The following is a 57,671-nucleotide window of genomic DNA, read 5'->3' on the forward strand; positions in this document are numbered from 1 at the left end:
ATTTTTGAAATCAAGAACGGTTTGATAGTAGCGACGGATGATTTCTTGTTTAGAAGCTTCTTTGGCTGCCTCATCATCCGTAATGGCAAAACCAACCATGTTAACACCCATATCCGTAGGTGAAGCGTAAGGTGACTCACCAAGGATGCGCTCAAGCATACGTTTGAGGACTGGGAAAATCTCGATGTCTCGGTTGTAGTTTACCGTAGTTTTGCCATAAGTTTCCAAGTGGAAGGGGTCAATCATATTGACATCATCAAGGTCGGCAGTGGCAGCTTCATAGGCCAGGTTGACTGGGTGATGAAGTGGCAAATTCCAAACTGGGAAGGTTTCAAATTTTGCATAACCTGATTTGATGCCATTGATTTGGTCGTGGTACATGTTAGACATACATGTCGCCAATTTACCAGAACCAGGACCAGGAGCAGTAACTACGATAAGGTTACGGCTAGTCTTGATATAGTCATTTTTTCCCATACCTTCAGGAGAAATGATATGGTTCATATCCGTCGGATAGCCCTTGATAGGGTAGTGGATGTAAGACGTGATGCCATTTTTTTCCAGTTGGTTACGGAAGGCATCAGCCGCAGGTTGACCTGAATACTGCGTAATAACAACAGAACCCACATAGATATTGAGCTCGTTGAATTTATCAATCAGACGAAGGACCTCTTGGTCGTAAGAAATGCCAAGGTCACCACGAGCCTTAGAGTGCTCGATATTGCTAGCATTGATGGCGATAACCACTTCAACCTGATCTTTGAGCTCTTGAAGGAGCTTGATTTTATTGTCAGGCTCATAACCAGGAAGGACACGAGCAGCGTGGAAATCCTCCAACATTTTACCACCAAACTCCAAGTAGAGTTTCCCGTCAAACTGGTTAATACGCTCCAAAATATGGTCGCGTTGCAGATTCAAATACTGTTCAGAACTAAAAGCTTGTTTCTTCATAAATAAAAATACCTCTGAGAAAAATTATATCAAATGCCGAGGGTAAATGCTATTGGCGAGAGACGATTTATGGGAGAAAGAAGAGTGTGAATCTTAAATTTAGATGGAAAAGGTAGGAGTTTGATTCAGATTTTATGATGACTCAAAATCATACTAATGTCGGTAATAAGCCTGGGATGCCCTTTGTGTGAAGGTGAAATAGAAAGAATAATGGTTGTCAACTAACTGTTGATGACCATTTGTTATATCCCCTATTTTTACAGCTTAAAATATGCTAGAATAACAGTTATATATCATAGTTAGAAAAGGTCATATAATATGTCAAATAAAGAAAACAGAGAGATTGAAGAGCTCCAAAATAAAATTTGGAAAATTGCGGATGATGTCCGTGGAGCGGTTGATGGTTGGGATTTCAAACAATATGTTCTAGGAATTCTATTTTATCGTTTTATTTCAGAAAACATGGCTGCATATTTTGATAAAGCTGAACATGAAGCAGGCGACTTAGAATTTAGCTATGCAAATTTGAGTGATGAAGAGGCAGAAGAAGATTTCAAACCAGGGACTGTCGAGGATAAGGGATTTTTCATTCTTCCAAGTCAGCTTTTTAAAAATGTTGTGAAAAATGCGTCTAAAAATCAAGAGCTAAACACTGATTTAGCAAATATCTTTCAGTCTATAGAGGAATCAGCAATTGGTCACAAGTCTGAAGATGCTATCAAAGGTTTGTTTGATAACTTAGATACACGGAGCAATATCTTAGGTGGAACAGTTGCAGAAAGAAATAAACGTTTATCTGACATATTAAATGGCATTAATAGTATTAACTTTGGAAATTTTGAAGAAAATGATATAGATGCTTTTGGTGTCGCTTATGAATTCTTGATATCCAATTATGCCAGTAATGCAGGAAAAAGCGGAGGTGAATTTTTCACACCACAGACTGTATCTAAATTACTCGCAAAACTAGTTATGGTGGGAAAAGATAAAATCAATAAAGTTTATGACCCCACTTGTGGATCGGGATCACTATTACTACAAATGAAAAAACAGTTTGAAGATCATATTTTGGAGGATGGATTTTTTGGGCAAGAAATTAATATGACCAACTTTAACTTGGCTCGTATGAATATGTTCTTGCACAATATCAACTACAATAACTTCGATATCAAGCGAGGAGACACCCTTTTAAATCCTCAGCATTTAGATGAAAAACCGTTTGATGCTATTGTTTCTAACCCTCCTTACTCTGTCAAATGGGTGGGAGATGAAGATCCAACTCTCATAAATGATGACCGTTTTGCTCCAGCAGGGAAACTAGCTCCTAAGTCAAAAGCTGACTTTGCCTTTATCATGCATAGTCTAAACCACTTGTCTAATAGAGGTCGAGCAGCCATTGTTTGTTTCCCTGGTATTTTCTACCGTGGTGGTGCAGAGAAAAAAATACGTCAATATTTAGTAGATAATAACTTTGTAGAAGCGGTTATTCAGTTACCTGACAATTTATTTTACGGAACTTCTATTGCGACCTGTATTCTGATTTTGGCAAAGAATAAGTCGACGAATGATGTTCTTTTTGTTGATGCTAGTAAGGAATTCAAAAAAGAGCCTAAAAATAATGTCTTAGACCCTATCAACATCAAGAATATCCTTGAATTATTCGCTAATTATCAAAGTGTGGATTATAAAGCAGCCCTTGCTGGTAATGATGTGATTGGTTCAGAGCAGGATTATAACCTTTCTGTATCAACCTATGTCGATAAAGAAGATACACGTGATAAGATTAAAATTGATGTGCTCAATAAAGAAATAGCAGAGACCGTTTCAAAAATTGACCACCTACGTTCAGAAATTGACAAAATAGTAGAGGAACTGAGCTATGGTAAATGATGTGATTCTCTATAGAACAGATGATGGCGAGTCAGCTATTGAGCTACATTTGGATAATGGAACAGTCTGGCTGACCCAACAGGAACTAGCTGAGCTTTTTCAAACTTCCAAGCAAAACATTAGTAAACATATCAAGGCGATCTTTGAAGATGGTGAATTATCGGAGGAGGCAACTGTCAACTATAAGTTGACAGTTCAAAATGAGGGGAGTAGAAGTGTTCAGCGAAATGTTGCTTACTATAATCTCGATATGATTTTAGCGATTGGCTACCGTGTGCGCTCTCCTCGTGGAATCCAGTTCAGGAACTATGCTTCGACAGTCTTGAAAGAGTATCTGATCAAAGGTTTTGCGATGGATGATGAACGCTTGAAAAACTTGGGTGGAGGCTCTTATTTTAAAGAACTTCTAGAAAGAATCCGAGACATTCGCTCGAGTGAAAAAGTCTTTTACCGTCAGGTTTTGGATCTTTTCGCGACATCTAGTGATTACAATGCAAATTCACCAGAAGCAAAGAAATTCTTTGCGACGGTTCAAAACAAGATGCATTATGCTATTCACCACAATACTGCGAGCGAACTCATCTACAATCGTGTTGATAGTAAAAAGGAGTTTATGGGCTTGACTACCTTTAAGGGAGACCTCCCTACTCTATCTGAAGCAAAGGTTGCCAAGAACTATCTGACAGAGAAGGAACTTCGTGGGCTTAATCAGCTGGTATCAGGATATCTAGACTTTGCTGAAAGACAGGCAGAGCGAGAAGAAGTCATAACCATGGCAGACTGGGTGACACATGTAGACCGCATCCTTCAGGCTACTGGCGAAGACTTACTTGATAACAGTGGCTCTATCTCTCGGGAACAGATGAAGCAGAAGGTAGATAAGGAATATAAGAGCTACCAAGCCAAGACCCTCAGTCAAGTTGAAAAAGATTACCTCAAGGAAATCAAAAGTATTGAAAATCTAGCCAAGGAAGGAGGGAAATCATGAACATCCTAGAAGAAATCCAAAACTGTCCCGTTGAGTGGAAAGAGTTGGAGGCAGTGGTTGATACTGTGACATGTCCAATAAAGTTAACTAAAAAGGAGTATCAAGTAACAGGCAAAATACCAATTGTTGATCAGGGTGAACAATTCATAGCAGGTTATTCAGATAATGAAAAATATCTTGAAAAAGACGAATATATCATTTTTGGGGATCACTCAGAGCATGTAAAATATGTAAATTTCGCTTTTATTCAAGGAGCTGATGGTTTAAAAATTTTGAAACCTAAGAGTGGTATAAAAGCAAAATATTTATACTATTGCTTTTGTAATTTTTATAAGAGGGAAGGAAGTTATAAAAGACATTGGAGTAAGGCAAGAACTACTCTTATACCAATTCCTCCTCTAAAAATTCAAGAGAAAATCGTGCAAATACTTGACAAATTCACCGATTATGTTACAGAATTGACCTCAGAATTGACCTCAGAATTGACCTCACGTAAAAAGCAATATTCTTATTATCGAGATAAACTTTTGTCCTTTGAGGATGAGGTTTATCAGGTTGAGTGGAAAACACTCTCGGAAATAGCAAAAGATTTTGGTCGTGGAAAATCGAAACATCGGCCTAGAAATGACGTAAGACTATATGGTGGTGATATACCATTCATACAGACTGGAGATATAAGAGAGGCTGGTAAATGGATTGAAAACTATTCTCAGACTTATAGTGAATTTGGATTACAACAAAGTAAGCAGTGGGAAAAGGGAACATTATGTATCACAATTGCTGCTAATATAGCGGAAACTGGATTATTAGGATTTGATGCATGTTTCCCTGATAGTATTATAGGGTTTGTTGCAAATCCAGAATTTGCCATTACAGAATATGTTTACTACTATTTAAATTCAATAAAAGATTATCTTGCAAATAAGAGTTATGGTAGCGCACAGGATAATCTTAATTTATCTACATTTTCATCTTTGAAAATCCCAGTTCCTTCTCTAGAAATCCAATCTCGGATTGTTCAAGTTTTAGATAACTTTGACATGGTTTGTAATGATTTAAATATAGGACTCCCCAAGGAGATTGAACTACGTCAAAAACAATATGAATATTGGAGAAAAATGATGTTCAATTTTAATAAAAAAGGTGACAGTATACTATGACAGAATTCGAAACATTGGAAAGCCTTGCGGCAAATCTTATTACAAAAAAATCAAAGAGTTCCCTTCTATATGCTTTTAATGGAAGTGGAAAAACTAGACTATCTATGGCTGTTAAGGAAAAATTGGATAGCGATGAACTTGGTCAAATTCAGAATATGGGGATAGACGAAAAGAAAATTTTTTATTTTAATGCATTTACAGAAGATTTATTTTCTTGGGATAATGATTTGCAAAACGATTGGGATAGAAAATTAAATATAAATCTAGAATCAACATTTTTGAAGTATATTCTTGAAGAACAGGGAAAGGAAAATGAGATAATTGATTTATTTCAAGATTACCTTGGAATTTTTCCAGAAGGTAATGATTTGAGAACTAAACAGCAAATTATTTTACCAAGTTTCCAAGACAACTTTACGACAGTTAAATTTTCAAAAACTTACACTGCCAAAAATGGAAATGGTGAAGATGAAAGAATTACAGAGAATAATATAAAAATTTCTAAAGGAGAAGAAAGTAGTTTTATCTGGAGTATTTTCTATACATTTCTGAATGAAGTTATTCTAACTAAGAATGATGATCAGGACTCCTTTCCAAATTTAAAGTATATTTTTATAGATGATCCTGTTTCCTCTTTAGATGACAGAAAAATTATTGAAATGGCTGTTGATTTAGCTAGTTTAATAAAGAAAAGTAACTTTACAAAAGCAACTGAAACTGTTCCTAGATCTAGTGGTTTAAAATTTATTATCACAACTCATCATCCACTATTTTTTAACGTATTATTTAATGAGTTGAAAAGTGATTCATGTAGTAGATTTGTACTTGAACACAAGTTACAATTGACTACTGGTGATGAAACCTACCATTTGAAAGAAACCTCTGATTCTCCATTTGCTTACCACTTGAAGGTTATAGATATAATAGATGAAGCTATTAAAGAGAATCAATTAGAAAAATATCACTATAATTTATTAAGATCACTTTTTGAAAAAACATCTACATTTTTAGGATATAGATCATGGGAAGAAATTATACCTGAGAGTGAAAAAGATAAGGTTCATAGAAGATACTTAAATTTGTTCAGTCATGACAAACAATCGGTTGAAGAATTTCCAGATATAACAGAAGATGATAAAGAACAATTTAAAGTGATTTATAAGTCGTTTATTGAGAAATACTATTTCAATACAGATATTAGTCATTTGAACTAGAATGTACATAGATTAGTGAGGAAGCATGCTATGGTTGATTATTCAAAAATACATGAAGTAATTGCGGAAACAAATGAAGGTATTCTCTTGGCTGAGTATCAACCAGAGTATCGTACAGATAGGGAGTATCAGTCAGAAGCTGATTTAGAAAATCAGTTGATTTCTGATTTGGTGAATCATCTCAACTATGAACGCTTAAATATTCATACACCTGAAGAGCTCTTAGCAAATGCCAAGGTGCAAATAGAAAAACTCAATAAGGTAACCTTTACGGATGCTGAGTGGAATCGCTTTGTAGTAAAGTATCTGGATTGTCCAAATGAAGGATTAGTTGAAAAAACTAGAAAAATTCAAGAGAATTATATCTATGATTTTGTCTTTGATGATGGACGAATTAAAAATATTTTCATCCTTGATAAGAAAAACATTCATAACAACAGCATGCAGGTCATTAACCAAGTGACTCAAGTAGGCAGCCATACTAACCGTTATGATGTCACTATATTGGTAAATGGCCTTCCTTTAGTTCAGATTGAATTGAAGAGACGAGGGGTTAGTCTTAAAGAAGCTTTCGAACAAATCCATAGATATAGCAAGGAAAGCTTCAATAGCGAAAATTCTTTATACAAATATATTCAGATTTTTGTTATTTCAAACGGTACGTATACTCGTTACTTTGCAAATACGACGGCTCAAAATAAAAATCATTATGAATTTACGTGCGAGTGGGCGGACCGTAAAAATAGGACAATTCATGATTTAGAAGATTTCACCAACTATTTTTTGAGTAAACGTGTGCTTTTGGAAGTCTTGACAAAGTACTGTGTATTTGATGCTGATAACACCTTGTTAATCATGAGACCTTATCAAATTGCAGCAACAGAGAGTATTCTGTGGAAAATTAAATCAGCTAACGACAATAATAACTTTGGAACATTAGATGCCTGTGGTTATATATGGCATACAACAGGTTCTGGAAAAACCTTAACAAGTTTTAAAGCTGCACGACTTGCAACGAGTTTAGACTATATTGATAAGGTATTCTTTGTTGTTGATAGAAAAGATTTAGATTACCAAACGATGAAGGAGTACCAAAAATTTCAGCCAAATTCAGTAAATGGAAGTAGTAGTGCAAAAGAATTAAAACGTAATATTGAAATGTCAGATGATAAAATTATTGTTACGACGATTCAGAAGCTAAATAATTTCATTACAAAGAACACTGACCATCCTATTTATGACAAAAAATGTATTTTGATTTTTGACGAGTGTCATCGTTCTCAATTTGGTAAAGCGCAAAAGAGAATCAAGAAAGCCTTTAAGAAGTTTTCATTATTTGGTTTTACAGGAACTCCTATCTTCTCAGCGAATACATTAACTGGTGAGACAACCCAAGATGTATTTGGTAAAATGTTACATTCCTATGTTATTACCGATGCCATTAGGGATAAGAAGGTATTAAAATTTAAAGTAGACTATAACTATATTAAGCCAGAGTTGAATAAATACCGAGAGGCAGAGCAAGCAGTAGGGGTAATTGGAGAAGAGATTGATGAGAAGAAGTTGAAAAAAATTGAAAAGGAACTTCTTAATCATCCTGAACGTATCACTACTGTAACAAAATATCTTTTGGATGTTTATGATGTTAAGACCCACAGGAATCAACTTTATACACATAAACAAAAACAGTTAGCTGGTTTTAATGCCATGTTTGCTGTTCAGAGTGTAGAGGCCGCAAAGCTTTATTATGATGAAATCAAAAAGCAACAAGAATCTCTTCCAGAATCCAAACGTTTAAAAATCGCAACAATTTTCAGTTTTGCCCCTAACGAGGAACAATCAGCCTATGGTGAAATTCAAGATGAAGAATTAGAATCTTTGAATATTGAAATGCCTAAATCATCAAAAGAGTTTCTTGAGAAAGCTATTGATGACTACAATCAAATGTTTAAGACGAATTTTTCTACTGAAGGAAGAGAATTCCAAAACTATTATCGTGATCTGTCTAAGCGTGTTAAGGCAAAAGAAGTCGATTTGCTTATTGTTGTAGGGATGTTCTTAACAGGTTTTGATGCTCCAACTTTGAATACTTTGTTTGTCGATAAAAACCTTCGTTATCATGGTTTGATTCAGGCCTTTTCTAGGACTAATCGTATCTTTAACAAAGTTAAACCTTTTGGTAATATTATTTGTTTCCGTGATTTAGAGAAAGCAACACAGGAAGCTATAAAGACCTTCGGTGATTCTAATAAAGTGGATATTATTCTTGAAAAAAGCTTTGATGAGTATATGGAAGGTTTCACTGATGAATTAACTGGTGTTTCAGTAAAAGGTTATGTAAGTGTTTGTAAGGAAATTCTAGAGAAATTCCCGAATCCACAAGAGATTTATACTGAGAAAGATAAAAAAGAGTTTGTTAACTTATTTGGTGAATTACTTAAATTAGATAATGTATTAAGAAACTATGACGAATTTCAAGAAATTGAAAAACCAATTTCTGAAGGATACATGCAGGATTTGAGAAGTACCTATGTTGAGATTCGAGATGAGTTCTTAAACTTAAAAAATTATGAAAAGAACAATGATTTAGATATTGATCTCTCAGATGTTGAATTTGAAGTTGAACTGTTGAAAACTGATGAAATCAATCTTGATTATATTCTTTCCTTAATTTTAGATAAATCAAAGGATTCAAATTCTAAGGAAGAGTTAAAAGCTGAAGTTAGTCGGGTTATTCGTTCAAGTATTGATATTAGAGCCAAAGAGGACTTAGTTCTTGACTTTATCAATGAAACAAACTTAGATGAACTGAAAACTAATGATGATATCCTTTCAGCCTTTTACAATTATGGGAAACAGCGCAAAGAAGCTGAAATCAAAGTATTAGCAGAGTCTGAAAACCTTAATGATGGTTATCAATTATTTATTGAAAAAGCCATTCAAAGAGGTTTCGCAGAAAATAACGGTACAGATTTAGATGCTATTATTCCACCGACTTCTCGCAGACGAGGAGCTCGTGAGCGTAAAAAACAAGAAGTTCTAACCAAGATTCAGAAATTAGTTGAAATATATGAAGGTATCTAATTTAAGAAAAGTCCATAGTCCTGTACAGGACTATGGACTTTTGGTTTTACATTAATTTGTTTGTTGTTGTAATAATTAATCTAGTTTATAAAAGCTTGTTTCAATTTAGACAATTGTTATTGTTTCGAGGTGCGATATTGACTTGGCGAGCAATCATAATACTGTCTGAAGGCTTTTGAAAAATGTAAAGGGTCTAGGTATCCTACAAAATAAGCTATAATTTTGATGGGTTGATTGGTCGTCTCTAAAAGTTCCTTGGCGCGTTTCATACGTACCTCGAGTAGGTATTCTTTTGGGGAAATTTTATGAAAATCTTTGAAGATGGAAGATAAGTAGGAGCGGTGCACACCTAGTTTATCAGCTATATCTTGGATACTAATGTCCTGTGAGTTATAACCAATATCGATTAGGTGTTTGGCTTCGCGATAGAGTTTTTGACTAGGCGAGATGGTTTCTTGATCAAGGTTAGGTGAGAGTGCATTCAACTGATGCATGAGCTCAAAGAGTTGGCTAATAACGTGCAGTTGAGATGCCTTACTTTCATCTAGCCGTTCAGCATCTTTGATAATGGTCCCTATGAAGTTGCCTAGTGCTTCGGTATGAGGGGACGACCTAAGATAAGCCGTCTCATTGATTTGTGAGAGGTGAAAGTACTCCTGAGCTTTGATACCACTAATCCCAAGCCAATAGTAGGACCAAGGAGTCTGATTATCCGCAAAATAATAAGTGACTTCACCTGGTATGAGAAGGAAGAAATCGCCCTTTTGAAGGGGGATTTTTTGCTCCTTATATTCAAGGTAGCCTTTACCTTCAGTGATATAGTGAAGCACGTAGTTTTCTCGAATGGCAGGACCAAAAAACTGGTCTGGTAAACAATCCTCATAGCCGTAAAAATCAAGTCGTAGGTCTAGGGGTCCTGTTTCAAGTTCAGAAAAAATGAGCATGTTTTATCCTCCTTACCTAACATTTTACCATATTGTAGCGACAAAATTCCATTTTAGAAAGCGCATACATTATTTATAATTAAACTTGTAAATAAGGAGAACACTATGAGCATTGTTGTTAACAAAAATTATTATTACATCACTAGCAAAGATTTGTCGCTCATTATTGAAGAACATGACGGTGATCTTTTGCTAAGACACTTAGGTCGAAAGGTAAATCGCTACCATGGCTCAAATGCTGTAAATGAAAGAGATCATGCTTTTTCAGGGCAGCTCAATCCAGACGTCAGAACCTATAGTTATGATACACAACGTCAAGTGGTAGGCCTGCATGGTTTGGGGGATTTTCGTCAACCGTCTTTGAAAATCCAGCATGGGGTCTCAGATGTGACACGCTTTGAATTTTCAAAAGCAGAAGTGGTCAAAGGGATTTCACTAGAAAGCAAACTTCCATATCCACATTCTTTGGAAAATGCAGAAACACTTATTTTCACCCTAGTCGATAAAGTCGCTAACATGGAATTGAAACTCTACTATACAGTAGTGGAAGATAACAACACAATTGTAACTTATAGCGAAGTCATCAACCGTTCTGAACAAGCCGTGGTAATCGACCGAGCACTCAGCGCTATGGCTGATGTACCTGCTCGTGACTATGATGTGGTCACTCTCCAAGGTGCTTACGCTCGTGAGAAAACGGTTCGTCGCCAAAGAGTTGAGCAAGGTATCTTTAAAGTCGCTTCTAACCGTGGTGCCTCAGGTCATGCTCAGACACCAGCTTTAATTCTTTGTGATCACGAAGCTAGTGAGGGAGCAGGCGAGGCTTTGGCCTTCCAACTCATGTATAGCGGTAATTTCCAAACATTTGTTCAAAAGAGTCAAATCAATGAGGTGCGTGTAGCTATCGGAATTGAAGATGAGAACTTTGCCTGGGAACTTGCTTCAAACGAAAGTTTTGAAACACCAGTTGCCCTCATTACTTACTCCCACCAAGGTTTAACTGGACTTAGTCAAGAAAGTCAAGCCTTTGTTACAGACTACATCATTCCTAAGCGGTTTGCCCATGAGGAACGTCCGATTCTCCTAAATAACTGGGAGGCAACCTACTTTGATTTTGAGAAAGAAAAACTGCTTGAGTTAGCAGAAGATGCTAAACAAGTAGGTGTTGAACTCTTTGTCTTGGATGATGGTTGGTTTGGAAATCGTTTCGACGACAACCGTGCTCTAGGAGATTGGTTTGTCAATGAAGAAAAACTTGGTGGACCGCTTCAAGACTTGATTGAAAAAGTTCATGCCAAGGGGCTTAAGTTTGGACTTTGGTTTGAGCCTGAAATGATTTCGGTGGATAGCGATCTTTATCGAAAACATCCAGACTGGGCCATCCAAGTGCCTAATTATGGTCATACCTACTCACGCAACCAACTTATGTTGAACTTGGCTAATCCAGATGTGGTGGCTTACTTGAAAGATGTCTTGGACAAGATTCTTACAGATAATGCTATCGATTACGTTAAATGGGATTATAACCGTAACATGACCAACATCGGAAATGGAGCAAATTACCTTGAAAGTCAGATGCAGAGTCATCAATACATGTTGGGACTATATGACTTGGTGGATTTCCTTACAAGTAAGCATGAGAATATTCTCTTTGAATCTTGTTCTGGTGGAGGTGGTCGAAACGACCTCGGTATGATGCGTTATTTCCCACAAGTTTGGGCGAGTGATAATACGGATGCCATTGCACGATTACCGATTCAATATGGTTCAAGCTATCTTTACCCAACCATTTCTATGGGAGCTCATGTGTCAGCTGTCCCTAACCACCAAATGGGACGCATAACACCTCTGGAAACGCGTGGAGATGTAGATATGATGGGGAATCTAGGATACGAATTGGATTTGACTAGCTTGACTCAGGAAGAAAAAGATGTCATTGCTGCACAAATCGCGCATTATAAGGATATTCGTCCAGTGGTTCAATTTGGTAAGCAATACCGCCTCATAAATCCTGAAGCTGGAAGCAATGAAGCAGCTGTTCAATTTAACTATGAAAATAAGGTTCTAGCAACCTATATACGAGTTCTTTCAACAGTTGAGACGGTTGAAACGACACTCAAACTGAAAAATCTCGAACAAGATGCCAACTACATGTTACAAGGAACAGGTCAAGTTTATTCTGGCGCTGAACTGATGTATGCTGGAATCACAGTCGTTCTTCCACAGGGAGACTTCCTCAGTAAACAATTTTATTTTGTCAAAGAAGATTAATAAGGAGACTAAGCAATGAAGTGGTACAAAAAACTTGCTCTGGCTGGACTAGCAACATTAGCTGTTGTGGGGCTTGCAGCCTGTCAAAAGAAGGATCAGTCAGCTGATGGTAAAGTAACAATTGAGTATTTTAACCAAAAAACAGAAATGACTGATACTCTTCAAGAAATGGTAAAGGATTTTGAAAAAGAAAACCCAAATATCCATGTCAAATTAACTACAGTTCCATCAGCTGGTATCGTCTTGAAGACACGTATCCTGTCTGGGGATGTGCCTGATATCATCCACATTTACCCACAAAATATGGACTTTCAAGAATGGGCAAAAGCTGGTTATTTCCAAGATATGACTGGTAAGGATTATTTGAAAAGAATCAAAAATAATTATGCCGAAAAGTATGCCATAAATGGCAAAATTTACAATGTCCCATTGAATGCCAATGTTTCTGGTATCTACTATAACAAGACTAAATTCAAGGAACTTGGCCTTGAAGAACCAAAAACTTTCGAAGAATTCCAAGAGATTACCAAGAAAATTAAGGATAGTGGTACATCACCATTTGCAGTTGCAGGAACAGAAGGTTGGACACTTAACGGATACCACCAATTGTCATTCATTACAACAACTGGTAGTGGAGATAAAGCAAACGATTATCTCCGTTTCTCAAAACCAAATGCTATCAAGGCAACTGACCCAACTCTAAAAGAAGATGCTAAGAAAATGGATCTTCTAGCTGAAAATGCACAAAATGGTTGGCGTGGTGCTTCCTATAATGATGCTGTTGTTGCCTTTGCTAATGGTAAAGCTTTAATGATGCCTCAAGGATCATGGGCTTTAGCAGCAGTTAAACAACAAGATCCAAAGTTTGAAATTGGTATGTTCGCCTTTCCTGGAGATAAAGCAGGACATGAGGCTACAGTGGGAGCAGGGGACTTAGCCCTCTCAGTATCAGCTAAAACAAAACATCCTAAGGAAACTGAGAAATTCATCGAATACATGACCTCAGCTAAGGCAATGCAAAAGTATTATGATGTTGATGGTTCACCAGTTGCCGTAGAAGGGGTGAAACAGGATCCAAAATCACCACTTGCTAATATTTCAAAACTTGCCTTCACAGATAAACACTACGTTTGGTTGGGACAACACTGGAACTCTGAAGAAGATTTCTTTAACTTGAGTGCAAGTTACTTGATGGATCAAAATATCGATAACATGGCTAATAACCTCAATGCCTTCTTCAACCCTATGAAGGCCGATCTTGACTAGGAGGAGTAATAACAAAATGCGAAAATTTTTGAATAAATATTGGGGATGGACCTTCCTCATCGTACCAATCATCTTACAAGCTGTCTTCTTTTACTTCCCTATGGTACAAGGAGCGTTCTATAGTCTCACTAACTGGACTGGTTTGACTTACAATTATAAGTTTGTCGGTCTCAATAACTACAAACTCCTTATGATCGATGGAAAATTCTTCCAAGCAATCATCTTTACCATCATCTTAACCTTGGCTTTGATTATTGGTGAAATCTTCATCGGAATGGTTGTGGCGCGTGCGCTCAATTCGAAAATTAAGGGACAAACCTTCTTCCGTGCTTGGTTCTTCTTTCCAGCAGTACTTTCTGGTTTGACTGTTTCCTTGATTTTCAAACAATTCTTTAACTATGGTCTTCCAACAATCGGCAAGGTTTTGGGTATCGGTTTCTTGCAAGAAAGCTTACTCGGAACTAGCTTTGGAGCAGTCATTGCAACAATTTTTGTACTCCTTTGGCAAGGGGTCGCAATGCCAATCATCCTATTTCTTGCAGGTCTTCAAAGTATTCCAGATGATATTCTTGAAGCTGCAGCTATTGACGGGGCTACTGCTAAACAAACCTTCTGGAAGATTGAGTTGCCATACTTGCTTCCAACAGTTTCAATGGTTTTCATCCTAGCACTTAAATCAGGGTTGACAGCTTTTGACCAAATCTTTGCACTTACAGGTGGTGGACCAAATAACGCCACAACCTCTCTAGGTCTCTTAGTTTATAACTATGCTTTCAAGAGCAACCAATACGGTTATGCTAATGCGATTGCCATTATCCTCTTCTTGATTATCGGTGTCGTATCAGTCCTACAAATCAAACTATCTAAGAAATTTGAAATTTAATGGAGGAGTATCACAAATGAAAAAAGAAGAAAAAGTAACGAATTTTTGGAAATACGCCCTCCTCGTTGTCGGTGGTATCCTCATTCTCGTACCACTCTTGGTAACAGTCTTTAGTTCCTTTAAGACTACTAAGGACATCATGAATCATTTCTTTAGCCTGCCTAACCCATTTACGCTAAGCAACTACCAGCGTTTGATTGCGGACGGTATTGGTGGTTACTTCTGGAACTCAGCAGTTATTACAATCCTCTCACTTATTGCGGTAGCAATATTCATCCCAGCAGCAGCCTACTCAATTGCTCGTAACATGTCAAAACGTAAAGCTTTCAACATCATGTATTCACTGTTGATTTTGGGAATCTTTGTACCTTTCCAAGTTATCATGATTCCAATCACTGTCATGATGAGTAAACTTGGTCTTGCTAATATGTACGGCTTGGTAATCCTTTATCTAACATATGCCATTCCACAAACCCTCTTCCTTTATGTAGGTTACATCAAAATTAGTGTGCCAGATAGTTTAGATGAAGCGGCAGAAATTGATGGTGCGGATAAGTTCACAACCTACCGTCAAATCATCTTCCCAATGCTTAAACCAATGCATGCGACAACCCTAATCATCAATGCTCTTTGGTTCTGGAATGACTTCATGCTTCCATTGTTGGTATTGAACAAAGATTCAAAAATGTGGACGCTTCCACTCTTCCAATACAACTATCAAGGGCAATACTTCAACGATTATGGACCAAGTTTCGCATCATACATCGTAGGTATCATTACCATCACAATCGTTTACCTCATTTTCCAAAAGAATATCATTTCAGGAATGAGCAACGGTGCAGTAAAATAAGCTATTTAGACACTAGCCCAACTCAATAAAATATAACAGTAACAATCAAAGAAAGAATCACTCAGATAAAGGGAGAAAACAATGGTCGAATTAAACCTTAACCACATCCACAAAAAATACCCAAATGCTACACATTATGCAGTTGAAGATTTTAACCTCAATATCAAAGATAAAGAGTTCATCGTCTTTGTCGGACCATCAGGGTGTGGTAAATCAACAACACTTCGCATGGTGGCAGGACTTGAAGACATCACTGAGGGGCAATTGAAAATCGATGGTGAAGTCGTTAACGACAAATCACCTAAAGATCGTGATATCGCTATGGTCTTCCAAAACTACGCTTTGTACCCACATATGACAGTTTACGATAACATGGCGTTTGGTCTTAAATTACGTAAATATAGCAAGGAAGAAATTGATAAACGTGTTCGTGAAGCAGCAGATATTCTTGGACTAAAAGAATTTTTGGAACGTAAACCAGCTGACCTTTCAGGTGGACAACGCCAACGTGTAGCCATGGGACGTGCCATCGTTCGTGACGCTAAAGTCTTCCTCATGGACGAACCTCTCTCAAACTTGGATGCTAAACTTCGTGTGTCAATGCGTGCTGAAATCGCTAAAATCCACCAACGTATCGGTTCAACAACAATCTATGTTACTCACGACCAAACTGAAGCTATGACCTTGGCTGACCGTATCGTCATCATGAGTTCAACAAAAAATCCTGATGGTTCAGGAACAATCGGACGTGTGGAACAAATCGGTACACCTCAAGAACTTTATAACACTCCAGCTAATAAATTTGTAGCCGGCTTCATCGGTAGCCCTGCTATGAACTTCTTCGAAGTCACTGTTCACGACGATAAGATTGTGACTGATAGTGGGTTTGAGCTTGAAGTACCACTTGGTCAACTTAAAATTTTGAAAGACAAAGGTTACCTTGGTAAGAAAGTCATCTTTGGTATCCGTCCAGAGGATGTTACCAGTGAACTTGTTGCTCGTGAAGCCTATCCAAATGCTACAGTAGAAGCAGAAGTGAATGTCGCTGAACTCCTCGGAGCTGAAACGATGCTCTACGTCAAAATCGGTCATGATGAGTTCGCAGCCCGTGTTGATGCTCGTGACTTCCACAATCCAGGCGAAAAAGTTACCTTGACATTCAATGTTGCTAAAGGACACTTCTTCGATGTAACTACTGAAAAAGCTATTCGATAAAACTGTTTGAAAATTGTCCTCTGATAGAGTAAAAATGTCCTGACGATTGTCCAAGGCAAACTATCAGGTGGCAATTTTCTTTGAAAACTGATATAAGGAGACAAGTATGTATGATTTAGAAAAACCTTTACCTTTGGGAGAAAAAGCAATTGATGTGCTTACAGTGGGCGAGGTTTTAGTAGACATGATTGATCTTGAAGGGAGTTATCATCCTTTCTTTGGAGGCTCCCCTGCTAATATCGCCATGAACGTCAAAGCCTTAGGGGGACGCTCAGCTTTGGTAGCTGCTGTGGGTAAAGATCGTATGGGCGAGTTTTTGAAAGAGACTATCAAACAGCGTGGCCTAACCGATGGCATTATTCAGGAAAACAAGGCATCTACCAGTATGGTTTTGGTCAATAAAACGACTGGCACACCGATTCCTATCTTTTATCGTGGTGCTGATTACCAGCTAGATTACACTAACGAATTGAAAGAACTGGCTTCTGAAAGCAAGATTCTTCATTTCTCATCTTGGCCAATTTCTCAAGAGCACTCTCGTCAAACCATTGAAAGTTTGATTGAACAAGCCAAAGCAGAAGGAACATTGATTTCCTTTGATCCCAACTATCATCCTGGTCTCTGGCAAGAAGGACATGATGGCGTTGACTACATAAAAGAGTTGATTAAATATGTAGATATTATCAAACCTTCTGAAGATGATGCCGAACGCATTTTTGGACCTGACACTGTTGACAATCAAATCAAGAAATTCCTGGATTTGGGTGCTAAACTGGTCGTCATGACACTTGGCAAAGATGGTCTAGTTGTTGCTAATAAAGAGCAAATGGTTCGTAGAAAAACCAAAGCTACAAAAGTTGTAGATGCGACAGGTGCTGGCGATGCTTTCTGGTCAGGGTTCTACACAGGGCTTTGTAAAGGAAAAACAATTCTAGAAGCTGTAGACGATGGCAGTCGTACCTCAGCCTATAAATTACAGTATGTTGGAGCAGTCGTTGAATTGCCAACATTGGAAAAATTGGAGGATGTATTCAATGGTTAAAAATAAGGTACAACTCATTACCTATCCAGACTCACTAGGTGGAAATTTAAAAGCACTCAAATCAAATCTAGATACTTACTTTCCAAACCTTTTTGAAGGTGGAATCCACATTCTGCCACCCTACCCTTCTTCAGGGGACCGTGGTTTTGCACCACTAACCTATTTTGAAATCGATCCTCAGTTTGGTGACTGGGAGGATGTGAGAAATCTAGCAGAGGATTACGATATTCTTCTTGATATCATGGTTAACCACATTTCTCAAAAATCTCCATATTTCCAAGATTTCTTGAAAAATGGCCGTGATTCTCAATATGCTGATTATTTCTTGACGCTTGAAAAAATCTGGGAAGATGGTGTGCCAGTTCAATCTGATATTGATCAAATGTTCTTGCGTCGCAAAGTACCGTATTCAGAGTTCATTATTGAAAAGACTGGTGAAGTAGAAAAAGTTTGGACAACTTTTGGTAAAACAACCCCATCTGAACAAATTGACTTGGATGTACACTCAGAGCAAGTAAAACAACTGTTTGTCGATATTTTTAAACATTTCCATGATAATGGGGTTAAGATTATTCGACTAGATGCTGTCGGCTATGTTTTGAAAAAACTTGGAACATCATGTTTCTTTGTAGAGCCTGATATCTATGATTTCCTTTACTGGATTCTTGATGTGGCAAAATCTTACGATATTGCCCTCTTACCAGAGGTGCACGCCCATTATTCTATTCAATACAAATTGGCAGAGCATGGTTGCTGGATTTATGACTTTATCTTGCCGTACCGTATTTTTGAGGCTCTTAGTAATGAAGAATCTAAGTTCCTTGTTGATTATCTTCAAACACGTCCACATGGTCAATTTACGATGCTTGATTGCCATGATGGCCTTCCGGTAAAACCAGACTTAGATGGACTTATCGATAGTAAAGATGCTCGTAAGTTGGTTGACTTGGCTTTGAATCGAGGTGCTAACCTCAGTCTTATCGTATCGGATGAGCATAAGGATGAGGATGGTTTTGATGTCCATCAAATTCGCTCAACGATTTATTCTCTCTTTGGTGAAGATGATGATACTTATCTCGCTGCACGCGCTCTACAAGTCTTCACACCAGGTATTCCACAAATCTACTATGTTGGTTTACTTGCTGGTAAGAACGATATTGAAGCAGTTGAAGCACGAGGTGATGGTCGTGAAATCAACCGCCATAATTTTGATGAAAAAGAAATCGCAGCAGCGGCAGAAACTGAAGTGGTTAAACGTTTAGTTAACCTTATCCGCTTCCGAAATCAACACCCAGCCTTTGAAGGTGATTTCACTGCTCAAGCTTCAAGTCCAACCGAATTGGTTCTCTCTTGGGAAAATGGTACTGAACGTGCAAGTTTAACTATTGACTTGAAAGCTAAAACTGGACGTGTGGCTTACACGGAAGATGGTCAGGAAAAAGTCTTCACAATTTAATTATGTTATCTTTGTTATCGATTATTGATAACAGATATATGAAAGTTCTCCCTTATCTCCAGGAGAACTTTTTCAAAATAAAAAACGAAAACGCTTGCACAAATAGATAAGAAGCGTAAAATAAAACTAGCAATGAAAAATGCTTACCTTAACTCAAGAAAGTTAATCTGAAAAGTAAGCAATTAAAAAAATAATGAATGATTTTCGAAAGGAAGACAAGTATGCAAAAACACTGGTGGCATAAAGCTACGATTTATCAAATTTACCCTAAATCATTCATGGATTCCAATGGTGATGGTATCGGTGATCTCAGGGGGATTACAAGTAAACTAGATTATCTTCAAAGACTCGGAATCACAGCCCTATGGCTTTCGCCTGTCTATGATAGTCCAATGGATGACAATGGCTATGATATCGCTAACTATGAGGCTATTGCAGATATTTTTGGAGACATGAGTGACATGGATGAGCTTTTGGCGGAAGCTAAGAAGCGTGATATTCAAATTGTTATGGACTTGGTGGTTAACCATACCTCTGATGAGCACGCTTGGTTTATTGAAGCGCGTGAAAATCCAGAAAGTCCTGAACGAGATTTCTACATCTGGCGAGATAAACCTAATGAGTTAGTATCTATCTTTAGTGGCTCTGCTTGGGAATATGATGAGACCTCAGGCCAATATTATCTGCATTTCTTTAGTAAGAAACAGCCAGACCTCAATTGGGAAAATCCACAGTTGCGCCAGAAAGTTTATGACATGATGAATTTCTGGATTGATAAGGGAATCGGTGGTTTCCGCATGGATGTGATTGATATGATTGGTAAGATTCCAGATCAACTGATTGATACAAACGGTCCAAGGCTTCACGATTACATCAAGGAAATGAACCAGGCGAGTTTTGGCAAGCATGACCTTCTAACCGTTGGTGAAACCTGGGGAGCGACACCTGAAATTGCTAAACAGTATTCAAATCCTGATAATCAAGAACTTTCAATGATTTTCCAGTTTGAACATATTGGACTTCAGCATAAGCCAGATAGCCCTAAATGGGAGTATGAGAGGGAGTTGGATGTTTCAGCACTTAAGGCTATTTTCAATAAATGGCAAACTGAGTTAGAGTTGGGACAAGGGTGGAACTCATTATTTTGGAATAATCATGATCTACCTCGTATTCTTTCAATGTGGGGAGATACTGGTGTTTATCGTGAGAAGTCAGCCAAGGCCTTAGCTATCCTTCTTCATCTCATGAGGGGAACACCTTACATTTATCAAGGTGAAGAAATCGGCATGACCAACTATCCTTTTAGAACTTTGGAAGAATTGAATGACATTGAATCTCTCAACTATGCCAAAGAAGCTCTCGAAAAAGGGGCATCACTAGAAAGAGTCATGGACCAAATTCGTCAGGTGGGTCGTGACAACGCTCGAACACCAATGCAATGGGATGCGTCTAAAAATGCTGGATTTAGCACATCGGATAAGACTTGGCTACCTGTTAATCCGAACTATAAGGACATAAATGTTGAGTCAGCCCTCGCCAATCCAGAATCGATTTTCTATACCTATCAGAAGCTCGTTGCGCTTCGTAAAACTCAAGATTGGTTGGTAGATGCTGACTTTGAACTCTTGGAGACAGCTTCAAAAGTATTTGCTTATATTCGTAAGACTAAAGATAGTAGCTATCTGGTTGTAGTCAATTTATCAGACCAAGAACAAGACTTCTGTTATGATTTCGAAAGAGCAGAAGTTGTCATTGCAAATACCGAATTAGAGCCAATTACAGACCAAGGCAAACTCCAAGCCTGGGATGCCATTTGTGTGAAGATGAAATAAAAAGTGGTTGTCAACCTACAGTTGACGACCACTTTTTAGTCTATTGAGTAATCATGGGTTAGTTGGCAGTTGGATTGTCTTTTCCTTCGTACTACCCCTTAAGGTTAACTTCGTACCCAACATGGTAAGAGTTGGAATTTCTCGTGGGGACAAGACTTGCTTATTGAGGACGTCCATGGCAGTTCGCCCCATTTCTTCAGTGTAGACAGTGACACAAGATAGGGGAGGAAATACCTGTTTTGCCATGATTGTATCGTTAAAAGAAATGATTTGAATCTGATCTGGAACAATGAGGCCAGCTTCTTGAAAAGCTTTGAGTGCTCCAATAGCTAAGCTATCACTTGCGGCAAAAAAGGCATCTGGAAGTTTCTCCTCTGTCTCCAGTTTAGCTTTGATAAGTTCATAACCAGATAGCGCACTAAAGTTTCCTGTCAAAATGAGATTAGCGTCGTAAATTCCCTCTTCAATACAAAAATTGCGATAGGCACGCCGACGTGAATCAGGAATAATTTCTTGCAAGTCGGTTGTCTTCTCCTCACCTGTTAAAAGTCCGATTGATTGACACCCTTGTTTTTTTAAATATTGGAGGGCAGTCTGAACAGCATTTTCAAAGTCAGTTGTCACACAAGGATGTCCCTGAAGTAGGGTATCACTATCTACAAAGACCAGTGATTTACCCAATGATTCCAATTCAGTAATCTGTTCACGACTAAACTTTCCGATACAAAGTATACCTATGACTTCTTCAGCGAGACTAAAAGGAATGTCATTGAAATAACGTAGAATCTCGTAGTCGAGTTCCTGAGCCCTTTTTTCAATGCCGAGTCGAATATTATAATAGTAGATGTCATCTAATTCGTCTTCTTCACTGACCCATTGGATAATGGCAATCTGGTGTTTCTCTTTCTTAAAATTACCGCTTTTTTGGTGTCTAGTGTATCCCAATTCATCTGCCGCAGTTAAAATACGGTGCCTGGTTTCTTCAGTAACGGAAAGGCTTTCATCTTGGTTGAGAACACGTGAAACAGTCGCGATTGAGACCTCTGCTAATGAAGCAATGTCTTTTAATGTAGCCATATTGTTCTCCTTTCATCCAAAGTATATCATAAATTCTAAAATTTTACCTATTTTTTACTAAAAAAACAGTAAAAATATTGATTTTCCTTGTGAAAGGGGTTACACTGTTAGTGTAAAAAAGAATAAGCGAGGAAAATTCTATGAAAACAACACAACTAAGAGAAGCTTTTAAAGAAGTCTTTGGAGTAGAAGCAGATCATACTTTCTTTTCACCTGGTCGTATTAATTTGATTGGTGAGCATACGGACTACAACGGTGGTCACGTCTTTCCAGCAGCCATTACCCTAGGTACTTACGGAGCAGCCCGTAAACGTGATGATAAAGTTTTGCGTTTCTTCTCAGGTAACTTTGAAGATAAGGGCATCATCGAAGTACCACTTGAAAATCTTCGTTTTGAAAAAGAACACAACTGGACAAACTATCCAAAAGGTGTTCTTCATTTCTTGCAAGAAGCTGGGCATACAATTGATTCAGGTATGGATATTTACGTTTATGGTAACATTCCAAATGGATCAGGTTTGTCATCATCATCATCTTTGGAATTATTGATTGGTGTTATTGCTGAAAAACTATTTGACCTTAAATTGGAACGCCTTGACTTGGTTAAAATCGGTAAGCAAACGGAAAATGACTTTATCGGCGTAAACTCTGGTATTATGGACCAATTCGCTATTGGTATGGGAGCTGATCAACGTGCGATTTACTTGGATACCAATACTTTAGAGTATGACTTGGTGCCGCTTGACCTTAAAGACAATGTTGTAGTTATCATGAACACTAACAAACGTCGTGAATTGGCAGATTCTAAATACAATGAACGTCGTGCTGAATGTGACACAGCTGTATCTGAACTTCAAGAAAAACTTGATATCCAAACACTTGGTGAATTGGAGCTCTGGACATTTGATGCATACAGCTACTTGATTAAAGATGAAAATCGTATCAAACGTGCCCGTCACGCAGTTCTTGAAAATCAACGTACACTTCAAGCTCGTAAAGCTCTTGAAGCAGGAGATTTGGAAGGCTTTGGTCGTCTTATGAATGCTTCTCACGTATCATTGGAACATGATTACGAAGTTACAGGTCTTGAACTTGATACTTTGGCACACACAGCATGGGAACAAGAAGGTGTTCTTGGAGCTCGTATGACAGGAGCGGGATTTGGTGGATGTGCCATCGCACTTGTAAATAAAGATAAAGTTGAAGATTTCAAAAAAGCAGTTGGTCAACGTTATGAAGAAGTCGTTGGTTATGCACCAAGCTTCTATATTGCTGAAGTAGCTGGTGGTTCACGAGTACTTGATTAATGAGAAAGAAGTAGAGATTATGGCTGAAAATTTAGTAAACGCTTTTGTAACTTTGGTTATTGAAAACAGTGACTATGAGGAATTAGACCGTATCTATTTGACAAACAAAGTTTTTGCTTTGGTTGGAGAGGGAGTTGCTGATGTTGAAACTGAAAGCTCTGAATTGATTGACCTTAAAGACCAGTTGCTTCAAGCAGGTGTTAAAGCTGGTTCTGTAGGTGAACTTAATGAAGAACAAGATATCATCGGTGCTCAACTCATGGACTTGATTACACCAAGCCCTAGTGCTGTCAATCGTAACTTCTGGGATACCTATAAATCAAACCCAGAGCAAGCAATTGCTGACTTTTATGTACAAAGTAAACGAAATGATTATGTAAAAGTTAAAGCTATTGCACAAAACATTGCTTATAAAGCACCTACTAAATACGGTGACTTGGAAATTACGATTAACCTTTCAAAACCTGAAAAAGATCCCAAAGCCATCGCTGCAGCTAAAAATGCGGTAGCTTCTGATTATCCAAAATGCCAACTTTGTATGGAAAATGAAGGTTATCTAGGTCGCATCAATCACCCAGCACGTAGTAATCACCGTGTTATTCGTTTCCAAATGGAAGGAAATGACTGGGGCTTCCAATATTCACCATATGCTTACTTTAATGAACATTCTATCTTCTTTTATGGTAAGCACGAACCAATGCACATCAGTCCATTGACGTTTGGTCGTCTCCTATCAATTGTTGAAGCATTTCCTGGTTACTTCGCAGGTTCAAATGCCGATCTTCCAATTGTAGGTGGTTCAATTCTTACACACGAACACTATCAAGGTGGTCGCCACACTTTCCCAATGGAAGTAGCAGGCATTAAAGAAAAAGTTAGCTTTGATGGATACTCTGATGTTGAAACTGGTATTGTTAATTGGCCTATGTCAGTTCTTCGTTTAAGAAGTGAAGATAAGGAAAGACTTATTGCTCTTGCAACCAAAATTTTAAATTGCTGGCGTGGTTATTCAGACGAAAAAGCTGGAGTCTTAGCTCAGTCTGATGGACACCCTCACCACACCATTACCCCAATTGCTCGTAGAAAAGACGGCAAATTTGAATTGGATTTGGTTCTTCGTGACAATCAAACTTCTGAAGAACATCCAGACGGTATCTACCACCCACATAAAGATGTTCAACATATTAAGAAAGAAAACATTGGTTTGATTGAAGTTATGGGATTGGCCATTCTTCCTCCTCGTTTGAAAACAGAACTTAAAGATGTTGAAGATTATCTATTAGGTCAAGGTAACCAAGTTGCTCCAATTCACCAAGAATGGGCAGATGAACTCAAAGCTCAAAATCCGAATGTTACGGCTGAGGAAGTGACAGAAGTTGTTCGACAATCTGTTGCAGATATCTTTGCTCGTGTACTAGAAGATGCAGGTGTTTATAAGACTAATAGTGAAGGCTTAGATCAGTTTAAAGCATTTGTAGATTTTGTAAATTTAGCTGATTAATTGTTTTTTCTGAAGAAAGGAGATAAGAAATGGCAATTTTAGTATTAGGTGGAGCTGGTTATATCGGTTCTCACATGGTTGATCGCTTAGTTGAAAAAGGTCAAGAAAAAGTAGTAGTAGTAGATAGTTTGGTAACCGGTCACCGTGCTGCCGTACATCCAGATGCTATTTTCTACCAAGGCGATCTCTCTGATCAAGATTTTATGAGAAAGGTCTTCAAAGAAAATCCTGATGTTGATGCCGTTATTCACTTTGCGGCCTATTCATTGGTTGGTGAATCAATGGAAAAACCACTCAAATATTTTGATAACAATACAGCTGGAATGGTTAAATTGCTTGAAGTTATGAACGAATGCGGTGTTAAATACATTGTCTTCTCATCAACAGCAGCAACTTACGGTATCCCAGAAGAAATTCCAATTCTTGAAACAACACCACAAAATCCTATCAACCCATATGGTGAGAGCAAGCTTATGATGGAAACCATTATGAAGTGGTCAGACCAAGCTTACGGCATCAAGTATGTCCCTCTTCGTTACTTTAATGTGGCGGGTGCCAAACCTGATGGTTCTATCGGAGAGGATCACGGTCCTGAAACCCACCTCTTGCCAATTATTCTCCAAGTAGCTCAAGGTGTTCGTGAAAAAATCATGATTTTTGGTGATGACTACAACACTCCTGATGGAACAAATGTTCGTGACTATGTTCACCCATTTGACTTGGCTGATGCTCACCTCCTTGCTGTTGAATATCTTCGTAAAGGTAATGAATCTACAGCCTTTAACTTAGGTTCATCAACAGGTTTCTCAAACCTTCAAATTCTTGAAGCCGCTCGTAAGGTAACTGGTAAAGAAATTCCAGCTGAAAAAGCTGATCGTCGTCCTGGTGATCCTGATACATTGATTGCTTCATCTGAAAAAGCACGTACAGTTCTTGGATGGAAACCACAATTTGATAACATCGAAAAAATCATCGCAAGTGCTTGGGCATGGCATTCTAGCCATCCAAAAGGGTACGATGATCGAGGATAATTAAAATAATAAACAAAGGGTCAAAGAGTATATATAATTATTGTACTCTTTGTTTTTTGAGGAAATAATATGAAAATAAACTGCGAAATTATTGGAAAAGTTGATTCAGGCGATGTCAGTAAAATTTCAATGGAAAATAATAATGGTGTTGTCATTTCCACACTCACAACAGGTGCCACACTTCAGGAGTTTTTGGTTCCAACGGAAACTGGTGCTCTTAAAAATATAGTACTTGGTTTCAGTGATTACGAGGATTACTATAAGAATAATTTATGTGCCTGCCAGTCCATTGGTAGGGTTGCTGGAAGAATTGGGAAAGCTTCGTATACTCATAATATGGTTCTTTATAGCCTTCCTAAGAATGAGGGAGAAAACTGTTTACATGGCGGTCCAAAAGGAATGCAGGTTCAAAATTGGAACTATGTCACAAACCTGAATGATGAATATGTTGAGACAAAATTTATTAGAAGACTTTATTCAAGTGTAGATGGCTTTCCTGGTGATGTTACAGTCTCTATTAGTTATAGACTTAACAATAATAACCGCTTAACAATACTCTTTGAAGCCTTCGATGTTACAGAGTCAACAGTCTTTAATCCGACAAACCATGTTTACTTTAATCTTAGCGACAAACAGGATTTATCAAGTCATGAGTTACAAATCTATTCAGACTATCGTTTAGAGTTGGATTCTGAGTTAATTCCAACAGGACAAAAAATTAATGTAGATGGAACGAATTATGATTTCAGAAAGACAACTGACTTGCTACCTCGAATTGAAGCAAATAATGGTTTTGATGATGCCTTTGTAGTTGGAGGGGAAACTTGTGATCATGTGAAAGAAGTAGCTGTTCTCCATGATAAAGAGAGTGGAGATGGTATCGAAATCTTCTCAAACAGAAATGGTTTAGTTATTTATACTATGGATATTATAGAGGATAATATTTACTTTGCGAGAGATCGAGGAACAATTGCAAAAGGACGAGAAGCTATAGCTATGGAAGCTCAAACACTCCCAGATGCCGTTAATCATACAGATTTTGGAGATATCATCTTGGAGGAGGGTCATAGTGTAAGCTATGAAATCGGTTTCCAATATTTTAATTCATCAAAATAACCATATTTTAGTAAAAGTTTAGTAAAAAACCACTAAAACTATTGACGATTTAAACTAATACTTATATAATGTAAGCGTATTCAAAAAACAACTAACAGGAGGTTTTCGTAATGGGAAAATCTAAAGGTCAAATGAAGTCTCGTCTATCCTATTCAGCTGGTGCTTTTGGTAACGACGTCTTCTATGCAACGTTGTCAACATACTTTATCATGTTTGTGACAACTCACTTGTTTAACACAGGTGATCCAAAGCAAAATAGTCACTACGTACTATTAATTACTAACATCATCGCTATTTTGCGTATCTTGGAAGTATTTATCGATCCATTGATCGGTAACATGATTGATAACACTCATACTAAGTATGGTAAATTCAAACCATGGGTAGTTGGTGGTGGTATCATCAGTTCTATCGCCTTGTTGCTTCTCTTCACCGATTTAGGTGGTTTGAATAAAACAAATCCTTTCTTGTACCTTGTACTTTTCGGAATTATCTACCTTGTAATGGATGTCTTCTACTCAATTAAAGATATCGGTTTCTGGTCAATGATTCCTGCCTTGTCTCTTGACAGTCATGAACGTGAAAAAATGGCAACTTTTGCCCGTATTGGTTCTACGATTGGTGCCAATATTGTAGGTGTTGCCATCATGCCAATCGTTTTGTTCTTCTCTATGACGAACAGTAGTGGTTCTGGAGATAAATCTGGATGGTTCTGGTTTGCATTTATCGTTGCTCTCATTGGTGTGATTACATCAATTGCTGTTGGTATTGGTACACGTGAAGTTGAGTCAAAACTTCGTGATAACAAAGAAAAAACTAGCCTTAAACAAGTCTTTAAAGTTCTTGGTAAAAACGACCAATTGATGTGGTTGTCTCTCGGATATTGGTTCTATGGTCTTGGTATTAATACACTTAATGCTCTTCAACTTTTTTACTTCACATTTATCCTTGGTGATCCAGGGAAATATTCAATCCTTTACGGATTGAATACAGTTGTTGGTTTGGTTTCAGTTTCACTCTTCCCTAGCCTAGCTGGTAAATTCAACCGTAAACGTTTGTTCTATGGATGTATTGCAGTAATGCTCGGTGGTATCGGAATCTTTAGTATTGCAGGAACATCACTTCCAATGATCTTGACTGCTGCTGAACTCTTCTTTATTCCACAACCTCTTGTGTTCCTTGTTATCCTCATGATTATCTCTGACTCAGTAGAATATGGTCAATGGAAATTGGGACACCGTGATGAATCACTTACTTTGTCAGTTCGTCCACTTGTTGATAAACTTGGTGGTGCGATGTCAAACTGGCTTGTTTCTACAATTGCCGTAGCTGCTGGTATGACAACAGGTGCCTCAGCATCAACAATTACAACACATCAACAGTCTATCTTTAAGCTTAGCATGTTTGGTTTTCCAGCAGCAGCAATGCTTATCGGAGCCTTCATTATTGCTCGTAAAATCACTTTGACTGAAGCACGTCACGCTGAAATTGTTGAAGAATTGGAACATCGCTTTAGCGTAGCAACTTCTGAAAATGAAGTTAAAGCTAACGTCGTATCTCTTGTAAACCCTACAACTGGCCATTTGGTTGACCTCTCAAGTGTTAATGATGAACACTTTGCTTCAGGTAGCATGGGTAAAGGTTTCGCCATTAAACCTACTGATGGAGCTGTCTTTGCACCAATTAGTGGTACCATTCGTCAAGTTCTTCCTACTCGCCATGCAGTTGGTATTGAAAGTGAAGATGGTGTCATTGTTCTTATCCACGTTGGTATCGGAACAGTTAAACTTAAAGGTGAAGGATTCATTAGTTACGTAGAACAAGGTGATCGTGTTGAAGTTGGACAAAAACTTCTTGAGTTCTGGTCACCAATTATTGAGAAAAATGGTCTTGATGACACAGTACTTGTCACTGTAACCAATTCAGAAAAATTCAGTGCTTTCCATCTTGAACAAGAAGTTGGAGAAAAGGTAGAAGCTTTGTCTGAAGTTATTACCTTCAAAAAAGGAGAATAATCTATGAACACGACTGAAAAAATTCAAACTTACTTAAACGATCCAAAGATTGTTAGCGTTAATACTGTTGACGCTCACTCAGATCATAAGTATTTTGAATCTCTTGCAGAATTTTCTGAAGGGGAGATGAAGTTAAGACAATCTCTTAATGGAAAATGGAAAATTCATTATGCTCAGAATACAAATCAGGTTTTAAAAGACTTTTATAAAACAGAATTTGATGAAACTGATTTGAATTTCATCAATGTACCAGGTCATTTGGAACTTCAAGGTTTTGGTTCTCCACAATATGTGAATACCCAATATCCTTGGGATGGTAAAGAATTCCTTCGTCCACCTCAAGTTCCTCAAGAATCAAATGCTGTTGCATCATACGTTAAACATTTTACCTTGAATGATGCATTAAAAGACAAAAAAGTATTTATCTCATTCCAAGGGGTTGCCACTTCCATCTTTGTATGGGTCAATGGTAACTTCGTAGGATACAGTGAAGATTCATTTACACCTAGTGAATTTGAAATTAGTGATTACCTTGTTGGAGGTGATAACAAGTTGGCGGTAGCTGTTTATCGTTACTCTACAGCAAGCTGGTTGGAAGACCAAGACTTCTGGAGACTTTACGGTATTTTCAGAGATGTTTACTTGTACGCTATTCCAAAAGTTCACGTTCAAGATCTCTTTGTTAAGGGAGATTATGATTACCAAACAAAAGCAGGTCAATTGGATATTGATTTGAAGACTGTTGGTGATTACGAAGATAAGAAAATTAAATATGTTCTTTCAGATCATGAAGGCATCGTTAAAGAAGGTGATGCATCTGTTAATGCTGACGGTGAACTATCTGTAAGTCTTGAAGATTTGCAAATCAAACCTTGGAGTGCTGAAAGTCCTAAACTTTACAATTTGACCCTTCATGTTTTGGATGATGGCCAAGTTGTTGAAGTCGTTCCAGTTAAGGTTGGATTTAGACACTTCGAAATTAAAGATAAACTCATGCTTTTGAATGGTAAGAGAATTGTCTTTAAAGGGGTTAACAGACACGAATTTAACGCTAGAACAGGACGTTGTATCACTGAAGAAGATATGCTTTGGGATATCAAAGTGATGAAACAACATAACATCAATGCTGTTCGTACTTCTCACTATCCTAACCAAACACGTTGGTATGAATTGTGTGATGAATATGGACTTTATGTTATCGATGAAGCCAACCTTGAAACACACGGTACATGGCAAAAACTTGGTCTAAGCGAACCTTCATGGAATATCCCAGCTAGTGAACCAGAATGGTTGCCTGCTTGTTTGGATCGTGCCAATAACATGTTCCAACGTGATAAGAACCATGCTAGTGTTATCATTTGGTCTTGTGGTAATGAATCATATGCTGGTAAAGATATTGCTGACATGGCTGATTACTTCCGTAGTGTTGACAATACTCGTCCAGTTCACTATGAAGGTGTTACATGGTGTCGTGAATTTGATTACATTACAGACATCGAAAGTCGTATGTATGCGAAACCAGCTGATATTGAAGAATACCTCACTAACAATCCTCAAAAACCTTATATTTCATGTGAATACATGCACACAATGGGTAACTCTGGTGGTGGATTGAAACTCTACACTGACTTAGAGAAATATCCAGAATACCAAGGTGGATTTATTTGGGACTTCATTGACCAAGCTATTTACAAACCACTTCCAAATGGTAGCGAATTCCTATCATATGGTGGTGACTGGCATGATAGACCTTCTGACTACGAATTTTGTGGAAATGGTATTGTCTTCGCAGATCGTACCCTAACTCCAAAACTTCAAACAGTTAAACATCTTTACTCTAATATTAAGATTGCTGTTGATGAAAAATCAGTAACTATCAAGAATGATAATGTCTTTGAAGATCTTTCTGCTTATACTTTCCTAGCTAGAGTTTACGAAGATGGTAGAAAAGTTAGCGAAAGTGAATATCACTTTGATGTTAAACCAGGTGAAGAAGCAACATTCCCAGTAGAATTCGCTGTTGGAGCTTCAAATGCTGAACGAATTTATGAAGTTGCTTGTGTTCAGAATGAAGCAACTGAATGGGCTCCAAAAGGACATGAAATTGTTCGTGGTCAATATGTTGCTGAAAAGATTAGCACTGAAACACCAGTTAAAGCACCTTTGAATGTTGTTGAAGGCGACTTCAACATCGGAATTCAAGGACAAAACTTCTCTATCTTGCTTTCACGTGCACAAAATACGCTAGTATCTGCTAAGTATAACGGTGTTGAATTCATTGAGAAAGGTCCTAAACTTAACTTTACTCGTGCTTACACCGACAACGATCGTGGTGCTGGATATCCATTCGAAATGGCAGGCTGGAAAGTTGCTGGAAACTATAGTAAGGTTACAGATACTCAAATTCAAATTGAAGATGACTCTGTTAAAGTGACTTATGTTCATGAATTGCCTGGTTTTTCTGATGTCGAAGTTAAGGTAACTTATCAAGTTGATTACAAGGGTCGAATCTTTGTTACTACAAGCTATGATGGTAAAGCAGGTTTGCCAAACTTCCCTGAATTTGGTCTAGAATTTGCTATCGGTTCACAATTTACAAACCTAAGCTATTATGGATACGGTGCAGAAGAAAGCTACCTTGATAAACTTCCTGGTGCCTATCTTGGTCGATATAAAACATCTGTTGAAAAGACATTTGCTCCATATCTAATGCCACAAGAATCTGGTAATCACTATGGTACTCGTGAATTTACAGTATCTGATGATAACCATAATGGTCTTAAATTCACCGCACTAAATAAGGCATTCGAATTCAGTGCTTTGCTTAACAGTACTGAACAAATTGAAAATGCTCGTCATCAATATGAATTGCAACAATCTGATGCTACATGGATTAAAGTTCTTGCTGTTCAAATGGGTGTCGGTGGTGACGACTCATGGGGTGCTCCAGTTCATGACGAATTCTTGGTTAGCTCAGCAGATAGCTATCAATTGAGCTTCGTGATTGAACCACTCAACTAAAGTATTATTGGACTTTGCCTCCAACGATATATTTGATAAAGGAAACTCGAAAGGGTTTCCTTTTGTCATGGTTTGAAGTAAGAAAAAAGGAAACAGACCTCTGTTTCCTTTTAAAATATAACTCAGTTTTCAATTCCCTTAAAAATGGGAGTGGTCAAGTAAAATTATGAAAAAGTGAGTTAAAGTTATTGATATAGAAAAGGGACTAAACCACTCCCAAGACGTTAATGATTTTTTGTAGCTTTGGATGAAATTTGAAGATTATGCCTTGACGTTAATCGTCCAATAGCACTCTATCTAATATAAGTATACAACTTTGGGTTTAGATGTCCCAAAATAAGACTCTATGGATTCTTATCTGTATTGTGATTGGCGACTATTTTTGTCAATAAAAATTTAAGAGGTTGTTGATTTCACTTAGAATATAGTAACGCTCTATGAAAACGTATACAATAGTAGTTAGAGAAATAAACATAGATTGGAGAAGATTGATGACATCATCTTTTGAAGACTTCACAAAAAAAGCAGAAGCATTCTTAGAAGAACATATTACAGAGTATCTCAGTGTGGACATGGCTCTTGAAGATTTTGCAAGACAATATAACCAAGGGCTTTTTGATGAGATCACTTCCTCTGATTCAAAGCAGGAGAGAGCTTGGAAACTCATTGAAGAGGCTTATCATTATCACGAGGAAGATCCTTCGAGAAGTCAGGAATTTTTGACAGAAGCTTTAAAACTAGATCCTGAAAATCTTGATGCTAAGCAGATGCTCTTAACTTTTCAAAGTCCACTTGAACATCTAAAAGGCCTAATTGCTTTAGAAAAAGAGCAAAGGTCCAAGTGGGATCAAGGTCCAAAAATGGGCTGGGCTAATCTTGACGAGCGTCCTTATTTGTCTTTGAAGTATAATCTTGCTAAATTTTATTTAAGCAACAGTATGAAGCGGTTTGCTATTAAGGAATTTGAAGAGATTCTAGAGATAGATGTTCAAGATCACATGGGAGTCCGTTACGAATTAATGGCTACCTATTGTAATCTGGAGGAGTTTGATAAGGCTAAAAACTTTTTCGAATGTGAGCAAATGGAATATCACGAAGAAGATTTGATGATAGTACCAATGATGACGCTCTCTCTAATGACGGGACATATTGAGGATGCGGATTTCTATTTTGATCTTCTCTATGCAAAAAATCCAGAGTTCGAAAATTATTTAAAAATGATTGAACAAGGTGATGAAGAGCGTCTAGTTGCCGAAACGCTTAAAGTCAACCCTATCTTATTTGAAGCCAATAGTATGCAAAGTCTTTTGATGGTTTTTAATCAAGTCGTTGATCTATCCCAATCAGAATATTATTTTACTTGGTTAATCGAAAAATATCGTGCAAAACGTCCACAAAGACATGTTGCGAAAAAGAAAAATCCAGAATTGCACAAACTAATTAGAGAATTGGAAAAAAGTATAGAACCAAGCAAAGCCCTCCAAGGTCTTTCAATAAGTGTGGAGCGTATACTTCGTCAACATGGCTTAATAGAATTTAAAGATTTTAAAAAGAAAACGGAAGAGGAAGTAGCAGCGATTAGAGGAGTTGGAAAGGTGAGCATGGAAATCCTTAAAGAAAATGGTGTTGTCTTTAAAAAGAAGCGGAAAAAGAAGTAAGGAACTATTCATCAAACAAGCCATAGCAAATTTTTGCAATTTTATCTTATATCCTTTAAGATAATTCTGTTACAACTTGAAAAGGAGAACAGGATGGAAACATATACACTTTCAAATGGCGTTACGATTCCTAAAATTGGTTTTGGGACTTGGCAGATTCCAGAAGGCGAAGAAGCCTATAACAGCGTTAGTTTTGCACTTAGGGCGGGTTACACACATATTGATACAGCACAAATCTACGGTAACGAGGTTTCTGTAGGTAAGGCGATTGCTGATAGTGATGTGGCGCGTGAGGATATTTTCCTAACGACTAAACTCTGGAATGACAAGCACGATTACGATTTGGCTAAGGCCTCTATCGACGAATCTCTCGAAAGATTAGGTGTGGATTATTTGGATCTTTTGCTTATCCACTGGCCAAATCCAAAGGCACTTCGTGAGAATAATGCGTGGAAGGCTGGCAATGCAGGCGCTTGGAAGGCAATGGAAGAAGCCTACAAAGAAGGTAAGGTGCGTGCTATCGGTGTGTCTAACTTTATGCAACATCACCTAGAAGCTCTCCTTGAAACGGCTGAAATTGTGCCACATGTCAATCAAATCCTCTTGGCTCCAGGTTGTGCCCAAGAAGATTTGGTTGCCTATTGCAAGAAGCATGACATTCTTCTTGAAGCATACAGCCCACTAGGTACAGGTAGCATTTTTGGAAATGAAGATGTTGAAGCAGTGGCTGAACGTAACGGTAAATCTGTGGCACAAGTTGCTCTGCGTTGGAGCCTTCAAAAAGGTTTCTTGCCACTACCTAAGTCTGTGACACCTAAAAACATTGAAGCCAACTTGGATATATTTGACTTTGATTTGTCAGAGGAAGATATGGCAGTCTTGGATAAGATTCAAGGCATCAAAACTCAGGATGATCCTGACACAGTTAATTTTTAATAGGATTTTAAGCAACTCGTAAGGGTTGCTTTTTGCTTGTTTTTGTTGATTTGCTATAATGAAACTGTCATTTTTTTATTTATAGATGGGAGTTACGTAATGGAGTCTCGAAATCTTTTGCCTCAGAATACACGTATGATGGCTAATTTGCTCAGTTTTTCAGGGGGAGCTTTGGATGTCTTTTGTCATATGTATTACCATAGTTTGGTTGCCACTCAGACAGGGAATATTCTCCTGTTAGTTGCTGACTGGCGTAGTAGTAGCATGTACCATAACATGTTACGATGCTTTTCCATTTTTTTCTTTACCTTAGGTTTTCTTTTTGGCATGTGGTTTAAAGACCATCGTAAGAATGCTTATTGGCGTGTTTATGGTTTACTTCCTCTTTGTGTGATGACTGCCATTTTACCATTCTTAACGCCAAATGCTCTATTGGAGCTTCCGATTATTGCTTTTTCTGCAGGTGTCATGATGAAGACTTTTACCGGTAGTCAGATTGAAAATCACCCCTTTGTGATTTTTATGACTTCAGGTAATTATCGAAGGATGCTGACGGCACTTTACTATGTTATTCAGGGAAGCGATGATCAGAAAGAATATCGTCGTCAGGCTGTCAATTATAGCTTTGTCGTAGGAAGTTTTGTGGTTGGTGCTGTTGTATCAGCTCTTCTAATGCACATCATTTATATTAAGTCAATCTGGCTAATTACACTCAGCCTCATTACCATCATGGTTTATTATTCATCTGAAGTGAAACGACTAGGACTCAAGGAAACCAATCTTTAAGCACTTATGTAGCAATTATTTTTGATAAAAAATCTCCTATGTTATAATCTTGATTATATTAATTTTTTTTAACCCTGAATAAAGGAGACATAAGATGCCTGTAATAAGTAATGATTTTTCAGATATTGTGTATAACCGTCGTTCCATTCGTAACTTTGATACTTCTGTCAAGATTCCACGAGAAGAAATGTTGGAAATCTTGGACAAGACTGTTACAGCACCATCATCAGTGAACATGCAACCCTGGCGTTTTGTTGTCGTTGATAGCGAAGAAGGCAAAGAAAAATTGAAACCCTTTATCAGCTACAATGGTGTACAAAATGAAACGTCATCAGCCATGGTTCTCATTTTTGCCGATTTGAAGAGTCAAGAAAGAGCAGAAGAAATCTATGGTAAGGCCGTTGCGCAAGGAAAAATGCCCGAAGAGGTCAAGGAGAAACAACTATCAAGCATTGTACCAATGTATGAAAATGCTCCTTTCGAAGTGATGAATGAAATTGTTCACATCGATGCTAGTCTGGCTGCTATGCAATTGATGTTGGTCGCTCGTTCATACGGCTATGATACCAATGCCATCGGTGGCTATAAAAAAGAAGGTCTTGCCAAAGCGTTCGGACTTGATGCTGACCGTCATGTGCCAGTCTTGCTCATTGCCCTTGGGAAGGCCAATGAAGAAGGTTTCGAATCTGTTCGTTTGAATGCTTCTGATGTGACTACTTTTGCTTAATAAATAATTGACCGTAAGTCTCGAAAATGGGGGCTTACGGTTTTTGTATGTGATGATTAAAGAGGGTTCAAAAAACTAAAAATAAATAAGAAAGTGATTGCTAGGAGTATTGAGAAAGTGATGATTTTTGCTTTAACCCATGATTAAGGTAAGTCCCTTTCCTTTGTGCTATAATGATAGTGAATGTTTAATACAAGGGCGAGTGTGGCCTTTTTCTAGGAGTCTTTTATGACAAACTATTTGATCCGAAGTTTTCTCTGGTTTCGTGAGCGTGGCTTTGTTCAGATTACACAGAAAACTTTGGTTTCGCTATTCCCCTTTTTACTATTTTCAGGGATTATTCGGGTGATTTCACTATCTGTTTTTTCTGAGATGGGGTATATTAACCAACTTTTTTCAGTTTCTGATTGGCTTCCGGCCTTTAAGACGTCAGGTCAGGTGCTTATTAATCTTTCTAGTTTTCTCGGTGGATTAGCAGGTCCCTTATCGACTTATTTTGCTGGAAAATACACGGCTGGACATTATGGTAGAAGTACTGGTACGGCTGGTGTGACTTCCCTTTTGGTCAGTTTGATTATAGGGTCGCAAGAGTTACTAATGTCTCCACTAAACGATGGCGATTTGACACGTATCAATTTACCGGCTTCGATTAATATTATGTTGGCTATCTTCGTGGGTTATCTGGTTGGTCAGATTTTTCGATTTTCTAGAGCCAGTGATGACCAAATTGTGGATAAGAACTATATTTATCAGCCTAAGACGGTTCGTCCCATTTTTTTGTCCTTAATTTTGGCAATTGGACTTAATATTCTATTGGTTATTGGTGAACGGGAAAATATCTTTCAGTCTATTAGACAGTTTACATCGACCATTACTGTCACTGGTAATCATCTTTTCTCAACCTTTATGATGGGACTTTTGAGTACTTTTTCTGCTTGGATTGGGAATAGTCAAGCCTTCGCTCTCAATTCTATAGCTGAAGATAGCTTTGCTTTGGAAAATCTGACTTATGCGGTTTCCCATCATACGACGACAGGGCTTCCCCATCTTTTTACTCTGACAAATCTTTATCACAGTTACGGTTTGGTTGCTGGCGTTGGATCAATCTTGGCTCTCTTGGTAGCCCTTCTTTTAACCTCAACCAGTTATAAGGACAAGAAAGTCAGTCTTCTTAGTGTTTTCCCTAGTCTCTTTAATAATGGCGCTCCTTTGATGGTGGGTGTACCAGTTTTGCTTAATTTGGTTTATCTGGTTCCCTTTCTGTTAGCACCAATGGTCAACATGGGAATAGCAGCAATTGCTTTAGCGCTTCGTCTTATGCCGGCGGCAGTTTATCCTGTACCAGATGGTACCCCTAGCCTGCTCTATGCTTTTATCGGTACTGGTGGTAGCCTTCGTGCCTTGTCTGTAAGTCTGTTTTGTTTTGCGGTTGATGTCGCTATCTTTATTCCTTTCGTAAGACTTTCTAATAAGGTACAACACGGTTTAAAAGAGGAAGGAGAAACTAATGAAGCTCAATAAAAAAATGAAGTTAGTCTTTATTTTGGTTGCTGTCTTTCTCATCGGCTTAGCTGTGCCTTCTTATAGCTGGACCAAAAGAAATGTCAAGGAAATTGAGACTTTCTACAACTCGAAATTGTCTCCTATTATCATGATTCCGGGGAGTTCCGCTACGGAAAATCGTTTTGATGGTCTAGTGCGTAAGCTTAATCAAGATCGTCGTGGGGCCAAGCACAGCTTGCTCAAGGTCAAGGTTTGGAATAATGGGCGTATTACCTTTGAAGGAAAAATCAAGAAAAATGACAATGAACCTATTATTGTTATCGGATTTGAAAATAACAACGACGGCTACAGCAATATCAAAAAACAAGCCAAAATGATGAATCAGGCCTTTGAAGCCCTGCAAAATAAATATAATTTTAATAATTTCAAAGGCCTAGCACATTCAAATGGTGGTCTTATTTATACAGCCTTTATTGAAAATTATCTTAGCGACTACGATGTCAAGATAAATTCTTTGATGACTATCGGAACGCCCTATAATTTCACTGAAACTAATATCAAAAATAAATCGGTGATGCTGGCGGATTTCATAGCAGCCAAGAAAAATATCCCATCAACCTTACATGTCTATTCGGTAGCAGGTACTATCACCTATGACTCGGATGAGTTGGTTCCTGATGCTAGCGTTTCAGCTGGGAAGTACATCTATCAGAATCAAGCAAAGAGCTATACCGAAATCACTGTTACGGGCGAAGATGCCCAGCACTCGGACTTACCAACCAATGATGAAGTTGTGGAACTTGTCAAACAACATATCGAAGGGCAAGGTGTCCGTAAGAAGCAAAAAACTAAGCTAGAGCCACAGTGAGAATCGTATTATTAATGCTTTAGTTACAAATGAGAACTCAAAAAAACAGATAGGACCGTGAAAGGATATCTGTTTTTTAGGTTAAATTGAGAGGATTTTATATGTTGTAACTCATTGATTTACAACTTAATTTCTGTTATAATCAAGAAAATCATACAATTAAATGGGAGGTTTATGTTATGCAAATTCCAAGTCGTTTTACCATTGCCGTTCATATTTTGACTCTTATAGCACAAAATAAGGGAAATGAAACTAAGTTAACCAGTGACTTTATGGCTGGTAGTGTGGGAGTTAACCCTGTTATTATCCGCAAAACCTTGTCGCAACTAAAGAAAGCAGACTTAATTTCAGTTCAAAGGGGAACAGGTGGAGCTAGCTTGCTCAAGGACCCAGAAGAAATCAACCTTCTTCAGGTTTATCGTGCTGTGGATAGCATCGGCCCAAGTGGTCAACTCTTTAGTTTCCATGACAATCCTAACCCAGCCTGTCCAGTAGGACGAAATATTCATGGGATTTTGGACCAAAGCCTAGAAGACGTTCAAATGGCAATGGAAAAAGAGCTTGAAAAGAAAACCTTGGCTGGTATTTTAAAAGGTGCCAAGGTAAACTGGAAAGAAGCCGGAGCTTGATTGTTTAGTCAGTAAACGCTAAGAAATCGAAAGCTATTCGGTTTCTTTTTTATTTGCAGGTTGTAATGATTGACATTACAATTAAACTAAGTATAATATTGTCATATAAAAGATTACAACACAGGAGAAAAATCATATGACATACGATTACAATAGTAAGATTTACCTCGCAGAAGCGGTACTTAATGTGAAGGATTTGGCTGGTCAGACAGCCTTTTATACACAGATTATAGGTCTTGAAATCCTCTCCCAAACGGAAAAAGAGGTTATCTTGGGAGCTGGAAACAAGCCCTTGGTCCACTTGATTCAAACCAATCGAAAGGAAGTGGTCAAGTCCAGTTACGGTCTTTACCATATGGCGATTTTGTTACCTTCTCGCGAGGATTTGGCAGATGTTTTCAAACATATCGCCGAGCTGGACTATCCTTTTGTTGGTGCAGCTGACCACGGTTATAGTGAAGCTCTTTATTTGGAAGACCTTGAGGGCAATGGTATTGAGCTTTATAGAGACAAGCCTGTTGCCGAATGGGATATTCGTGAGGATGGTCGCATTGTTGGTGTAACAGAAGAACTCTCAGCCCAAGAAATTTACGAGATGGGACGCAAAGTTGAGCCATTTTTGATAGCTAAGGATACTCGCATGGGGCATATTCATTTATCAGTCAAGGATAGTCAGCTAGCTTCATCTTTCTATCAGGAGGTTTTGGAGCTGGCAGATAAGTTTACCATTCCAAGTGCTAGTTGGATTGCTTCAGGTGATTACCATCATCACCTAGCGGTCAATGAATGGGGTGGAAAAGACTTGGCCAAACGTGAAGAAAATATGCCTGGTCTTGCCTATTACGTCGTTGAAGTTGAAGTTAAGGAAGATTTGATTGCTATTGCAGAGCGTGCTAATAATCGTGGAGCCGAGGTTAAATGGTTATCTTCTAATGCCTTAACATTCGAGGACAATGATGGTATTTTGACACGGGTAAGAAAAAAATATCAATAATTAGTGATTTTGGGTCGTAACTATTGACATTACATTTCAAACGGCTATAATGGTTATTGTAATCAAAGTTGTTACAAATAAACTTAACATTTAACATATATCACAAATAAAGAGGAAATAACGATGACAAACTTTACAGATTTACAAACAAAACGTCGTTCTATCTATGCATTGGGAAAAGATGTGGAACTTTCAAATCAAGAATTGATTGATACTATCCAAGAAGCGGTTCTTAACACACCAACTGCTTTTAACTCACAAACATCACGTGTGGTTATCTTGCTGGATGAAGAATCAGATGCCTTCTGGAATGAGATTGCTTACTCTGAACTTGAAAAAGTGACACCTGCAGAAGCCTTCGAGGGAACAAAAGAACGTTTGAAAGGTTTTGCCCAAGCTAAGGGAACAATCCTCTTCTATGAAGATCAAGATGTGGTGAAAGGCCTTCAAGAGCAATTCCCACTTTATGCAGATAACTTCCCAATTTGGTCAGAACAAGGTCATGGAATCGCTCTTAATGCGACATGGTTGGCTTTGGCTGAGAAAAATATCGGCATGAACGTGCAACACTATAACCCACTTGTTGATGCCCAATTGGCTGAAAAATATGATATCCCAGCGAACTGGAAGCTCCGTTCCCAAGCACCATTTGGTCAAATCGTAGCACCAGCTGGAGATAAGGACATCCAAACAGAAGGCCGTTTCAAAGTTTTTGGCGACAAATAATCACCTTAACTTAGTCAGTTGGTTATGTACTGACTGAACAAAATCATAATGATAAGACAAATGACTAGCAGGATTGAAGAATCTTGCTTTTTTTCTATTTCAAAACTAGTAATGCCCAAGAAAATGTATAGCTTGAATTTTGAAACTATCCTTAGGTGATAGCAAATGTCAGCGATCTTCTCCGAAGTTTCATGAGTAAAGTTTGAGCCCTCGATTTTTAATTTTTAGGCTCAGGTTAAGACAGTTCTCCAAACTTCTGAGTATTTGAAATTATTTGGTTATGGGTGCTTTCTTAACGGTATCTTGCACATCAATTTCTCCAAGTCGTTTATCGAAGGAGAGATAGTCTAAAAGGTTTGAAAAGATGAGCTACTTATATCTTATTTTCAATAATTTTGACAATATTCTTTTTATTTTTGACAAAGATGCTTGTCAAAAATAAAAAGAAGCGTTACAATAGTTTTAGACGAAGAAAGGAGAGAAATTACGATGGAATTTATTTGGCTATCTTTTATTCCACTTCTGTTTCTGATTTATACGAGCTCTGAGAAGAAGATAAAAAGATTGAACAAACGTATCAAAGGGTTGGAAAAACAATTGAAAGGAAATCAAGAAATGTCTAGACTTTTAGAAGAATTGAAAGGGCAAACGGTCAGTATTAGACTAAATGGTTTTGGAAGTAATTGGGAAATTGTTGATTGTGATGAAGATTGGGTTAAATTAAGCCGTGAGGGCATTAAACAACATAGGGTGACAAAATTAGTTCGTATTGAAGATGTTGAATTAATTCAGCAATTGAGGTAGTCATCATGAGATTAAAAAATCGTCTGAAAGAGTTGAGAGCGCGTGATGGGCTCAACCAATCTGAGCTAGCCAAGCTAGCAGGGGTCTCACGCCAGTCCATCAGTCTCTTGGAGCGAGGGGAATATACCCCCTCAGTTATCATTGCTATTACCATCGCTCAAGTTTTCAAAGAGCCTGTGGAAAATGTTTTTAGTCTTGTAGAGGAAGAGGAATGATTATGAAAAAGCAACCACAAAAAAGATCCCCACGTTACCGTTTTTGGAGAAAAGTAGGTTTGATGACTGCTGCTGGCTTGATTGGAGGAGGTCTTGGAGTTTTGACAGGGATGTTCGGATCAGAAAAGCCAATTGAAATTCAATCTTTCTTTAGTAAAGAAGTACTCTATTTGGGATCTGTAGTTTTATTCCTGATTGTGTTTATGATTACGATGGGCTTACTGATGTGGGGAAGAAAAGTCCATCAAAAGATGCTTCAAATAGAAGATGAAGATGAGGCATATCACTATGACGTTCAAAAGAAAAAACTTTATGGTTTAGCAACCATTGTTAAAGGAATCTTGATCTTACCATACTTTTTAGTCGTCATATTTTATAGTCAATTGATGTCTATGGATAGACCTGGAACAGGAAACTTGTCTTTTATCTTTGGAACTTTTACCATGCTCTATCTTCTTCTTGTCTTGTTTGTTCTATTTATCCTAGTGGATTTCTTCTATCGTAAGACCTTTCATCTGATTTATGGAAAACCAATTCCTCGCAATGCCAATGCCAAGGAAGTGCGTGAATTTATGATGAGTATGATGGATGAAGCAGAAAAGCAGATTAGCTACGAAGAAAATTTCGAAGTGGTGGTCAAGTTAAGCAATTATATCTTACCTATCATGCTAATTGGAATTTTAATCATTGGGATTGCCTTCCAGACGGATATCCTCTTGGCTTTGAGTGTTGTATCCATCATCTATATTTATATACTTATTTCACAATACAAGATTACCAAACGTTATTATAAAGAGTAGAAGAGTCATCAATGTTAAAAATTTGGAAAAAGCTTTTGGAAGTGATAGAGAGCTCTTCTTATTGAAAATCTTATCTTTCATTTCCTTATATAGAATCAATGGGTGTGTTATCAGTCTTTAATCTTAGGTATTATGGGAGATTATCAAACTTTCCCTTAGCAATCGTTTATTATCTAAGCCCTCAGTTGATGCTGAGGGCCTTTTAATTCTCAATTGATTTTTGAAACCCTTTTCACTACAATAGAGATACAGAAAAGGAGGCAGTGATGAAGTATATTGATTTTGCTGAAAATGAGCGTTTGTCAACGATTGTCCTTGGGATGATGCGTATTAGCGAATTGAGTGAAGACGAGGTCGAGGCCTTGGTGGAGGCAGCCTTGTCGATTGGAATTAACACATTTGATCTGGCGGATATTTATGGAAATGGACAATGTGAGCAGCTCCTTGGTAAGGTCCTCAAACGTCGCCCAGATCTTCGTGATCAGATGTGGATTCAGTCTAAGTGTGGGATTCGCAAAGATGGCTTTACCTATTTTGATTTTTCTAAGGACTATATTTTGGACTCCGTTGATGGCATCCTCGAGCGTTTGCAGATTGAACGCTTAGATAGTCTTCTCCTTCACCGACCGGATGCCCTCATGGAGCCTGAAGAAGTGGCAGAAGCCTTTAATCACTTGGAGCAAGCTGGCAAGGTCCGTCATTTTGGGGTATCCAATCAAAATCCTATGATGATGGAATTGCTCAAAACGGCAGTCAAACAACCTCTCAAGGTCAACCAGTTGCAGTTGAGTGCTGCCTTTACACCGAGCTTTGAAGCTGGTTTTCATGTCAATATGGAAGGGGCAAAAGCAGCTGTGAGAGATGGCAGTGTCTTTGAGTATTGTCGCTTATACGATACGGTGATTCAGGCCTGGTCTGTCCTCCAGCATGGCTATTTCAAGGGAAATTTTGTCGGCAATGAAGAGTTTGCGGACCTCAATCACGTCCTCAATGACTTGGCGAAAAAATACCAAGTCACTCCGACAGCTATCGCCCTTGCTTGGGTCCTTCGCTATCCAGGTAAGATGCAGGCAGTCATTGGAACGACCAAGCCACAACATGTCCTTGAAGCAGGGAAAGCAGCAGAAGTTACCCTAACGCGCAAGGAATGGTACCAAATCTACCTAGCTGCAGGAAATGATTTGCCTTAGAATCTTGTTATCAAACCAGATTACACTCTTATCGGTAGTCTGGTTTTTTGTTTTGTGGTCTTCAGTTTTTTCTTGACAAGCCTTTCCTTTTTATGATATCTTTTAGGCAACATGTGTTGCGCAACGAACGTTGCGTGAAAGGAGTCTTATGCCACCCAAGGTTAAATTTAGTAAAGAGACTATCATTGGGACAGCTTTACAATTGGTACGCGAACAGGGCATGTCTAGTTTGACAGCTAGAGCATTAGCGGAGAAACTGGGAGCTACACCAAGAGTCATTTTTGGGCAATTTGCTAATATGGCTGAGTTACAAGCAGAGGTTATTGGTGCTGCGGAGATGGTGGTGGTGGAGTATATTCGCAAGGCCTTAGAAGATGAGAAACCTTTCCGATCTGTCGGGGTTGCCTATATCCTTTTCGCCTCAAAAGAGCCCCAACTCTTTCAATTGCTTTTCCAAAATCCTAGCAAAGATCCGATTCGTCGTTTTCAAGATTTTCTTCCCATGAAGGATCATAGTTACCAAATGGTTCTGGATTCGATTGTCGCAGACTATCCTTTGACTGTAGAGGAGGCTAGTCGCTTGTACCAGCATCTATTTATCTACTCACACGGGATGGCCTCGATGGTTGCTTCTGGTATTTATCAGTTCAGCATGGAAGAAGTGATTGGATTACTGACAGAGGTTTGTCAATCTCTCATCAAAGAAATGGTAGGAAAGAAATGATTCAACTAGAAAATGTGCACAAAAGTTACGGCCAAACCAAGGTTTTAAAAGGGATTGATTTGCAGATTCAAGACCAGGATGATGTGGTTATCCTCGGCCCTTCTGGATCGGGGAAATCAACTCTCTTAAATGTGCTGTCAGGCTTAGAAAAGGTAGACGAGGGGCATATCCTTATTCAAGGACAAGATTTATCACAACTCACGGATGCTCAATTGACAGCCTTTAGACGGGAGAAGATTGCCTTTATTTTCCAGCAGTATTATCTATTGCCTAATCTAACGGTTAGACAAAATGTAAAGATGGGAGCTGACCTGGCAAACAATCATGATTTTTTGCAGATTATCGAGGATTTGGGACTTGGCGATAAGCTGGACAAGTATCCGAGTGAATTGTCTGGTGGGGAACAGCAGAGAGTCTCCATTGCTCGGGCCTTGGCCAAAAAGCCAGAGATTCTTTTCTTAGATGAGCCTACGGGAGCCCTCGATGAAGAAACAGGACGCAAGATTCTCGACTATATCTGGAAACTGAAGGAAAAACTGGGCTTCACTTTAATCATGGTGACGCACAACCAAAATATTGCGGATATGGCTAGAACCATCATTCGTGTCAATAGTGGTAAGATTACCGAAGTTGTGACCAATGATCAGCCTCAGACTGCTTATGAGATTGGATGGTAAGCTATGTTTTCAGTAAAAGATATTCGAAAATTAGTTGTCGTCAGTATCATTGGGGCTTGTGCGGTCTTTGTGGCCAATCTCTTCTTGAATTTTTACCTGGACATCGAGCAGTTGGAGATTTCGAAAACCAATCCCATGATTCAGACCTACTATGATGCCCAGGTTTCGCTTTCCTGGATGGTGGCCATGGTCAGTGGAGTCGTCTTGTCCTTGACGTCGGTCCTTCTCATGTGTTTTTATATCAAACAATTTGTTGATGACCACAAGGAACAATTAGGGATTTTAAAGGCCTTGGGCTACAGCAATGGCCAGTTGGCTAAACGATTTTGGGCTTTTGGGCTCAGTTTTGGAGCTGGGGCGCTTCTTGGCTATTTTGCTTCTTTTCTTATGATGGGACATTTTTACGACTTTCGTAATGAGAAGAGGATTTTGCCAGAAATTACCATTCACTTTCACTGGCAGCTTTTGCTTGCTTTGGTGATCCTTCCAACGGCATTTTTTATGCTTCTCGCGATTGGTTATGCTAGAAGACAACTACAAACGCCGGCTCTTCGCTTATTGAAAAAGTCCCCAAGTCCGATCAAGGTCAAAAGGAGAAAGAGGGCTTTCAAGAAAGACAAATCCTTCTTAAAAGAGCTGTCTTCGTCACTGATTTGGGGGAGAAAATCTATCTTGTTCTTTGTGGTCTTTGGCTCCATGTGTTTTGCGGCCATGGTTCAATTGTCCTTTGGCTTAAGAGATTACACAGATGACATCATCCAAACCATGATGATTATGATTGGCTTAATTCTTTCTTTCTCGATTCTCTTTTTGTCATTGGGGATTGTCGTCTCAGAAAGTCGCGAAACCTTAGCCTTGATGAAGGCTTTTGGCTACACCAATCGTGAATGCCAAAATCATATTCTCGCTCCCTATCGTTTTTGGGCCTATTTAGGATTTGTTCTTGGGACGGTTTATCAATATGGCATCATGGAAATCTTGATTGATGTAATCAAAGATACAGTTCCTGAAAAGATTGAGCATAGCTTTGATTGGAATGTTTGCTTCTGGACCTTGATTGGCTTTGCTGTGGTTTATGAAAGCCTGTTTTATCTATCCAACAGAAAACTCCAAAAGCAAACCATCAAAGAAGTACTTTTAGCTGAATGATTTATGACAGTAATCCTTAATATCAGTGTTTTTTAATGAGAAAAAATAGAAGATTCATTGACTTTAGACCTCTTAAAGAGGTCTTTTTCTCTTATGAAAACGCTACATAAGAGACTAAATGCACTATCACAATCTTGTGATAGTTTACATCTTCTTAACATTGTCCCGAAATTCTTGCATTCTCTATTGTTAAAGCGTAAGATAGACACTGTTTTAATTTTAGTGCATTAAAACATGTCTTGAAATATTTCTAGATGTATAAGGCAAATAGAATTTTATGAAAGAGGAGTCTCGAATGTCAGATAAACAAATGAAAACCCTTGGTTGGGTGGCAACCTTCATGTCAGTTATGATGTATGTATCATACGTACCACAAATCATGGACAATTTGTCTGGTCATAAAGGAAACTTTATCCAACCATTGGTAGCTGCAGTCAACTGTAGCCTTTGGGTTTACTATGGTCTCTTTAAAAAAGAACGTGACCTTCCCCTTGCTGCGGCCAATGCACCAGGTATTATCTTTGGTTTAATTACAGCATTGACAGCTTTGTTCTAAAATAAAGCAAAATTTCTTTCTATACTTTTTTTCTTAACGCAGAAAACGAGAGCAGAACTAGCGACAGTTAAAGATTGTCGTTCTAGTTTCACTCTCGTTTTTTGTTTTTAGTTACTAAGAAGAGCCTTGATAGCATCTTCCATTTTTAGTGGTTCAGTTTTGGAAGAAAAGCGTTCGACGACTTGACCTTCACGGTTAATCAAAAACTTAGCAAAGTTCCATTCGATTCTAGCCCCAAGCGGTCCAGATTTTTCTTGTTTTAGCCAATCAAAAAGTGGTTCTGCTTCCTTACCATTGACCTTGATTTTGGCAAAACGAGGGAAGGTAGTATGGTAATTGAGGGTACAGAAGGTATTGATTTCTTCAGCACTACCAGGGGCCTGCCCCATAAATTGATTACAAGGAAAATCAAGAATCTCGAAACCCTGGTCTTTGTATTTGTCATAAAGTTCCTGCAAACCTTGATACTGTGGCGTCAAACCACAACCTGTTGCTGTATTGACGATTAAGACGACCTTGCCCTTATAATCATTTAGGGATACGGGCTGGTCAGCTTGATCTGAAACTGTAAAATCGTATAAGGTTGTCATAAAAAACTCCTTTGGCTTAGTTGAGACTATTATAGCAAAGTTAGTTAGAGAAGTGTTTATTCAGGAAGAATAGAGATTAAATGGTGTTTGTGATAGTAATTCTTTATATTGGCGTTAAGAATTACTTATAGCTGACGGTAATAATACTATGTAAGGATATGTACTTAAAAGAAGTTAACAATAGGTTTTAACGTTATTTGGGTTACTATATCATAAATTTTATTTATGGCTAGGGATAAAATTTCTTTATTTTTCGGATGTGATAATCTCTGATAAGATAATGTCATTCAGTTTTGAAGCAGCTAGTGATAATAGGAGTTGAAAGTATTTTAGGTATGTTCATTAGCTGTTGATATTAGGATAAGAGAAAAGGAGATTCTTATGTCAGAAAAAAGAGAGTTAGTTTTGAAAGCATTTCGTGGAGAAAGTGTTGATCGTGTCCCGGTGGGATTTTGGCATCATTTTACTACTGAAGCAGAGTGGTTACATGGTTTTGAAAATCCAGAAATTATTGATAAAAATAAGGCTGGTCATAAAAAATTTATAGAAGAAGTCAAACCCGATTTTGTTAAATTGATGAGTGATGGTTTCTTTGCATACCCACAACCTGCTTTTAAAGACTTTAAGTCAATCAGTGATTTGCAAACAATTGAACCTTTAGGTGCAAATCATCCTTGGATTTCTGCCCAAGTTGAACTTGTAAAAAGTTTGATTGCTGATTTTCCTGAAGATATCGTTGCAATTTACAATATCTTCGCTCCGGTTACTTATTTTAAATGGTTAGTTGGAAAGGTTTCGGGTGGAGATGACGCTATCGCAGATTACATTGAGGAGAACCGTGAAGCTTTGAAGCATGTTTTAGATGTTATTGGAGAAGACATCGCAAGTCTTAGTCAGAGAGTGATTAAAGAAGCTGGTGCTGATGGTATTTACCTAAGTGTTCAAAGTATTCAAGATAATCGTGTTAGCGCTGAGACTTATAAGGAAATCATTTCTCCAAGTGAATTAAAGGTTTTAGATGCAGCTAATGAGGTCAAGGGTCACAATATTCTACATATTTGCGGTTACGAAGGGGCTCGTAATAACATCGAACTCTTTAAAGATTATTCTGCTCAGGTAATTAATTGGGCGGTTGGTCCTGAAGGAATTAGTTTGGCAAAAGGCCGTAACATTTTTGGAGGTCGCACAGTTCTTGGTGGGTTTGAAAATGGAAAAGATGGTCTTCTATATACTGGAACTAAAACAGCTATTCAAGAAAAGGTTAGGGAGATTATTGCTGATACTGGAACCCATGGGTTAATCATTGGTGCTGATTGCACGATTCCAAGTGATGTTAACCATGAGCGTATTGAATGGGTACGTGAAGCAGCAATTTTGTAAGAAAAAGGAGAGATTAATATGAGTAAAAAGACATGGATTATTGGTGGAGCAGTTGTTGTAGCACTTATTGGGGCTACAGTTATTGGACGTAGCTTAACAGGAGATAAAAAAGCAAAATCAGACTCTGGAAAGGTAACAACATTAAAGGTTGCCCATACTCAAAACTATGTTCCTTATGATTTTGTTGATAAGGATGGTAATTCTGATGGCTATGAGGTAGCTGTATTAAAGGAAATTGATAAAAAGCTTCCACAGTACAAATTTGAATATACTGGAACAAGTGATGATGACCTTTTGATTGGTTTAGAGTCAGGTAAATATGACATTGGTACTAAGGGCGCGTGGTATACAGATGAACGTGCTAAAAAGTTTATTATTCCTAAAGATCCAATTGGAGCAAGTATTATTGGATTTACCATTCGTAAGGATGATAAAGATAAATATAAAAATATCTCTGATTTTGCAAAACAAAATGGTCGATTGGTGCCAATTTCACCACAAAATGCTCAGTGGAATGTTATCAAAGACTACAACGATGAGCATAAAGATCAACCAATCGAGTTGACATCTGCGGAATCTTTCCAAGTTTCAGATGCCTATGCATGGGTTTTGGAAAATCGTTATGATGCTTACTTTGATATTAAATTATCTTTTGAAAAGGCTGTAACTGATAAAGATGGTGCGTATCATCAATATGCAGATAAATTGACTTGGTTCCCTTATAAAGGAATTCCAACATATCCACTTTTGCATCGTGATAGTAAGAATGAAGAGTTTTCAAAAGAATATACTAAGGCAATTAAAGAACTAAAAGAAGACGGTACACTTGAAAAGTTATCTAAAAAATACTTTGGTGAGGATGTCTTCTCATACGTAGACAAATAAGTAATTGTAACGTCGTAAAGTAGGATGTTTTGATAAGCTTCTGAAGTGAGTTTAGTTAGGAGAAATTATGGTCAATTATGACATTTCAAAAGTTTTTGGAGCATTACCTGAAATCATAAAGGGCTTACCGATGACATTATTGGTTATCTTATTAACGACTTTACTTGGGTCGTTATTAGGAGGATTAATTGCTTGGGCAAGCCTTTCTAAGGATAAAGCTTTAGAGAATTTAGCTAAGGGATATGTTTTTATCTTACGCTGTACCCCACCTATTGTGCTATTATTCTTGGTATTTTACGGAGTTCCAGAATTTCTTAATTGGTGGTTAGGATTAGATATAAATGATTGGTCTAAATTGATATTTGTTCTTGTGACTATGGTTCTCCTATTTTCAGCAATGATATCAGAAGTGTTTAAAGCGGCTTATCAAGCAATTCCTAAAGGACAATTAGAAGCCGGGCTTAGTATTGGGCTTACTTCTGAACAAACCTTTGTAAGAATTATTGCCCCTCAAGCATTTAAGGTTGCTTTACCAAATATTACAACAGCTATACTTAACCTTATGCGTGATGCAGCTTTGGCTTATACGATTGGTTTTATTGATGTTATGGGCAAAGGGAACCTTTTGATTAGTCGCCATTTAGGAAATTATTCTTTAGAGACTTATACAGCTGTTGCCTTTGTTTATTGGGGAATAGCATTAATTCTATCGTTGATTTCTAGGATAGCAGAGCAACAATTGAGTGTAAAAGAGAGGTAAAAAATGAATATTACTTTTATTATAGATACCTTTATCAAGGCTTTATATGGTGTTCCGGTAACACTGGGAATCATGGTTGTGGCTATTCTATTGAGTTTTCTACCTGCTTTATTTCTCGCTTTGGGTCAAATTTATAAGGTACGAGGTGTTAAGACTTTTTCAATTGTTTATCTTGCGTTTATTCGTGCAACACCTCCAATTCTTTTAATTTTATTCTTTTATAGTTTGTTCCCTAGTTTGTTAAATCAGTTTTTTAAAGGTATTGGGAGTCACATAGATGTCTTCAAAGTTAATCCGCTTTACTATGCCTTTATTATCTATAGCTTGATGACAACAGGAAGCTTATCAGAAATCATTCGATCAGCATTACTAACTGTTGATAAAGGTCAACTAGAAGCTGCACAAGCCATAGGCTTAACAACAAGACAAGCCTATCTGAGAATCGTTTTTCCACAGGCACTTAAGGCCGCTCTTCCAAATTTGTGTAACTTAGTTATCAATATTGTAAAAGGAACGTCACTTGTCTTTGTTATGACGATAAAAGATATTACCGCAATTGCACGAGTCGAAGCAGCATATGGATATCAATATTTTGAATCTTATTTTGTCATCTTCATTTTATATTTAATCATTTGTGGTATCATTCAAGTTCTCTTTAACTTTGGAGAAAGAAAATTGCAATTTACATAGAGGGAGTCACTATGCTAGAAGCTAAACATATATCAAAAACATTTGGAGATCGTCAGGTTCTTGTTGATGTCAATCTACAAGTGAAACAGGGAGATGTGGTTGTCATCTTGGGACCATCAGGTTCAGGAAAAACAACTTTCTTACGTTGCCTTAATCATTTGGAGAAAGCTGATGGAGGTCAATTAACAATTTCAGGTAAGGACTACTCTTTGGATAAGTTATCAAAGAAAGATATTTTAGATATCCGAAAGAAAACAGCTTTTGTATTTCAACATTACAATTTATTTGCAAACAAGACTGCCATTGAGAATATCTTGGAAGGTTTAGTGATTGCTAGGAAAGTTCCCAAAAGTGAAGCGCAAGAGATTGCTGAAGAAGCACTTAAAAAAGTTGGTCTTCTGGATTTTAAAGATTACTACCCATCACAACTTTCAGGAGGACAACAACAACGTATTGGTTTAGCTAGAGCAATAGCAGTAAAACCAGAAGTTATCTTGTTAGATGAACCAACATCGGCCCTTGATCCAGAACTAGTTGGGGATGTTCTGGATGTCATGAAACAACTTGCTCATGAAGGAACAACAATGGTAGTTGTGACTCATGAGATGGGGTTTGCACGAGATGTAGCTAATCATGTCGTTTTCATGGATGGTGGTCATGTCATCGAAGAGGGGAGTCCAAAAGACATTTTTTACAGACCAAAAGAAAAACGTACCCAACAATTTTTGGCACGTATTCTTTCTGATGCTAGTTATGATTTGGAATATATGATTTGATCCATCATTAATAAGTTGTAATTAGAGTATATAATTCTTGTATAAATAAAATAGGCTGAGGTTATTTCTCAGCCTATTTTATGTTTCCTATATGTAATGTTAGTTTATATAGTCCTTAACTCCCACAAAAAAACCAAGACTTTCGTCTCGGTTTCATCTCATCTTATGACACGACATGTCCGTCTTTGTCGAAGGTATAGAGTTTACCATCGATGAGGACAGAGCGGTTTGTGTATTTTTCACCTGTTTTAGGGTCCAAATAGTAGGTGTAGTTATCGACTGTGACAAAGCGTCCTAGGACTTGTTTGCCTTCAGCGTCGAAGTAGAGGACCTTACCATCAACTTCTTGGAAGCCGGTCACTTTCTCACCTTTGTCATTGTAATAGTAGTTATCGCCCTTATCGTAGACAATGCGATTGCGATAAGCTGGTTCACCCTTGCGGTCAGCGACTACACCATTGTCATCAGCATTATAGGCTCTGTCTCCGATGACAAAACGTCCTGTTTCAAGGTTTCCGCTAGCTCGGAAGTAGTAGTTCTTGCCGTCGATGGTTTGCCAACCGGTAAGAGCAGCTCCGTCGTTGCCATAGTAGCGTGTTGGGTAGTATGGGAAGCGTGGAGAACCTTCGTAGTTGTATGATTTTGAAAAGGCATTACGTGTCATGATACCAGTCAATTGGTCAAATTGGTAAGTCTTACCATTGATTGTGACCTCTGTGCCTTTGGCTTGGCGGCCATCTTCATAGAAATAGTAAGTGACGCCATCAAAGGTCTTCAAGCCAGTGACTTTTTGACCATTTTCATAGAGATAACTTGTACCGCTACGATCCGTCTGCAATTGGTCAAAGTGGATGGCTTTTTCTTTTGCCGCATCAATACCCTTGGCATCAAAATTAAAGGTTACGCCACGATAAGTAAGGGCCTTGTTGGTTGTTGCAATGGCAACGTTTGTGGTCACATTTTGGCCATTTGGTGCTGTGAAGGTCATTGGTGTTGAGTCGAAATGGTAGAGGTGCCCATTAAGAATGTCCCATTGGTCAATAGTTGACCATTGTGATTGTCGGACACTGCTATATTTAGATCCAAGAATCTTACCATCATATTGATAAGGACCTTCTTTGATTTTACCATCAGTATCTGTGATATAGACGTCTTTAAGTTCATAATCATTTTCACCAGTACGCTTGAACTCAGGATAGAGACCGTTTGTCAAGAGTTTTCCATCTGTGCTAAAGAGCTGAGAGTTGACAACTCCTGTGTAGAGACTTCCTTTAGAGGTATCATTATCAGAATAGTCGCTACCGTAGTAACGGTTGCCATCAACTTCAAACCAACCTGTCTTGAAGGCACCATCACTTCCTGCGTAGTAGATTGTTTCAGAGAAGTCACCGTAATGGTCAGTGGATGTATCATGATAAAAGGCGTTTCGAAGAACAGCACCGGTGTCTTTGCTGGCGAAATAGTGTTTATCACCTATGGTGAAGAAAGCACCTCGGACTTGTTGGCCCTTATCGTTAAAGTAGTAGAGGTCCTTGTTAATAGTTTGTAAACCAGTGACCTTTTTACCATTAGCATCATAGTAGTACCATTCTTGATCGCTACCTTGAACAAATTGGTTTCGATTTGAGGTTTGAGCAGTTTTAAGAGTCGCCACACCATTGCTATCAAAGTTATAGACCGTACCGTTTAAGGTAAGTGAGCGATTAACCCACTTGTCACCTGTATTTGGATCGAAGTAGTAGGTTTTGCCGTCAATAGTAACCAGTTGTCCCTTGGCTTGGACACCATATTCGTGGAAATAAAGGTTCTGTCCGTTAATGGTTTGGAAACCAGACACGGCTTTACCATCAGCTCCGAAGTAGTACCAAGAGTTATCTCTATTAACGAATTGGTTGGTTACTGGATTTCCATTGTCTTTGTCGAAATAGTAGATATCGTTATCGTAGTAAAGGAAGTCCCCTTTGACTTGTTGACCACTATCATTGAAGTAGTGAAGGCTACCATCTACCGTTTGAAAGCCATGAAGCGCTTTACCGTCTTTACCAAAGTAATACCAATTCCCCTTGTCGTCAGAAACATAGCGATTGGTTACCATGATACCAGTCTTAGGATCAAAGTAATACTGTTGTCCGTTCAGGTTTTGAACGCTTGTCTTGTAGTCAGCTTGGCTACGGTCTAGGAATTCGGTGCGGAAACCAAATGGGGCTGAGAAGCCTTTAGTTGCCTTGTAATTGTCGAAGTAGTACCAGTTGCCCGACTTATCTGAGACAAAGACAGAATCAGGTTGATTACCAGTAGCATCAAAGTAGTAAAGATTGCCATTCTCAGTGATGAAGTCATCTTTTACCATCTTGCCATCTTTGTCGAAGTAGTAGTAACCAAAGTATTTATGGTTTGCATAATCAAGATATTGGCGACCTGTTACGCGACGTCCATTGTCTTTATCGAAATAGTAGCTATCACCATTAATAGTGACGATTTCGTTTTTAGCTTGTCGACCATCTTCGTGGAAGTAGAGGTTAAAGCCATCGATATTCTGAGCACCAGTGACGGGTTTCCCATCTTTGCCGAGGTAATACCAGTTGTGGTTGTTGTCTTCAATAAACTGGTTGCGTTTGTTCGTTTCAGGTAGAACTGCTGTCAAACGACCTTGGGCATCAGCATTGTAGGCTTGACCATCGATGTTGATAGAGGTATTGGTTACCTTACGTCCATTGGCTTTGTCATAGTAGAAAGATTGTCCATTTTCTGTGATAATCTCACCCTTGGCTTGCTTGCCATCCTCGTGGAAATAAAGGTCGAAATGGTCAACGTTTTGGGCACCAGTCAAATTTTTCCCATCTTTGAGATAGTACCAGTTGCCCTCAGCATCGCTCTTGAATTGACCGCCAGAAACGACAGTAGTTTCAACAGATTCTGGTGCTTGACTGTTTACTTCAGTGACTGTGCTAGCTGTTTCTGAAGTTGAAGTAGCAGTTCTCGTTTCGCCACTAGACAAATTGTAAGTGCTGCTTGCTTGGTCTTCTTTAAGGACTGGTTGTTTATCAGTTGTGACAGTAGCAGTTGTATCAGTTGCACTATTGGTTGCGACTTGATCAGCTTTTGCTGTAGCTACAGTTGTTTCTGTGACGAAATGATCAGGATCCTGGCTGACACTTTCAGGTGTGCTAGCTGAGGTAACTTGATTTGTAGCTTGTTCGTCGGCAGAGACACCAACTCCAATCAATGAGGCACCAAGTGCCAAACCAGACACGGCAATGGTAACCCATTGTTTTTTCACTTTATGAAGTTTAAAATGAACTTTATTTTCCATAAAAGTTCCCCTTTTCCTTTTTAATGACCCCATTCTAACATCTTTCATTAGAAGAATCAAACGCATTCATAAGATTTTCATGTTTTTTTCTAAAAATTGAAAATTCTTTCCAGATAAGGATTTGAGAAACAAAAAAGAATGCTAAAGGACTACTTTAGCAAGCTTCTTTTAATCGAGATGTATGGAAAATTAAAAAGTAAGCATTAGGAGTCCCCATTTTTGGCATAGCATTAACCAATAAAAGTATAAAAATACAGAAAAAGGCCCATTTAGACCAAGAAATATGGTATAATAGTTCGGTATTTCGCAAAAAATGGAGTATAAAAATGAGTATTTTTCGTAAAAAGGATGTCGGTCTCGCTCAGACTGAGATGAAACGACATCTGACCCTTAGGGATGTGGTCCTGCTGGGAATCGGTGCTATGGTTGGTACAGGAATCTTTACGATTACTGGTACCGCGGCATCGACTCTGGCTGGTCCTGCCCTGATTATTTCGGTCTTGATTTCAGCCGTGTGTGTTGGGATGTCAGCGATTTTCTTTGCTGAGTTTGCCTCACGTTACCCATCAGCCGGTGGTGTCTATGGTTACCTCTATGCTGTCTGGGGGGAGTATCCTGCCTGGATGGGTGGCTGGTTGACCATGATTGTCTTTATGAATGCCGTATCAAGTGTGGCCTCTGGTTGGGGTGCCTACCTCAAGGGGCTACTGGCTAGCTTTGGTCTTAAGTTGCCTCAAGCTATCAGTGGACCTTTCAATCCCAATCAAGGCACTTACATAGACCTCTTGCCAGTCTTGGTCTTGGTCTTGGTGACAGCTCTTCTTCTCATGAATTCTAAGCAGGCTTTACGTTTGAACTCCCTCTTGGTAGTGCTCAAGTTTTCAGCCTTGGCGGTCTTTATCTTGGTTGGCCTCTTCCATTTGAATCCTAGCAACTGGGCAGATTTTGCACCATTTGGCTTTGGTCAGATTTATGGAGGAAAAACTGGTATTATGGCTGGAGCCTCTCTCATGTTCTTTGGATTCCTTGGTTTCGAGTCTATCTCTATGACAGTAGACGAGATTAAAGAGCCACAAAAGAACGTTCCTCGAGGTATCGTTCTTGCCTTGATTATCGTGGCTTCACTTTATGCAGTGGTTTCTCTAGTCTTGACAGGAGTGGTTCACTATACCAAGTTGAATGTCGACGATGCTGTGGCTTATGCCCTTCGCTATATCGGTATTTCTTGGGCAGCCAACTACGTCTCTGTCGTTGCTATTATGACCTTGATTACGGTATGTATTTCAATGGCCTATGCCCTTAGTCGTATGGTTTATAGCCTGGCGCGTGATGGTTTCCTTCCCCAAACCTTCCAAAAGGTTTCAAAGACTAATAAGGTTCCACATCATGCGACACTTTTGACAGGCGTATTGTCAGCTATCTCAGCAGGAATTTTCTCCTTGGCCAACATGGCATCCTTGGTTAACATTGCGACCTTGGCTTACTTAGTTCTCTTGGCTATTGCTCTCATTATTCTTCGTAAGGACAAGGGCTTGCCACAGAAGGACGAGTTCAAGGTTCCATTTGTTCCGGTCTTACCAATTATCTCAATTATCGTCTGTCTCTCCTTTATGAGTCAGTACAGTTGGCAGACATGGTTAGCCTTTGGTTTGGCAGTGCTAATCGGTTCAGTTATCTATGCCTTTTACGGTTACAAACATTCTAAGTATTAAGATGAAAATGATAGTGCCATCTGGCCTATCATTTTTTGATATAATGGAAGGAAAGTAAAAGCAGGAGTAGATTGATGAAATCAGACCAGATGTGGCAAGCCTATAAGATTTTAAATCAGACAATCGGAGATAAGATTGATGCCTGGGCCTTTGGCGTGGAAGCAGATTATTTGGCAGAGCTCGTATTGATGGGGCAAAAGACAGCAACCAGTTCAGCTTTTGACTTGTATGCAGTGGGGAATGAACCATTGCCCAAGGAAAATGAACTGAGCGTCATTCTTGATAGTAAGGAGAATGCTATTTGTATTATTGAAACGACGAAAGTTGAGGTCATCCCATTTAAAGAGGTTTCTGAAAACCATGCCTACAAGGAAGGTGAAGGAGATCGAACCCTAGCTTACTGGCAAAAGCTTCATGAAAACCTCTTTAGCAAATGGTTGCATGAGGTTGGACTACATTTTAGTCAGGACAGTCTAGTTGTGTTGGAAGAATTTAGAGTTGTTTATCCT

The 57,671-nt window shown here is 38.3% G+C and carries 48 protein-coding genes (2 of these 48 running past the window's edge); 43 read left to right on the forward strand and 5 right to left on the reverse strand.

From position 1 onward, the window contains the following. On the reverse strand, positions 1 to 951 hold the 5' portion of the coding sequence (locus V471_RS06135; RefSeq protein WP_022496779.1) for a DUF1846 domain-containing protein. The gene continues 534 nt to the left of window position 1, outside the view; 951 of the gene's 1,485 nt are visible here — the first part of the coding sequence; it begins with the start codon at positions 949 to 951; its stop codon lies off the left edge, out of view. 318 nt (positions 952 to 1,269) lie between these two features. Between V471_RS06135 and V471_RS06140 the strand changes: the two genes are divergently transcribed. The 5 genes from V471_RS06140 to V471_RS06160 are packed head-to-tail and all read left to right on the forward strand — an operon-like array spanning position 1,270 to position 9,287. Further along, positions 1,270 to 2,841, forward strand: coding sequence for a type I restriction-modification system subunit M (locus tag V471_RS06140; protein WP_084871249.1), 1,572 nt, complete (start codon positions 1,270 to 1,272; stop codon positions 2,839 to 2,841). Continuing rightward, positions 2,831 to 3,829, forward strand: a complete 999-nt coding sequence (locus V471_RS06145) for a virulence RhuM family protein (RefSeq protein WP_084871250.1) — start codon at positions 2,831 to 2,833, stop codon at positions 3,827 to 3,829. Before V471_RS06140 ends, V471_RS06145 begins: the two co-directional genes overlap by 11 nt. Then, positions 3,826 to 4,989 (forward strand): restriction endonuclease subunit S, encoded by a 1,164-nt coding sequence (locus V471_RS06150; protein ID WP_084871251.1) that lies wholly within the window; start codon positions 3,826 to 3,828, stop codon positions 4,987 to 4,989. Before V471_RS06145 ends, V471_RS06150 begins: the two co-directional genes overlap by 4 nt. Next, a complete protein-coding gene (locus V471_RS06155) occupies positions 4,986 to 6,203 on the forward strand; it encodes a hypothetical protein (protein ID WP_084871252.1) in 1,218 nt (405 codons plus the stop codon). The genes V471_RS06150 and V471_RS06155 overlap by 4 nt, the downstream gene beginning before the upstream one ends. 30 nt (positions 6,204 to 6,233) lie before the next feature. Then, positions 6,234 to 9,287, forward strand: coding sequence for a type I restriction endonuclease subunit R (locus tag V471_RS06160; RefSeq protein WP_084871253.1), 3,054 nt, complete (start codon positions 6,234 to 6,236; stop codon positions 9,285 to 9,287). A gap of 116 nt (positions 9,288 to 9,403) precedes the next feature. On the opposite strand, the gene V471_RS06165 is transcribed toward V471_RS06160, so the two are convergent. After that, on the reverse strand, positions 9,404 to 10,231 hold the full coding sequence (locus tag V471_RS06165) for an AraC family transcriptional regulator (protein ID WP_084871254.1): 828 nt from the start codon (positions 10,229 to 10,231) through the stop codon (positions 9,404 to 9,406). 105 nt (positions 10,232 to 10,336) lie between these two features. On the opposite strand from V471_RS06165, the gene V471_RS06170 reads away from it, so the two are divergent. From V471_RS06170 to dexB, 8 genes are all read left to right on the forward strand, one after another. Beyond that, positions 10,337 to 12,502 carry an alpha-galactosidase gene (locus tag V471_RS06170; RefSeq protein WP_084871255.1) on the forward strand — a complete coding sequence of 722 codons (2,166 nt, stop codon included), beginning with the start codon at positions 10,337 to 10,339 and terminating at the stop codon, positions 12,500 to 12,502. Positions 12,503 to 12,517: 15 nt separating this feature from the next. Continuing rightward, entirely contained in the window at positions 12,518 to 13,768 is a 1,251-nt protein-coding gene (locus V471_RS06175; protein WP_084871256.1) for an extracellular solute-binding protein, read from the forward strand. A gap of 16 nt (positions 13,769 to 13,784) precedes the next feature. Continuing rightward, positions 13,785 to 14,651 (forward strand): carbohydrate ABC transporter permease, encoded by an 867-nt coding sequence (locus V471_RS06180; RefSeq protein ID WP_084871257.1) that lies wholly within the window; start codon positions 13,785 to 13,787, stop codon positions 14,649 to 14,651. A 16-nt stretch (positions 14,652 to 14,667) separates the two neighbouring features. Next, the gene (locus V471_RS06185) at positions 14,668 to 15,501 is read left to right on the forward strand and encodes a carbohydrate ABC transporter permease (protein WP_060971989.1); all 834 of its coding nucleotides are present in this window, start codon (positions 14,668 to 14,670) and stop codon (positions 15,499 to 15,501) included. A gap of 81 nt (positions 15,502 to 15,582) precedes the next feature. After that, the gene (locus V471_RS06190; protein ID WP_084871258.1) at positions 15,583 to 16,716 is read left to right on the forward strand and encodes an ABC transporter ATP-binding protein; all 1,134 of its coding nucleotides are present in this window, start codon (positions 15,583 to 15,585) and stop codon (positions 16,714 to 16,716) included. 106 nt (positions 16,717 to 16,822) lie between these two features. Continuing rightward, positions 16,823 to 17,758: a carbohydrate kinase family protein gene (locus V471_RS06195; RefSeq protein ID WP_084871259.1), complete on the forward strand. Its 936-nt coding sequence runs from the start codon at positions 16,823 to 16,825 to the stop codon at positions 17,756 to 17,758. Next, positions 17,751 to 19,214: a sucrose phosphorylase gene (gene gtfA / locus V471_RS06200; protein WP_084871260.1), complete on the forward strand. Its 1,464-nt coding sequence runs from the start codon at positions 17,751 to 17,753 to the stop codon at positions 19,212 to 19,214. Before V471_RS06195 ends, gtfA begins: the two co-directional genes overlap by 8 nt. A 221-nt stretch (positions 19,215 to 19,435) precedes the next feature. Further along, complete coding sequence (dexB, locus tag V471_RS06205) at positions 19,436 to 21,046, forward strand: glucan 1,6-alpha-glucosidase DexB (RefSeq protein ID WP_084871261.1); 1,611 nt, start codon at positions 19,436 to 19,438, stop codon at positions 21,044 to 21,046. A 51-nt stretch (positions 21,047 to 21,097) separates the two neighbouring features. On the opposite strand, the gene V471_RS06210 is transcribed toward dexB, so the two are convergent. Then, positions 21,098 to 22,123: a LacI family DNA-binding transcriptional regulator gene (locus tag V471_RS06210; protein ID WP_045772297.1), complete on the reverse strand. Its 1,026-nt coding sequence runs from the start codon at positions 22,121 to 22,123 to the stop codon at positions 21,098 to 21,100. A gap of 140 nt (positions 22,124 to 22,263) precedes the next feature. Here V471_RS06210 and V471_RS06215 point away from each other — a divergent pair, with 140 nt between their 5' ends. From V471_RS06215 to V471_RS06325, 23 genes are all read left to right on the forward strand, one after another. Beyond that, positions 22,264 to 23,430, forward strand: a complete 1,167-nt coding sequence (locus V471_RS06215; protein WP_084871262.1) for a galactokinase — start codon at positions 22,264 to 22,266, stop codon at positions 23,428 to 23,430. Positions 23,431 to 23,449: 19 nt separating this feature from the next. Then, on the forward strand, positions 23,450 to 24,931 hold the full coding sequence (galT, locus tag V471_RS06220; RefSeq protein WP_045772299.1) for a UDP-glucose--hexose-1-phosphate uridylyltransferase: 1,482 nt from the start codon (positions 23,450 to 23,452) through the stop codon (positions 24,929 to 24,931). Between the two features lie 29 nt (positions 24,932 to 24,960). Next, positions 24,961 to 25,962 (forward strand): UDP-glucose 4-epimerase GalE, encoded by a 1,002-nt coding sequence (galE, locus tag V471_RS06225; RefSeq protein ID WP_014632921.1) that lies wholly within the window; start codon positions 24,961 to 24,963, stop codon positions 25,960 to 25,962. Between the two features lie 69 nt (positions 25,963 to 26,031). Then, positions 26,032 to 27,078 (forward strand): aldose epimerase family protein, encoded by a 1,047-nt coding sequence (locus V471_RS06230; RefSeq protein ID WP_014634731.1) that lies wholly within the window; start codon positions 26,032 to 26,034, stop codon positions 27,076 to 27,078. Positions 27,079 to 27,188: 110 nt separating this feature from the next. Then, positions 27,189 to 29,093: a PTS sugar transporter subunit IIA gene (locus V471_RS06235; protein ID WP_014632923.1), complete on the forward strand. Its 1,905-nt coding sequence runs from the start codon at positions 27,189 to 27,191 to the stop codon at positions 29,091 to 29,093. Between the two features lie 3 nt (positions 29,094 to 29,096). Continuing rightward, positions 29,097 to 32,114 (forward strand): beta-galactosidase, LacZ type, encoded by a 3,018-nt coding sequence (gene lacZ / locus V471_RS06240; RefSeq protein WP_084871263.1) that lies wholly within the window; start codon positions 29,097 to 29,099, stop codon positions 32,112 to 32,114. Positions 32,115 to 32,605: 491 nt separating this feature from the next. Beyond that, positions 32,606 to 33,772 (forward strand): hypothetical protein, encoded by a 1,167-nt coding sequence (locus V471_RS06245; RefSeq protein WP_229039770.1) that lies wholly within the window; start codon positions 32,606 to 32,608, stop codon positions 33,770 to 33,772. A 93-nt stretch (positions 33,773 to 33,865) separates the two neighbouring features. After that, positions 33,866 to 34,708 (forward strand): aldo/keto reductase, encoded by an 843-nt coding sequence (locus tag V471_RS06250; RefSeq protein ID WP_084871264.1) that lies wholly within the window; start codon positions 33,866 to 33,868, stop codon positions 34,706 to 34,708. A gap of 99 nt (positions 34,709 to 34,807) precedes the next feature. After that, positions 34,808 to 35,494 (forward strand): DUF1275 family protein, encoded by a 687-nt coding sequence (locus V471_RS06255; RefSeq protein ID WP_084871265.1) that lies wholly within the window; start codon positions 34,808 to 34,810, stop codon positions 35,492 to 35,494. A gap of 94 nt (positions 35,495 to 35,588) precedes the next feature. After that, positions 35,589 to 36,221, forward strand: a complete 633-nt coding sequence (locus tag V471_RS06260) for a nitroreductase family protein (protein ID WP_045772302.1) — start codon at positions 35,589 to 35,591, stop codon at positions 36,219 to 36,221. 228 nt (positions 36,222 to 36,449) lie between these two features. Next, positions 36,450 to 37,742, forward strand: a complete 1,293-nt coding sequence (locus tag V471_RS06265) for a PTS sugar transporter subunit IIC (protein WP_080610658.1) — start codon at positions 36,450 to 36,452, stop codon at positions 37,740 to 37,742. After that, the gene (locus V471_RS06270; protein WP_080610657.1) at positions 37,729 to 38,592 is read left to right on the forward strand and encodes an alpha/beta hydrolase; all 864 of its coding nucleotides are present in this window, start codon (positions 37,729 to 37,731) and stop codon (positions 38,590 to 38,592) included. Before V471_RS06265 ends, V471_RS06270 begins: the two co-directional genes overlap by 14 nt. A gap of 179 nt (positions 38,593 to 38,771) precedes the next feature. Continuing rightward, positions 38,772 to 39,221 carry an Rrf2 family transcriptional regulator gene (locus V471_RS06275; protein ID WP_004182274.1) on the forward strand — a complete coding sequence of 150 codons (450 nt, stop codon included), beginning with the start codon at positions 38,772 to 38,774 and terminating at the stop codon, positions 39,219 to 39,221. 136 nt (positions 39,222 to 39,357) lie between these two features. Further along, positions 39,358 to 40,215: a VOC family protein gene (locus tag V471_RS06280; RefSeq protein WP_084871266.1), complete on the forward strand. Its 858-nt coding sequence runs from the start codon at positions 39,358 to 39,360 to the stop codon at positions 40,213 to 40,215. A gap of 123 nt (positions 40,216 to 40,338) precedes the next feature. Next, positions 40,339 to 40,941: a nitroreductase family protein gene (locus V471_RS06285; protein ID WP_084871267.1), complete on the forward strand. Its 603-nt coding sequence runs from the start codon at positions 40,339 to 40,341 to the stop codon at positions 40,939 to 40,941. 489 nt (positions 40,942 to 41,430) lie between these two features. Next, entirely contained in the window at positions 41,431 to 41,745 is a 315-nt protein-coding gene (locus V471_RS06290) for a hypothetical protein (protein WP_002885280.1), read from the forward strand. A gap of 5 nt (positions 41,746 to 41,750) precedes the next feature. Then, entirely contained in the window at positions 41,751 to 41,960 is a 210-nt protein-coding gene (locus V471_RS06295) for a helix-turn-helix transcriptional regulator (protein ID WP_002885361.1), read from the forward strand. Then, positions 41,957 to 42,760 (forward strand): DUF3169 family protein, encoded by an 804-nt coding sequence (locus V471_RS06300; RefSeq protein WP_002885273.1) that lies wholly within the window; start codon positions 41,957 to 41,959, stop codon positions 42,758 to 42,760. Before V471_RS06295 ends, V471_RS06300 begins: the two co-directional genes overlap by 4 nt. 266 nt (positions 42,761 to 43,026) lie before the next feature. Next, a complete protein-coding gene (locus tag V471_RS06305; protein ID WP_084871268.1) occupies positions 43,027 to 43,950 on the forward strand; it encodes an aldo/keto reductase in 924 nt (307 codons plus the stop codon). A 148-nt stretch (positions 43,951 to 44,098) separates the two neighbouring features. Next, the gene (locus tag V471_RS06310; protein WP_084871269.1) at positions 44,099 to 44,674 is read left to right on the forward strand and encodes a TetR/AcrR family transcriptional regulator; all 576 of its coding nucleotides are present in this window, start codon (positions 44,099 to 44,101) and stop codon (positions 44,672 to 44,674) included. Beyond that, entirely contained in the window at positions 44,671 to 45,351 is a 681-nt protein-coding gene (locus V471_RS06315; RefSeq protein ID WP_004182281.1) for an ABC transporter ATP-binding protein, read from the forward strand. Before V471_RS06310 ends, V471_RS06315 begins: the two co-directional genes overlap by 4 nt. 3 nt (positions 45,352 to 45,354) lie before the next feature. Further along, positions 45,355 to 46,500, forward strand: coding sequence for an FtsX-like permease family protein (locus tag V471_RS06320; protein ID WP_084871270.1), 1,146 nt, complete (start codon positions 45,355 to 45,357; stop codon positions 46,498 to 46,500). A gap of 295 nt (positions 46,501 to 46,795) precedes the next feature. Next, a complete protein-coding gene (locus V471_RS06325) occupies positions 46,796 to 47,056 on the forward strand; it encodes a SemiSWEET family transporter (protein ID WP_002885327.1) in 261 nt (86 codons plus the stop codon). A 107-nt stretch (positions 47,057 to 47,163) separates the two neighbouring features. Here the strand turns inward: V471_RS06325 and V471_RS06330 are convergent, their stop codons facing one another. After that, positions 47,164 to 47,646, reverse strand: coding sequence for a glutathione peroxidase (locus V471_RS06330; protein ID WP_084871271.1), 483 nt, complete (start codon positions 47,644 to 47,646; stop codon positions 47,164 to 47,166). A 381-nt stretch (positions 47,647 to 48,027) separates the two neighbouring features. Between V471_RS06330 and V471_RS06335 the strand changes: the two genes are divergently transcribed. From V471_RS06335 to V471_RS06355, 5 genes are all read left to right on the forward strand, one after another. Beyond that, positions 48,028 to 49,026: a uroporphyrinogen decarboxylase family protein gene (locus tag V471_RS06335; RefSeq protein WP_084871272.1), complete on the forward strand. Its 999-nt coding sequence runs from the start codon at positions 48,028 to 48,030 to the stop codon at positions 49,024 to 49,026. 18 nt (positions 49,027 to 49,044) lie between these two features. Then, positions 49,045 to 49,911 (forward strand): transporter substrate-binding domain-containing protein, encoded by an 867-nt coding sequence (locus tag V471_RS06340; protein ID WP_004182285.1) that lies wholly within the window; start codon positions 49,045 to 49,047, stop codon positions 49,909 to 49,911. A gap of 67 nt (positions 49,912 to 49,978) precedes the next feature. Beyond that, positions 49,979 to 50,671: an amino acid ABC transporter permease gene (locus tag V471_RS06345; protein ID WP_048790057.1), complete on the forward strand. Its 693-nt coding sequence runs from the start codon at positions 49,979 to 49,981 to the stop codon at positions 50,669 to 50,671. 3 nt (positions 50,672 to 50,674) lie between these two features. Then, a complete protein-coding gene (locus V471_RS06350) occupies positions 50,675 to 51,361 on the forward strand; it encodes an amino acid ABC transporter permease (RefSeq protein ID WP_004182287.1) in 687 nt (228 codons plus the stop codon). A gap of 11 nt (positions 51,362 to 51,372) precedes the next feature. Beyond that, a complete protein-coding gene (locus V471_RS06355) occupies positions 51,373 to 52,137 on the forward strand; it encodes an amino acid ABC transporter ATP-binding protein (RefSeq protein WP_021143941.1) in 765 nt (254 codons plus the stop codon). Positions 52,138 to 52,300: 163 nt separating this feature from the next. On the opposite strand, the gene V471_RS06360 is transcribed toward V471_RS06355, so the two are convergent. After that, the gene (locus tag V471_RS06360; RefSeq protein ID WP_084871273.1) at positions 52,301 to 55,450 is read right to left on the reverse strand and encodes a KxYKxGKxW signal peptide domain-containing protein; all 3,150 of its coding nucleotides are present in this window, start codon (positions 55,448 to 55,450) and stop codon (positions 52,301 to 52,303) included. A 326-nt stretch (positions 55,451 to 55,776) separates the two neighbouring features. Here V471_RS06360 and V471_RS06365 point away from each other — a divergent pair, with 326 nt between their 5' ends. Together V471_RS06365 and V471_RS06370 are read left to right on the forward strand one after the other, a co-directional pair. Beyond that, entirely contained in the window at positions 55,777 to 57,162 is a 1,386-nt protein-coding gene (locus tag V471_RS06365; protein WP_084871274.1) for an amino acid permease, read from the forward strand. 74 nt (positions 57,163 to 57,236) lie between these two features. Continuing rightward, on the forward strand, positions 57,237 to 57,671 hold the 5' portion of the coding sequence (locus tag V471_RS06370) for an ASCH domain-containing protein (RefSeq protein ID WP_073949580.1). Its footprint extends 9 nt past the window's final position; only the first 435 of its 444 coding nucleotides appear in the window; it begins with the start codon at positions 57,237 to 57,239; its stop codon lies off the right edge, out of view.

Origin of the sequence: Streptococcus salivarius (assembly GCF_002094975.1) — a bacterium.
Lineage (GTDB): Bacteria > Bacillota > Bacilli > Lactobacillales > Streptococcaceae > Streptococcus > Streptococcus salivarius_D.

Bases quoted from the DNA above. Each gene is read 5' to 3' on its own strand.
- V471_RS06140 (WP_084871249.1), top strand. From the start codon at position 1,270: ATGTCAAATAAAGAAAACAGAGAGATTGAAGAGCTCCAAAATAAAATT.
- V471_RS06145 (WP_084871250.1), top strand. From the start codon at position 2,831: ATGGTAAATGATGTGATTCTCTATAGAACAGATGATGGCGAGTCAGCT.
- V471_RS06150 (WP_084871251.1), top strand. From the start codon at position 3,826: ATGAACATCCTAGAAGAAATCCAAAACTGTCCCGTTGAGTGGAAAGAG.
- V471_RS06155 (WP_084871252.1), top strand. From the start codon at position 4,986: ATGACAGAATTCGAAACATTGGAAAGCCTTGCGGCAAATCTTATTACA.
- V471_RS06160 (WP_084871253.1), top strand. From the start codon at position 6,234: ATGGTTGATTATTCAAAAATACATGAAGTAATTGCGGAAACAAATGAA.
- V471_RS06165 (WP_084871254.1), bottom strand. From the start codon at position 10,231: ATGCTCATTTTTTCTGAACTTGAAACAGGACCCCTAGACCTACGACTT.
- V471_RS06170 (WP_084871255.1), top strand. From the start codon at position 10,337: ATGAGCATTGTTGTTAACAAAAATTATTATTACATCACTAGCAAAGAT.
- V471_RS06175 (WP_084871256.1), top strand. From the start codon at position 12,518: ATGAAGTGGTACAAAAAACTTGCTCTGGCTGGACTAGCAACATTAGCT.
- V471_RS06180 (WP_084871257.1), top strand. From the start codon at position 13,785: ATGCGAAAATTTTTGAATAAATATTGGGGATGGACCTTCCTCATCGTA.
- V471_RS06185 (WP_060971989.1), top strand. From the start codon at position 14,668: ATGAAAAAAGAAGAAAAAGTAACGAATTTTTGGAAATACGCCCTCCTC.
- V471_RS06190 (WP_084871258.1), top strand. From the start codon at position 15,583: ATGGTCGAATTAAACCTTAACCACATCCACAAAAAATACCCAAATGCT.
- V471_RS06195 (WP_084871259.1), top strand. From the start codon at position 16,823: ATGTATGATTTAGAAAAACCTTTACCTTTGGGAGAAAAAGCAATTGAT.
- gtfA (WP_084871260.1), top strand. From the start codon at position 17,751: ATGGTTAAAAATAAGGTACAACTCATTACCTATCCAGACTCACTAGGT.
- dexB (WP_084871261.1), top strand. From the start codon at position 19,436: ATGCAAAAACACTGGTGGCATAAAGCTACGATTTATCAAATTTACCCT.
- V471_RS06210 (WP_045772297.1), bottom strand. From the start codon at position 22,123: ATGGCTACATTAAAAGACATTGCTTCATTAGCAGAGGTCTCAATCGCG.
- V471_RS06215 (WP_084871262.1), top strand. From the start codon at position 22,264: ATGAAAACAACACAACTAAGAGAAGCTTTTAAAGAAGTCTTTGGAGTA.
- galT (WP_045772299.1), top strand. From the start codon at position 23,450: ATGGCTGAAAATTTAGTAAACGCTTTTGTAACTTTGGTTATTGAAAAC.
- galE (WP_014632921.1), top strand. From the start codon at position 24,961: ATGGCAATTTTAGTATTAGGTGGAGCTGGTTATATCGGTTCTCACATG.
- V471_RS06230 (WP_014634731.1), top strand. From the start codon at position 26,032: ATGAAAATAAACTGCGAAATTATTGGAAAAGTTGATTCAGGCGATGTC.
- V471_RS06235 (WP_014632923.1), top strand. From the start codon at position 27,189: ATGGGAAAATCTAAAGGTCAAATGAAGTCTCGTCTATCCTATTCAGCT.
- lacZ (WP_084871263.1), top strand. From the start codon at position 29,097: ATGAACACGACTGAAAAAATTCAAACTTACTTAAACGATCCAAAGATT.
- V471_RS06245 (WP_229039770.1), top strand. From the start codon at position 32,606: ATGACATCATCTTTTGAAGACTTCACAAAAAAAGCAGAAGCATTCTTA.
- V471_RS06250 (WP_084871264.1), top strand. From the start codon at position 33,866: ATGGAAACATATACACTTTCAAATGGCGTTACGATTCCTAAAATTGGT.
- V471_RS06255 (WP_084871265.1), top strand. From the start codon at position 34,808: ATGGAGTCTCGAAATCTTTTGCCTCAGAATACACGTATGATGGCTAAT.
- V471_RS06260 (WP_045772302.1), top strand. From the start codon at position 35,589: ATGCCTGTAATAAGTAATGATTTTTCAGATATTGTGTATAACCGTCGT.
- V471_RS06265 (WP_080610658.1), top strand. From the start codon at position 36,450: ATGACAAACTATTTGATCCGAAGTTTTCTCTGGTTTCGTGAGCGTGGC.
- V471_RS06270 (WP_080610657.1), top strand. From the start codon at position 37,729: ATGAAGCTCAATAAAAAAATGAAGTTAGTCTTTATTTTGGTTGCTGTC.
- V471_RS06275 (WP_004182274.1), top strand. From the start codon at position 38,772: ATGCAAATTCCAAGTCGTTTTACCATTGCCGTTCATATTTTGACTCTT.
- V471_RS06280 (WP_084871266.1), top strand. From the start codon at position 39,358: ATGACATACGATTACAATAGTAAGATTTACCTCGCAGAAGCGGTACTT.
- V471_RS06285 (WP_084871267.1), top strand. From the start codon at position 40,339: ATGACAAACTTTACAGATTTACAAACAAAACGTCGTTCTATCTATGCA.
- V471_RS06290 (WP_002885280.1), top strand. From the start codon at position 41,431: ATGGAATTTATTTGGCTATCTTTTATTCCACTTCTGTTTCTGATTTAT.
- V471_RS06295 (WP_002885361.1), top strand. From the start codon at position 41,751: ATGAGATTAAAAAATCGTCTGAAAGAGTTGAGAGCGCGTGATGGGCTC.
- V471_RS06300 (WP_002885273.1), top strand. From the start codon at position 41,957: ATGATTATGAAAAAGCAACCACAAAAAAGATCCCCACGTTACCGTTTT.
- V471_RS06305 (WP_084871268.1), top strand. From the start codon at position 43,027: ATGAAGTATATTGATTTTGCTGAAAATGAGCGTTTGTCAACGATTGTC.
- V471_RS06310 (WP_084871269.1), top strand. From the start codon at position 44,099: ATGCCACCCAAGGTTAAATTTAGTAAAGAGACTATCATTGGGACAGCT.
- V471_RS06315 (WP_004182281.1), top strand. From the start codon at position 44,671: ATGATTCAACTAGAAAATGTGCACAAAAGTTACGGCCAAACCAAGGTT.
- V471_RS06320 (WP_084871270.1), top strand. From the start codon at position 45,355: ATGTTTTCAGTAAAAGATATTCGAAAATTAGTTGTCGTCAGTATCATT.
- V471_RS06325 (WP_002885327.1), top strand. From the start codon at position 46,796: ATGTCAGATAAACAAATGAAAACCCTTGGTTGGGTGGCAACCTTCATG.
- V471_RS06330 (WP_084871271.1), bottom strand. From the start codon at position 47,646: ATGACAACCTTATACGATTTTACAGTTTCAGATCAAGCTGACCAGCCC.
- V471_RS06335 (WP_084871272.1), top strand. From the start codon at position 48,028: ATGTCAGAAAAAAGAGAGTTAGTTTTGAAAGCATTTCGTGGAGAAAGT.
- V471_RS06340 (WP_004182285.1), top strand. From the start codon at position 49,045: ATGAGTAAAAAGACATGGATTATTGGTGGAGCAGTTGTTGTAGCACTT.
- V471_RS06345 (WP_048790057.1), top strand. From the start codon at position 49,979: ATGGTCAATTATGACATTTCAAAAGTTTTTGGAGCATTACCTGAAATC.
- V471_RS06350 (WP_004182287.1), top strand. From the start codon at position 50,675: ATGAATATTACTTTTATTATAGATACCTTTATCAAGGCTTTATATGGT.
- V471_RS06355 (WP_021143941.1), top strand. From the start codon at position 51,373: ATGCTAGAAGCTAAACATATATCAAAAACATTTGGAGATCGTCAGGTT.
- V471_RS06360 (WP_084871273.1), bottom strand. From the start codon at position 55,450: ATGGAAAATAAAGTTCATTTTAAACTTCATAAAGTGAAAAAACAATGG.
- V471_RS06365 (WP_084871274.1), top strand. From the start codon at position 55,777: ATGAGTATTTTTCGTAAAAAGGATGTCGGTCTCGCTCAGACTGAGATG.